A 55,764-nucleotide genomic window follows, 5' to 3' on the forward strand; every position below is an offset into this window, starting at 1 on the left:
CGCTCGCGGTATCCCCAGTGGGAGCTGGAGATTCGCCAGCTGGCGTTCGTGGATCCGTTCGGCCGGCTCCGTGACAACGACATGGACGTCCTCGTCACCTGGCTGCCCGTGGAGGAACCGGACCTCACCGTCGGCCCGGTCCTGTGCAGGGACCCCCGGATCCTCGCCGTGGCCGCCGACCACGAGCTCGCACAGCGAACGTCGGCGCGACTGGAGATGTTCGCCGACTTCCAGCACGCCGTTGCCCCCGCCATGCCGGACTACTGGGAGGAAAGCTACCTGCCCTTCCATACTCCCCAGGGCCGGCCGATCGAGCGCGGGCGCCCCGTGACCAACGCGGAGGACCTGATCAACCAGGTCGGCATGGGCGAGATCGTCCACAGCTTTCCCAGCCATGTCACTCGGTACTGGGGCATGCCGAACGTCCGCTGGATACCCGTCACGGACCTGGCGGCCCTGTCCTTCGCCCTGGTCTGGCGGACCGAGGCGGAGAACGAGCTGATCAGCGCTCTCGCCGACACGGTCCGCGAACTCGGCGCATTGACATTCTGACGCGCCGCCACGTCGCGGAGTCGAGGCTGCCGCCGTCGCCGTTCACCGACGTGTGCCGCCGAAGCCCGGCGAGCCGGTGGTCCAGCCGCCCGGGACGCAGGACACTCCGGTACCGCTGATCGCCGCATTCCTGCCCCAGCAGTACCTGACCGGTCCGGCTCGGAATCCCGGCTGACCGTGCTGGGGAGGTCCAGAGGCGTTCGGCTGCCCCGGCCGGAGTGAGAACCTTCCGCCAGGACCGGGGAAATCTGCCCGTCGCGTCGTACCACCACCGCTCCCGTACGGCGATATAACCGTCGAGTTATCGATCAACGTACGAAGCCTGTGTTGATCCGGACATGGCTCTCACGGGAGGCTTGAGGCACCCGCGGGCAGGCTGCTCGTCGAGGGCCCAGGTCCCCCAGCCATCGCCCGCCCGACCACCTTCCCATGGTGCCCCGCTCCGTCAGGCGTGGCTTTCCGCTGCTTTGTTCCTGGAGGAAACCAGTCATGGCGCCACTGCCTGACACGGGCTCACCCAGTCACCGGCCCCAGGAGTCAGACGGACGTGCGAGACAGGTTCGACATGACCGTGACGTACGCCATGCACAACGCCTTACGAAGGGAGTTGCACTGCCTTGCCCGAGCCACGACTCGCACCCATCCCGATCCCCGGAACGTCCTGCGCACCGCTGCGGGCTGGGAGCTCTTCCGGGGGGCTTTGCACGCCCACCACGGCGCCGAGGACGACGCGCTGTGGCCCTCCCTGCGCCAGGCCCTGAACGGCCGCCCCTTCTCCCTGGCGCGGCTGGAGGTGATCGAGGCCGAGCGCGCCGCGCTCGCTCTGCTGCTCGAGGCGATCGACCGGACGCTGGCCGGCCCCGATACCGGGCTCGACCTGTTCGGTGAGCTCACCGGCTCGCTGGTCACCGGTCTACGCGGACACCTCCGCCACGAGGAGGAAGCCATCCTCCCTCTGGTCCAAACCATCCTGAGCAAGGAGCAGTGGGAACACTTCGGGCGCGTCCACGCCCAGCGGATCGAGGCCGACGCGGCACGGATCCTGCCATGGCTCCTGGACGGCGTCGCCGAGCGGACCGCGGCCGCCGTCCTGAAGCAGCTCCTGCCCGAGTCCGCGCACCACACGTACGCGCACCGATGGCGGCCCGCGTACGCGGTGCTCGACCGATGGGGTACCCGGGGCGCTTGAACGTCACCCGGTCCTGAAGCCCGACTCCCCCGGGCGAAACCCTGCGCGTACCGCGCAGCTTCGAAGCACGTCACCATGCCGTCGCACGAGACGTACAAGTCTCGCTCTCAAGACAGGAATGTCATGAAGGTTCTGCTCACCGGTGCCACCGGCTACATCGGCTCCGCCGTCACCGACCACCTCGCCGCCGCCGGCCACCAGGTTGTCGCGCTTACCCGGGGTGCCGAGCCGCAGCCCGGCCGGGGCTGGCACGCCCAGCTGGTCGGCGACACCGCCGACGCGGCCTCGCTGGCCGACGTGGTGACCCCCGACATCGAGGCAGTGATCCACCTGGCTCCCCCGAGTGGTGACGCCGACGTCGACACCGCCGTCATCGAGGCGCTCGCCGCTCCGCTGCGCGGCACCGGCCGGCCCTTCGTCTACACCAGCGGTGTCTGGGTGCTCGGCACCACCGGTGAGGCCCAGGAGGTCGACGAGCAGGCCCCGGTCAACCCGATCGACATCGTCGGCTACCGCCCGCGGATCGAGGAGCGGGTGCTGGCCGAGGCCGCCGAGGGCGTGCGCGCGGTCGTGGTCCGGCCCGGCATCGTGTACGGCCGCGGCGGCGGCATCCCCGCCATCCTGGTGGACCGGGCCCGCCGACAGGGAGTGCCCGAGTACTACGGCGATCAGGGTGTGCGCTGGCCGACCGTGCACGTGGACGACCTGGCCGAGCTGTTCGTGGCCGCCGTCGAGCGGGCCCAGGCCGGCACCGTCTGGCACGGCGTCGGCGAGCCCGCCGTCGCGGTCCGTGACCTCGCCCGGGCCGCGGGCCGCGCGGCCGGAGTGCTCGCCGCCCCGCACGCGGTGCCGGTGGAGCAGGCCGCCGAGGTCTTCGGCCCGCTCTTCGCCGACGCACTCGCCCTCGACCAGAGCGTCAGCGGCGCCGCCGCCCGTACCGCCCTCGGCTGGCAGCCCAGCCGACCCCGCGCGGTGGCCGAGCTGGTGTCGGGCTCGTACCGGCCGGTCGAGGTGTTCGGCGCCCCGGACGGCCCCGGGACCGACGCCGAGGTGGCAGCGATCCGCCTCCTGGTCGCCGAGCTCGAACACGCCCAGCAGAACGAGCTGGTCGACCGGTTCCTGAGCCTCTTCCGCCGTCAGGACCCGGTGTGGACCACCGGCCACGGCAAGCGGCTGTCGGGCTTCGAGGAGATCGCGGCCTTCACCCGGAAGGTGCTGCCCGGTGCGACGGCCGAGTCCACCGCCGTCTATGACGTCGAGCGCGTGCTGTTCCTGCGGCCCGACGTCGCCGCGGTGAACGTCCGCCAGCAGCCGGTCCGCCACGACGGCACCCGGATCGCCGACCGGCCCGAGGGCCGTCCGTTCTACATCTTGGTCAGGGAGGACGGCACCTGGCGCATCGGCGCCGCCCAGAACACCGTCGCGGTCGACTGACGACCTGCGCGGCTTGCAGTGCGGACTTCACGCGCGAAGTAACAGGAGGAGAAGATTCCATGACGACCCAGCAGATGTCCGATGCAGAACTCGCCGGACAGCCCGCCGCCTACTGGACCGGTGTCGCCTACGAGGCGCTGATCGCGTTCACCCGGGCCCGGCAAGCCGAGAAGGGCTACACCCAGCCCCAGTTCTGGCTGCTGCGCAACCTGTCGGTGAACGACATCTCACCCGATGGTGAGGGGATGACCCTGCCCGAACTGAGGGAGGCCATGAGGTCCTACATCCGGCCCGAGGACGACCTGGCGGCAGAATCCGCGGTGCTCGTCGAGCGCGGCTGGCTGAGGAAGGACGCCGAGGACCGCCTGTGGCTCACCGAGGAGGGGGAACGAGCCCGGGTCGACCTGGGGCGCAATGCCCCCGCGATCCGCGCCGCCCTCCACGAGGGCATCGACGACGCGGACTACGTCGTCGCGCTGAAGGTGCTCGGTCAGCTGATCCGCAACGCGGGCGGGACGGCCCCCTGACCGGCATGACCACGCGCACGACCTGACAGGAAGGATCGCCCTGGTCGCGGGCGGCACCCGGGGAGGCGGCCGAGGCATCGCCGTCGAGCTCGGTGCCGCCGGCGCCACGGTGTACGTGACGGGACGCGCGCTCCCGCTGATGTGCGCGAGGGCGAGCGGCCTGGTGGTGGAGGTCACCGACGGCAACACCGCGCCCTACCGCGACTCGTTCTTCTACGACCTCACGAAGTCGTCGGTGATCCGTCTCGCGGTCGCCCGGGCCGCGGAGCTGCGGCCGCACGGACCGGGTCCGCGACCGACGGACTCATGACATCGTCAGCCACGTCCACCCCGAGGGTGAGGCGTCCGGAAGAGGGGAAGCGCACCGATGACCGACGCGGTCCGGGCAGACGCCGCCGACCGGCGGCCCGCCGGTCCCAGCGGCCGCGGGCCCGCCGGTCTCTGCGGTCGGGACCACGAACGGGGGATCCTCGACGGGCTCTTGGCGGGAGCACGGGAGAGCCGGGGCGGGGCCGCGGTGCTCCTCGGCGAGGCGGGGTCGGGCAAGACGGCACTGCTCGACCGGTGCGCCTCGGCGGCCGCGGACGGGGCCCGGTTGTTGCGGTGCACGGGTGTCCAGTCGGAGGCGTCGCTGCCGTACGCCGGTCTGCAGGTACTCCTCCGGGGCGCCCTGGACCGGGTCAGGAGCCTGCCGGAGCGTCAGTTGCTGGCGTTGCGCGCGGTGATCGCGCCGGACGACGCGCCCGCCGGGGACCGCTTCCTGGTCGGGGCCGCGACCCTGGGCCTGCTCGACGAGCTGGCCGCGGAACGCCCGGTCGTGGTCCTGGTCGACGACGCGCAATGGCTGGACCTGGAGACCGTGGACGCGCTGCTGTTCGCGGCCCGCCGGCTCGGCATGGGGCGGGTGGCCATGGTGTTCGCCGCGCATGAGGATGCGGCGGACTTCGACGGCGCGCCTGGCCTGCCGACGCTGCACCTCGGGCCGCTCACCGACGAGGAGGGGACGGCTCTCCTTGCCGGCCGGGCGCCGGATCTGCATCCCGCCGTGAGCAGCCGGATCCGCGGGCTCGCGCAGGGTAATCCGCTCGCCCTGGTCGAACTCGTGGGGGCTCTGACGGCGGCACAGCGGGACGGGAGCGAACCGCTGGACGCGCGGGAGATCGCCGTATTGCCGGCCTCGTGGCGCGTGCGGCGGATCTTCGACGAGCGCATCCGGGCCCTCCCCGCGCCGACCCGTCTGCTGCTGACAGTCGCCGCGGCGGACGACACCGGAGACGTCGCGCTGGTGGTGGCGGCGGGGGAACGGGTGGGCGCGGCCGCCGGGGACCTGGCGCCGGCCGAGGCGGCGGACCTGGTGAGGGTGTCCGGGCGCCGGCTGGTGTTCCGGCATCCGCTCGTACGGGCCGCCGCATACCAGGGGGCGATGCTGGTCGAGCGGACGGCCGCGCACCGGGCGCTCGCCGAAGCGGCACCGGCCGCCGGGGACGTGGGCCGCCGGGCCTGGCACCTGGCCGCGGCGACCATCGGATACGACGAGGAGGTCGCCGCCGAACTGGAGCGCAGCGCCGAACTGTTCCGTTCGCGGGGCGGCCGGGCGGCGGTCGCCGCCGCCTATCGGCGGGCCGCACGGCTGACCGAGGACCAGGAGGCCCGGTCGCGGCGGCTGGCCGCCGCGTCGGCCGCCGCGGCCGAGGCCGGACAGGCGGAGCTCGCGGGGACGCTCGCCGACGAGGCGGGGCCGGTGAGCAGTCCTCCGGCGATCGCCCGGCTCGCCAGCGTCCGGGCGGCGCTCGAACACGGACATGGCCGGGCGGAGTCGGCGCGGCTGCTGCTCGTCGAGGCGACGTCCGAGGTGACGGCGCACCGTCCCGCCATGGGGGCATGGCTGCTGTTCGAGTCGGCCGCGATGGCCTGGGAGGCGCCGGACCCGGTCGCGGCGGCCCGCGACACCCGGGCGCGGACGGCCGGTCTGGACTTCGGCGGGCATCCCGTGCACCGGGGCGCGGCCGGGGTGCTCGACACACTGGCGGGTGATCCGGTGAGCGGAGCGGCGGCGATACGTGAGTTCGCCGAGTACGTCGTGCGGACCCGGCATGAGCGCAGTCTGACCGATCAGGTGCGACTGCACGGCTGGGACATGCTGCTCGGCGAGTACCGCACGGTGCACGACGAGGCCGTGGCCCTGGAGCGGGAGTGCCGGGCAGAGGGCGCAGTCGGGGTGCTGCCCCGGGTGCTGCTGCGGCTGGCGCGGCTGCGGCTGTTCCTGGGCCGGCATCGGGACGCGTACACGACGGCCGTCGAGGGCCTGGAGATCGCCTGCGACACCGGCCAGCACCATCTCGCCTCGATGCTCAGCGGGGTCCTGGCGGTGCTGGCCGCGCTCGACGGGGAGGGTCCGGGCAGCGGGGAGGGTTCGGGAGGGGCCGACGGGCCGGGCGGCAGGGGCCGGCGGGGCAGCCGGGAGGATTTCGTCGGGCGGCCGGGGCGTGACCTGTGCCCCGATGTCGCGCCGATCCCGATCTGGCTGACCAGAGCACAGGGCCTCCTCGACCTCGGGCTCGGCCGCTACGACCGGGCGCTGCAGCGTTTCGCCGCCCTGACCGGCGGCCCGCACCGGCACCTCATGGTCTCCGTGCACAGCCTGCCCGACCTGGTGGAGGCCGCTGTCCGGATCGACCGGGCCGCCGACGCCGGGCCGGCCGCCGAGCGTTTCACGCGCTGGGCCGGGACCACGGGGACCGCGTGGGCGGGGGCTGTGGAGCTGCGCTGCCGTGCCCTGCTCGCCGACGACGCGGGGGCGGAGGAGTTCTACGAACGGGCGCTCGCCGCCCACGAGGGGGACGGCCGCCCGTTCGAGCAGGCACGCACCCGGCTGTTGTACGGGGAGTGGCTGCGCCGGGCGAAACGCCGTGCCGCCGCACAGGAGGCGCTGACCGTGGCGCTGGAGTCGTTCGAGCGGATGCCGGCGGCCGCGTGGGCGGACCGGGCACGCACGGAGCTGCGGGCCGTCGGTGCCACCCCGGCCGCGCCGGCGGCGGGCGCGGATCTCGTGGGCCGGCTGACCGCGCAGGAGTTGCGGGTGGTCCGGCTCGCGGCGACGGGCCTGAGCAACCGGGACATCGGCGCGCGCCTGTTCCTGAGCCCGCGCACGGTCGGCTACCACCTGTCCAACGCCTACCCGAAGCTCGGCGTGACGTCGCGGGCCGCACTGGGAGCGCTCGACCTGGGCTGACGTCCGCCCAGCCCCGTCATCCCCCGCCGACCTGGTCGACCCGGTCAGCCCTTCGGCCCCGTCACGGATGAACGCCGGTACGGCACCCCGGTCATTCGACGGATCCGCGGGTCCGGGCGCGGTTCCTACTGTTCTCCCGTTCGAGAAACGTCCGCATGGGAGGGTTCGTGAAGGTTCTGGTACTCGGTGCCACCGGTTACATCGGCTCCGCGGTGGTGTCGCGACTGACGCTGGAGGGCCACGACGTGGTGCCCCTGGTCAAGGACGCGGCCGCGCTGCATCCGGACGTGCCGGTACGGATCGGCGATCTGGCCGACCCGGCGTCGCTGGGCGCGGCGGTGACGGACGACGTGGACGCGGTGGTGAACCTGGCCACGCCGACCGGCGACGAGGCGGTGGACACCGCCGCCCTGGAGGCGCTGCTCGCGCCGCTGCGCGGCACGGGCCGGGCGTTCGTCTACACCAGCGGCGTGTGGGTGCTCGGCGCCACCGGGGACGCCCCGCTGACCGAGGACGCCGGCACCGACCCGATCGCGATCGTCGGCTACCGGCCGCGGATCGAGCAGCGGGTGCTGGCCACCGCCGGGGACGACGTGCGGGCCCTGGTGATACGCCCGGGCATCGTGTACGGCCGGGACGGCGGCATTCCTGCCCTGATGACCGGCTGGGCCCGGGAGCACGGCACGGGTCGCTACGTGGGTCCGGTCGCGACCCGCTGGCCGATGGTCCACGTCGACGACCTCGCCGAGCTGTACGTCCTCGCGCTGACCAAGGGCCACCCGGGTGACCTCCTGCACGGCGTCGCGTGGGAGTCCGTCCCGGCGGCCGCGATCGCGGCGGCCGCCGACATCGCCGCGGGCGGCGCCGGCCGGGCCGAGCCGTGGCCGCTCGCGGAGGCCGCCGAGGTGCTTGGGGCGCCGTTCGCAGAGGCGCTCGCGCTCGACCAGGTGGTGTCGGGACGGCGCGCTGTCGAGGAGCTGGGCTGGCGGCCGAGCCGCCCGTACGTCCTCACCGAGCTCGCCGGGGGCACCCGTGGCTGACACCGCCGACCTGACGCCCCCGATCTGCCGCACCTGCGGCACCCAGTACGCCGCCCCGCGCCCGGACTGCCCGGTCTGCCTGGACGAGCGGCAGTACGTGAGCCCGGCCGGCCAACAGTGGACGACGCTGGCCGAGTTGCGCGAAGAGGGCCACACCGGCCGCTTCGAGGAGCAGGGGCCCGGCGTGCTCGGCGTCGGCGTCACCCCCCAGTTCGCCATCGGCCAGCGGGCCCTGCTCCTCCGCACCGCCGCCGGCAACGTCCTGTGGGACTGTGCTCCCTACCTCGACGACACCATGGTCCGGGCCGTCGAGGAACTCGGCGGCATCGACCACATCGCCATCAGCCACCCCCACTTCTACTCCTCGATGGTGGAGTGGGCCCACGCCTTCGACGCCCCGGTCCACCTCCACGAAGCCGATCGCCAGTGGGTGGGCCGCCCGGACCCGGCCGTGCGCTTCTGGAACGGCCGCACACTCCAACTCACCGACGAGCTCACCCTGATCAACCCGGGCGTGCACTTCCCCGGCAGCGCGGTCCTGCACTGGAGCGCGGGCGACGGGGCCCTGTTCACCGGCGATGTGGTCAACGTCTGCCCGGACAACCGCTGGGTCACCCTCATGTACAGCTACGCCAACCACATCCCGGAGCGCCCCCACGCGGTCCGCGCCGCCGCGGACCTGCTCGCCGGCTACCGCTTCGAGCGGATCTACGGCGCCTGGTGGCATCGGGTCGTCACCTCTCACGGCAACGAGGTTCTGGCCCGGTCCGTCGAACGCTACCTCCGCTTCGAACAGGGCACGGCCCCGGGCGACTGACACGGGTGCCGGCCTTCGGCACGGTGTCGGTGGCGCGGCCGCCGACACCGTGCCGATCCCCGTCATGAGATCGAGCGCGACGACCTGGACGAACGGATCGCCGCTCCTCGCCTTGTCGGGGCGTAGGCCGAGTTCCGCAGATGTCGGCGAAAAGAGGCTCGCCCCCGCGGCCACGGCAGCACTACCCCGGCGGGGCGGCAGAGTTCGCCTCCGGTCGGCACGTTTTCCTCGCAGCCTCACTCGGTGGCGAGTCCGATGGAATGGTTCGAGGCCGAACGCCTCACCCTGACCGCGGTCGTGGGTCCTTCGGCCGGGATGGGTGCTGACCGCGACCAGGGTGGACGGGGCGAGGGAGAGGAAATGGTGGGGGCTCGGTACTGCCGCGAACCCGGCCTGAGTGCCCCGGCGGCCCGGGCTCAGTTCGCGCGCCGGAGCATCGCGAGCCGGCTCGTCGTGCGGTCCAGGTCGCGTGTCAGGGCCTGGCCCTCGGGGAGGGAGGTCAGCGGGTCGGAACCGATGAGGACCAGCCGGACGTCGCGGTCGCAGGCAACGTCCACGAGGTTCGCGAACCGCTGCCGTCCGTCCGCTGAGGCCTCGGCCAGCGGGGGGACGCCGTCCAGGACCAGGGTGTCGAACCGTTCGGCGAGGGCCAGGTAGTCGGGCACCGCCGTCGCGGTCTCGCACAGCGCGTCGAAGCCGAACCACACAAGTTCGCCGCGCACCGCGCGGGCCGGGAGCTCCCGCAGATGGGCCTGGACGGTGGTGGCCTCCTCGGGCGCCGGGACGGTGAGGCCCAGCGCCTCCAGGGCGGTGTCCCCCGAGGGCAGGCACAGGCCCGTCGCGAACCGGCGGCCGCCGGCCTCCGACCGAGGCGCCTGCAGTCGGCGGAAGTCCACCGGCCCCGAGACGTCCAGGACGTCCATCCGTTCCTCTATGAGCTTGATGGTGGGCTCGAACAAGTGGTGGTAGAGCGGGTCCGGCATCAGTCCGGCGGGCGGGTAGTTGGAGGTGGTGACCAGGGTGATGCGGCGGTCGAGGAGCGTCCTGAAGAGGCGTGCGATCAGCATCGCGTCGCCCGCGTCGTGTGCGTGGAACTCGTCGAAGACCAGCACCCGGCTGTCCCCGATCAGCTCGTCGAGAGCGCTGTCGACAGCGCTCTGCCCGTCGTGGCGGGCGCCCGGTCGGGTCACTCCGTCGTGCAGCCGCCGGAAGAAGTCGTGAAAGTACAGACGGCGTTTACGCCCGGCCGGCAGCCCTTCGTAGAAGGTGTCCACCAGCCAGCTCTTCCCCCGGCCCACCGGGCCCCAGACGTACAGGTCGCGGGGTGGCCTGCGGAACGTCCAGGCCGGCCGGGCGAGTTCGGCCGCCAGGCGGGCCAAGCGCTCGACGGCGGCCTCCTGCGCCGCGGCGACCGAGAATCCGCGCCGCGCCGCGGCCTGGTGGAAGTGGCGGCGCATGGCCTGCTCGTGCTGGGGCACCGGTCTGCTCATCCGTTCGTACGCTGGGTGTCGGGTCGGGGCATCGGCCGAGGGGTCAGGCGGGTTCGGGGGTCGTGGCCGCCGGTTCCAGGATGTCCACCGTCCCGCGGCCGCCGTCCACCCGGATCCTGTCCCCCGTCCGGATCCGGGTCGTGGCGTTGCCGCATCCGACCACCGCCGGGATGCCGAGCTCCCGCGCCACGATCGAGGCGTGCGAGAGGTTCGCGCCGACGTCCGTCACGATCGCCGAGATCCGCGTGAACAGGGGCGTCCAGCCGATGTTCGTCACTGTGGTCACCAGGATCTCGCCCGGCCGGATGGCCTCGCCCTCCTCCACGGTGGCGACGACCCGGGCGATGCCCTCCACCACGCCGCCGGACGCGGGCGAGCCCGCGACCGTGTCCGTGGCGGGTGTCGTGTCCTGCGCGTCGAACAGGTCGGCCCGCCGGTTCGGGTCGGCGGCCCAGGTCTGCGGGTCGAACTCGCCCCGGATCAGAGTCGGGTAGGTGGGAAGCGCGCGGTAGCCCTCGTATGCGGCACGGCGGGCCGGCACCGCGGCGAGTGGAGTCCGGTCACCGCCGAGCACGGCGAGGATCTCCTCGCGGGACAGGAAGAACAGCTCCTCCCCCGCCCCGCTGACCTCGCCGGCGCGCAGGACGAACGTGCGCAGCAGCCAGAAGACGCGGGCGACCTCGGTACGGGCGGCCTCCCGCAGGCGTGCCGAGGCCGCCCAGCCGTCCACCGCGGCGCGCAGGCTCGCCAGCCGCCGCGGGTGTTCGGCGGCCAGGCGGTCCCATGCCGCCGCGCGAGCCGTGGTCTGCCGTGCGAGCCGCATGGCCGCGTCATCCTCGACCGTGCCGAGCGCGGCGAGCTGCCGGTCGATCCACTGCGCGTCCTCAGCGGGCCGCGGGAGGGACACCTCGAACTCGTGCGGGCCGCGGTGACCGTACGCACGGGTGTAGGTTTCGCGGTCGGTCTCCCCGCGGGCGAGCCGTTCCAGGCCGAGCAGCGGTCCCATACTGGCCAGTTGGCCGTCGTCGCCGAGGCCGGTGGTCATCAGGTCGGCGTCCTGTTCACCCACCAGGGACTCCAGGGTGCCGCGTACCTTGACGAGGGAGTCGCCGTCCCGGCGGGTAGCCGCCTGAAGCATGTGGCAGCAGCATCGGAAGTACGGCGCCACCTCCGACTCCCACAGGGCCGACAGGTCCCCCGCGTTCGCCGCGGCGGCGACGCGGGCGCGCAGTTCCTCGCAGCGCGCGGGCGCCTCCTCCAGGAACGCCGGCAGCTGCTTTCCGTTCGCGCGAATGCGGCTCATCACCGCGAAAGCCTCGCCGATCGTGTCTCGCCAGACCCGCAGCCTGGACGCGGGCAGCAGCGGAATGCCCATGCCGTCCGGAAGGCGCCCGAAGACCCGCTCGTTGGCCTGGGCGAACTTCCGGCCCTGCCCGAACGCGGCCGCGAGGGTGGCCGTGACGCTGAGGTTCATGTAGAAGCGGCCGCCGATGTTCCCGTACATCGGGCGTCCTTCCAGGCTGGCCCCGACCATGACGTCGCCCATGAACGCCTTGACGAACGACCAGGTCGCGGGCGTCATCACGTCCGGGACGGCCTCGCCCAGGTTGGCGCTCGTCCACAGGGAGTCGGTGCCGGTGCTGTCGTTCCACACCTCGGGCCGGGGCGCCGCGACGGTGGTGATCGGGCGGGCCTGGAGGATGCGGAAGGAGCCCGCCTCGCGCGCCCACTCGACGTCGCGCGGCTCCCCGTACAGCTCCTCGATCGCGAGTCCGAGCCGGGCCAGTTCACCGGCCTCCGCGGTGGTGAGAACCGGGGCTTCGCGCAGGTCCGCGGGGACCGGCTGCTCCGCGGTGCCGTCGGCGGTCGGTACGGTCATCACCTCCTTCGCGGCGATACGTTCCTCCACGACGGCAGAGGTCAACCGGTCGACGACCAGGGTGTCCGGGGTGACCAGCCCGCTGACGACGGCTTCGCCCAGCCCCCAGGCCGCGTTGACCACGAGTCGGTCGGCACGCCCGCCGAGCGGATCGACGGTGAACATCACCCCGGCGGCATCCGCGGCCACCAGCTCCTGCACCACCACGGCGAGCGAGACTTCCTCGTGCGCGATGCCGGCCCTGGCGCGGTACGCGAGGGCACGGTCGGTCCACAGCGATGCCCAGCACCGCCGCACGGCTGCCAGCAGGGTGCTCTCGCCGGTGATGTTCAGGTAGGTGTCCTGCTGGCCGGCGAAGGACAGGTCGGGCAGGTCCTCCGCCGTGGCCGACGACCGTACGGCGACCGTGCGCGCGCCATCGCCGAGTTCCGCGTACGCCTTCGAGATGGCCTGTTCCAGGGCGGGGGGCAGCGGGCCCTCTTCGAAGAGCGCCCGGATGCGGGCCCCCGCACCAGCGTCCGTGTCCGGGTCCCAGTCCGGTCCGGATGCGGCGGTGAGCTCCGCACGGATGCGATCGGCCACGCCCGTCGAAGTGACGAACTCTTGGTACGCGGCGGTCGTCACATGGAACCCGCCCGGTACCGGCAGCCCTGCGCGCGCGAGCTCGGAGAGGGCCGCTCCCTTACCGCCGGCTGTCTCCAGCGTCGCGGTCGCAGCGTCCAACGACAGCACAAAGCCCATGACCTGATCCCCCAACTCGGCCTCTGAGAAAGGATCATGATCGCACCCGGACCGGCCTCACGAAAGGGCCTGCCCGCCGACCACGCAGCGGTAGTGCCAACATGGGTCTTGACCTGGGCCGGCGACCCCTTCGGCCGCCACTCGCGGCCCCGTTCCCGTACCGCCTCGCGCCGGAGCCCCCCGTCCCAGCCCGAAGGCCAGGACCGCACCGAGCGTTGTCCCCGCCACGGCCGGCAGCAGCCCCTCGGGGCACCGAAGAGGACCCTGGCCGCGACGTCGAGCACGGGCTTCGGGAAGAACGCCAGGGTGCCGATCGCGAACACGATCACGATGCGAGGGCCACGTACCCACGGTGGGGGCCCACTGACCAGGGGCACCACGCCTCTTCGTCTCACCGGCTGCGGACCCGACGCGCGCGTCGCCCTCCGACCGGTCAAGGCGAGTTGGTCCCCAAGTGGTCCCCACAAACGATCAAGGGGCCGTTTCAGATTTCTCTGAAACGACCCCTGATCTGCGACTCTTTCGAGTCGGGACGACAGGATTTGAACCTGCGACCCCTTGACCCCCAGTCAAGTGCGCTACCAAGCTGCGCCACGTCCCGGTGCCCGTCTGACCTGGGGTTTCCCCCGGCCGAACGCGCATGAGAACAATACCGCACTTCCCCGGGTGGAAACGAACCGCTTTCCCCGCTTGACCTCAACCTCGCTTGAGGTCGCACGGTGGGTGCCATGACGCACACGGACATCGACCGGCTCCACGCCCTCATGGCGCTGATGACCGGCGACGAGAAGCACTCCCCGGCCGCCACCTCCACGCTCGACGCCCTCTGGGTGCTGTACGACCGGGTCCTTCGGGTGACGCCCGGGACCGTCGCGGACCCGGGGCGGGACCGCTTCCTGTTGTCGAAGGGGCACGGGCCCATGGCGTACTACGCCGTCCTCGCCGCCAAGGGCTTCTTCCCCGAGGAGCTGATCACCGGCTTCGGGTCGTACGACTCGCCGCTCGGGCACCACCCCGACCGGACGCTCGTGCCGGGCGCCGAGATCGGCAGCGGGTCCCTGGGGCACGGGCTGCCGCTGGCCGTCGGGAGCGCGCTCGGGCTCCGCGCGCAGGGGCTCGCAGAGCCGCGGGTGTGGGTGCTGATCGGGGACGCCGAGCTGGACGAGGGCAGCAATCACGAGGCCATCGCCTATGCGGGACCCGCCGGTCTCGAGCAGCTGCACACGCTGGTGATCGACAACAGCTCCGCGACCTACGGCTGGCCCGGCGGGATCGCCTCGCGCTTCGAGGCCGCCGGATGGTCCGCCGAGACCGTCGACGGACGTGATCACGACGCGCTGTACGCCGCCTTCACCGCCCCGCACCCGGGCCGGCCGCGTGCCGTGGTCGCCCGCGTCGAGCCCAAGAACGCCTGATCAGCCCCCGGCAAGGAGAACCTCCATGGACACCATGCGTGACCGCTTCATCTCGACCACCAGTCGTCTGCTCGACGAGGACCCCCGCCTCGCGCTCGTGCTCGCCGAGATCAGCAGGGACGGGTTCCAGCAGGCCGAGCGGCGCCATCCGGACCGTGTGATCAATGTCGGCATCCGGGAGCAGCTGCTGATCGGCGCGGGCGGCGGGCTCGCGCTGACCGGGATGCGGCCGATCATGCACACCTTCGCGAGCTTCCTGGTCGAGCGCCCCTTCGAGCAGCTCAAGCTGGACTTCGGGCATCAGGGCGTGAGCGGCGTGCTGGTGAGCGCGGGAGCCTCGTACGACTGGCCGGCCGGCGGTTTCACGCACATGTCGCCCGGCGACGTGGCGCTGCTCGACACCCTGGACGGCTGGACGGTCCACGTCCCCGGCCACCCGGACGAGGCGGAGACGCTGCTGCGGCAGGCCGCCGCGGGCGACGATCTCGTCTACGTCAGGCTCTCGCTCCAGTCCAACGCCTCGCCGCGCCCCATCTCCCCCGGCTTCAGCACCGTCCGCGAAGGGCGGGGCGGAGTCGTCGTCGCGGTCGGACCCATGCTGGACAACGTCCTGGCCGCCACCGAGGGCCTCGACGTGACCGTCCTGTACGCCGCCACGATCCGCCCCTTCGACGCGGTGGCCCTGCGCCGGGCGTCCGCCGCGGCACGCCCGGACGTCGTCCTGGTCGAGCCCTACCTGGCCGGTACGTCGACGGCGGCCGCCAACGACGCCCTCGCCGCACTCCCCCACCGCGTCATCGGCCTCGGGGTCTCCCGCCGGGAGCTGCGGAGGTACGGAAGCATCGACGAGCACCTGGCCGGCCAGGGCCTGGATCCGGCCGGACTGCGGGAGCGCGTCACGTCCTTCCTCGGCGGGTGAGCGGCGACGAGCTCGGGCCCGCTCAGCGCTCCTCGGGCGGGACCCCTATCTCCGGGTACTGCTCGAGGAGCCTGCGCGGAGCCGCCTGGCGCCAGGAGTCGGCGAGGATCGCGCGCAGCTCGTCCTCGTCGTCAAGGGCGCCGATCCGGACGCGTACCCAGGCGTAGCCGTCGTCGTGCCCCTCCCGCAGGAAGAATTTGGCGGGCTCGGACGCGATGAGTTCGACGCGCTCCTCTTTGGGGCATTTCACCCCCATCGCCTGGTCGTCGTCGTCCAGCGAGGCGAAGATCCTGCCGCCCGGACCCGCGCGGAACGTGGGCATGCCCCAGGCGAGCTTCTCGACCGCGCCCGGCAGCGAGAGGGCGATCCTGCGTACGTCGTCGGCGGTGGGCATACCTCGACCGTACGACCCGCCACTGACAACGACCTCCCTGTCGGCGCGCCCCCTGGGAGCGTACGCGCCGGATCACGCGCCGGTCACTCCCTGTCACACGCCCCGGCGCCTCCTCGCACATCCGTACGCCGGGCTCGGCCACCCTCCGCCAGGGTTCGGGCCGGCCTCGACCCCGCACTTCCGGCCTCCTCCGGGCTCGGCGATTCTTCCGGCATGCCGCCCCTTTGGTGAAGTGGGGGCGTATGGGGCGCTCCAGCAGCGCTCCTCGCCATATGCCCGTCAACTCTTTGCCGTTGGCATGTGGCAGAAAGAAGTCCACGGGGAATGCCCTGGTGACCCTCCCGAACAGGCGGAGTCCATCCGAAACACAGTCAGATTCAATCGTCAACCAATCCGGTTTCGGACAAACTCCGTGGCGATATTGCTCCACTCCAGAAAGATCAACACCATGGAGTGTCGGCCTGTTCGGGACGGGGCCACTGCCGATGCACCACCTGCTCGAACAACCGAGCGAGCAGGCGTTTCGCAGGGGAGGGACTCGTATGGACAGCTACTTCAGCAGTCGGCTCCATCATCAACTCAGGGAGACCGTCCGGGACTTCGCGGAGAGTGAGGTCCGGCCACGAATAGCCGAAATGGAAGCGTCCCGCTCGGTGCACCACGAGCTGTCCCGGCTGATCTGCGAGCAGGGCTGGCTGGGCGCCACAATCAGCCAGGAGTACGGCGGCATGGGCGCCGGCCATCTGGCCAAAACCATCATCATCGAGGAGCTCTCCCGGGTCAGCGGCGCGATGGGCGCCATGGTCCAGGCCTCCCAGCTCGGCACCGCCAAGATCGTGCACTTCGGCAGCGACGAGCAGCGCAAGACCTGGCTCCCCACCATCGCCGCCGGTGAGTGCCTGCCGACCATCGCGGTCACCGAACCCGAGTCGGGCGGTCATGTCCTCGGCATGACCGCGAGCGCGGTCCGCGACGGCGACGACTACATCCTCAACGGCAGCAAGGTCTTCGTCGGCAACAGCCACGTCGGCGATCTGCACGGTGTGGTCGTCCGCACCGGCCCCGGATCGAAGGGCCTCACGGCCTTCCTCGTCGAGTCCGATCGCCCGGGCTTCCGGCTCGGCCCGCAGGAGCCGGCCATGGGGCTGCACGGCTTCAGCTTCGGCGAGCTCATCTTCGAGAACTGCCGGGTCCCGGCGGCCAATCGGCTCGGCGACGAGGGCGACGGCCTGTCCGTCGCGTACTCCTCGAGCGTGCTGTACGGCCGGGCCAACCTCACCGCCGTCTCGCTCGGCATCCACCAGGCGATCCTGGAGGAGACGACCCGGTTCTGCGCGGAGCGCCACCGCTACGGCAAGCCGCTGCACCACCTGCCCACGGTCAAGCTGAAGCTGGGTCAGATGCAGTCCCGTCTGATGACGGCGCGGCTCGCCGCGTACCACGCCGTGCATCTGCTCGACCAGGGTCTGTCCTGCGACGCCGAGCTGATGAACGCCAAGCTGGTCAACGTGGAGTCGGCGATCGACTCCGGTCGCAACGCGATGGAGATCCACGCGGCCGCCGGTCTCTTCACGGACCGCCCGATCGAGCGCTACCTCCGGGACGCGCACCACATCTTCGCCCCCGCGGGCACCTCCGACATCCAGCTCCTTCGGCTGGCCGAGGTCGCTCTCGGCCAGGACAAGGGCAGTTGGTCCGAGAAGCTCTCGGACCTGCTCAAGCTGGAGCCCGTCCACGCCTGACCACGCGCAGGACCGCACCGGGGCTCCGCGCGCAGACACAGACGCGCCCCGGCAACGGCAACGAAGCCGTCCCGGGGCGCCACCCGTGTCGTTCCTGTCGGGCGGGGTCAGAGCAGCCCTTCCTCGCGGCGGTGGATCTGCTCCACCAGCTCCGCCGCGAGCGTCTTGATGGTCTCCAGACCGGCCCGGCCCCACGGTCGTACGTCGGTGTCGACGACGCAGATCGTGCCCAGCGCTGTTCCCGTACGGTCGATCAGCGGCGCGCCCATGTAGGAGCGGATGCCGATCTCGTCCACCACCGGGTTTCCCGCGAACCGCGGGTAGTCGCACACGTCCTCCAGAACGAGCGCCTTGCGACGCACCACCACGTGCGGGCAGTAGCCGTGGTCGCGGGCCATGTAACGGCCGACGTTCCCGCCGGCCGCCGCCGCGCCCAGATCACTGCCCGAGTGGGTGCCGGCCGGGGTGTGCAGTCCGGCGAAGAACTGCCGGTTCTCGTCGATGAAGTTGACCATCGAGTACGGGGCTCCGGTCACCTCCGCGAGCCGGTGGGCGAACTCGTCGAAGGCGGGCTCCGGCCGCTCCCCGAGACCCAGTTCGCGCAGCCGCCGCACACGGGCGGGCGCCTCCCGATCGACGGGGGTCAGCAGCAGATGACCGGTCGGGTCGTAGGTCATGACGGTGCTCCGTAGCTCGGCACGGCGGCCGGGATGGTGGTGAGCAGATGCTGGACGAGGGTGAGGAGGGTGCGGATGCCGGCGCTGGAGATCCGGGCGTCGCAGAGCACGACCGGCACCTCGGGCTTGAGGTCGAGCGCCGCCCGCACCTCGTCCGGCTCGTAGCGGTAGGCGCCGTCGAACTCGTTGACCGCCACGACGAATCCGATGCCGCGCCGTTCGAAGAAGTCGACGGCGGAGAAGCAGTCCTGCAGGCGCCGGGTGTCGGCGAGGACGACCGCTCCGAGCGCACCCTCGGAGAGCTCGTCCCACATGAACCAGAAGCGCTCCTGGCCCGGGGTGCCGAAGAGGTACAGCACGTTCCTGTCGTCGAGCGTGATGCGCCCGAAGTCCATCGCGACGGTGGTCGTGGTCTTGGACTCCACGCCCTCCAGGCTGTCGGTGGCCGCGCTGACCTGGGTCAGCAGCTCTTCGGTGCTCAGCGGTTCGATCTCGCTGACCGCGCCCACGAAAGTGGTCTTGCCCACGCCGAAGCCGCCCGCCACCAGGATCTTGAGCGCGGTGGGGAACGGATCGGTCGCGAAACTCTCGTGGCGCTCAGAGCCGTTGTCGTAGGCCATCGAGCACTGCCTCCAGCAAGGAACGGTCGGTTGGGTTGGCGTGGAAGCGGGGCGCCCGGGCGGTCAGCGCCCCGCAGTCCACGAGATCGGAGAGCAGAACCTTGGTGACGACCGCCGGGAGCCGTAAGTGCGCCGCGATCTCCGCCACCGAGGTGGGTCCGTCGCACAGCCCGAGGGCCAGGCTGTGCTCGGGACCCATGTGGGCCTGCGGTGTGGAGCCCGTCGCCATCACCATGGAGAGGAGGTCCAGCGCGGTGGTGGGCTGGGTCCGGCCGCCGCTCACGGTGTAAGGGCGGATCAGCCGGCCGGCCGCGTCATCGAGCCAGGGCCCCTCCTGGGGGGACGACACGCTCACTGCCCCGCGCTGCCCGCCGCGCCCGCCGCCTGTCTGGCGGGAGTGACCAGATACGGCCGTACGCTCTTGACCAGCATCGCCATCTCGTACCCCAGAACGGCGGCGTCCGCCTCGCGTCCGGCGAGGACCGCCAGGCACGTGCCGGATCCGGCGGTGGAGACGAACAGCAGGGTGGAGTCGAGCTCGACGACCACCTGCCGTACCTCGCCGCCGTCGCCGAACCGCGCGCCGGCGCTGCGGCCGAGCGAGTACAGCCCGGAGGCCAGCGCGGCCATGTGGTCGGCGGCGTCGGTGTCGAGGCCGTGGACCGATTTGACCAGCCCGTCGGAGGAGAGCAGAACCGCGTTGCGGGTGTACGGGACCCGCTGGACCAGACCGCTCAGCAGCCAGTCGAGATCCGAGGAATGGCCGTTCGGCGCATTGCTCGCCATGGTGCATCTACTCCTTGCGCGCGTCACCGGGACGCAGCGGTTCTTGGGGGGACGGCTGGGATTCGGCGAGTCCGATGCCGCGCTGGAACGCGGCCATGAGACCCGGGTCGTGCAGAGCGTGTTCCTCGGGCCTGCGGGCCGCTGGCTCGTCGCGCAGCTGCGGGACGAGGTGCTCCTGGGCACGCCGCTTGGGGAGGAGGGGACGGCCCGGCGGCTCGGTGCGGGGGGCCTGGGGGGCGCTGCCGGGGTTGGCACGCTCGGTGTGGTCTCCCCGTACGGGGAGGGGGGCGGCGTCGTGTGCTGAGGGAGCCGGGGAGGGCACGCCCGCGTTCGCCGACTGCAGCGGTATGGCGGGGGCGGACGTGGTGTAGGTCAGCGGCCGGTGCGGGGGTCCGGCCGCGGGCTCCGGCGCGTGGGCCGGCGTCCGTACGGGAGGGTGCGCGGACGCGTGGACGGGCGCGGGCGCCTGCGTCGGTACGGGTGCCGGTGAGGGCATCCCGGTCGTGTGCGTTCCGGTGCCGTGCACTCCGGCCGGGTGCGTGCCGGCGGTGTGCACTCCGGCCGGGTGCGTGCCGGCGGTGTGCGTGCCCGTCGTGTGCGCCCCGGTCGGGACCGGGACGGCGGGGGCCGCGTGGACCGCCGGAGGAGCCGCCGGCTGAGCCATCTGCGGGGCGGCCTGGGGCGCCTGGGGCGCAGCCACGGCTCCCGGCTGGCTCTCGCTCCGCGCGAGCCCCTCGGGGTCGGCGCCGAGGAGACCCTGCGGCAGCACGAGGACGGCTTGGACACCTCCGTAAATGTTCGACTGGAGGCGTACCGCGATGCCGTGGCGTCGGGCGAGCGCGGAGACCACGAAGAGTCCGATGCGGCCGTCCTGGAGCAGATGGGCGACGTTGACCTGATCGGGGTCGGCGAGCAGGGCGTTCATCTTGTTCTGCTCCGTGACCGGCATGCCCAGGCCGCGGTCCTCGACCTCGATGGCGAGGCCCGCGGTGACGTACTGGGCCCGCAGCAGCACCGTGGTGTGCGGAGCGGAGAACAGCGTCGCGTTCTCGACCAGTTCGGCGAGGAGGTGGATGACGTCGGCCACGGCATGGCCCCGGAGCGTACCGTCGATCGGCGGCACCAGTTTCACGCGCGGGTACTGCTCGACCTCGGCGATCGAGGAACGCAGTACCTCGGTCATCGTGACCGGATTCGACCACTGGCGGCGGGAGATGGCGCCACCGAGCACGGCCAGGTTCTCCGCGTGACGGCGGATGCGGGTCGCCAGGTGGTCGACGTGGAACAGGCCCTTGAGCAGCTCGGGGTCCTCGACCTCGTTCTCCAGCTCGTCCAGGAGCTGGATCTCGCGGTGGACGAGGGACTGAAGACGACGGGCGAGGTTGACGAAGACCTCGACCTTCTGCTCGTTGCCGACGCTGCTGGACAGCCGGGAGGCCTGCACCACGGCGGCTACGGCGGCCTCGTGGGAGCGGGTCAACTCCTGGGCGAGCAGGTCGAACTCGTCGCCGGACGCCGCGGGCGGCGGCGTGGCCGGGCGGGCCGGGGCGCCGTCGCCACGGCGCAGCTGCTCGACGACCGTGCGCAGTTCGCTCTGATGGCGCGCGCTGGAGCGGCGGAGCGCGTTGCAGCGGTCGAGCACGGACTTGGCCGCCCGGTCGGCGCCGAGCGCGGCCGCGGTCACGGAGGCGACCGTGAGGGCCGCGGCTCCGGTCAGCGCGGCCCAGAGGCCGGGGGTCGGCCCGGCTCCGGTGGAACGGATGGTGAAGAGTACGGCGGCCGCGCCGCCGAGTGCCACGGCCACGGCCGGAAGCACGGAGGTGCGCAGGAGTTGGGAGCGTATGCGGGCTTCAGTCGGGGGCGGCGCGGAGTTCTGCGCGGGGTTGGGAGTCCCCGCACCGGAACCGGAACGGGCGCCTGACCGGCCGTGCCGTCCGCCCTCACGGCGTTCGGACCGCGCGGCGGGTGCGCGAAGTTGAGACATGAGTGTCCTTGGTACGTGCCCAGGAATCGGCGTACTACGGGGGTGTACTACGTGGGTGTGATGAGCCTACCGATGATCACCAAGCACACACTGTAGTCGTCAACCGTTCACGTGCGGTGCGCAGTTGGCAAACTTACCCGTAGAGCGCCCCACTCTGGTATCACCCTTCGCACGACCGGCCGAGAACGCATGGCCGAAACCCGGCGGGGCGCGCCGGAGGGCCGCGAACGGAAGAGTCCGGAGGCGTGTGTACGCCTCCGGACTCCGTGGAATCGCTCCCTGACCGGAATCAGCCGGCGCGGCCTCGCGCAGCGGAGTGCGTGCGCCCTCGATCACGCCCCGGACGGTCTCCGTGCGCCGCTTTCCGGCCATCTCCTCGGACCTCGAATTCGCGTTCGCGTTCGTACCGCCGGTGCCGATGCCATGACCGTCGGCGTGACTGTCCGTAGGACCGGAACCACCCCACTCACCTGCGGCGCTCCGCCGGTGGAGCCGATCGGTATCGTGAGGCGCCCCGGGCTCCTGCTGCGCCCGATTCGACGACGGATGGTGTTCTGTGGAGGAATCCTTGGGCGGGTCACGTGCCGTTCCCACTTCGGCGACCGTGTGCGTGATCGGTGCGGGCCTGTCAGGGCTGGCGACCGCACACGCGCTCTCGGTCAGGGGAATCGACTTCGTCTGCCTGGAGAGGTCACCGGACGTCGGAGGGATCTGGCGCCGGCCGGGGGCCGGCGAGCCCGGTCCGGCCTATCTGTCGCTGCATCTCAACACCGCCAAACAGCTCACCGGTTACGCCGACTTCCCCATGCCGTCCGAGCTGCCCCTCTACCCCCGGCACAGCGATGTCGCCGCCTATCTGCGGTCCTTCGCCGAGTGGGCCGGACTGCTGCCGCGTATCGAACTGCGTACCGAAGTGGTCTCCGTGCGGCAGGACGGCGACGGAGCCTGGACGGTCATCAGCCGGGACGCGCGCGGGGAGGAGACGCAGCGGCGTTTCGATCAGGTGATCGTCGCCTCCGGTCACAACACCGAGGCGGCGCTGCCGAATCCGCTGCCGCCGGGCTCCGACTCCTTCGCCGGAACGATTCTCCATTCGATGGACTTCCACGACGGCAGGGACTTCGCCGGTCAGCGGGTCGTCGTCGTGGGCATGGGAGCGTCGGGTGTGGACATCGCCGCGGACCTCTCGCGGCACGCCGCGCAGACCGTGCTCTCCGTCCGCCGGGGGCTGCACGTCGTGCCCAAGCAGCTCTTCGGCATGTCCGTGGATCTGATCGCCGACGCGCCGTGGTGGAACGACATGCCCTTCCCCGAGCAGCGGAGCTTCGTCGAGCAGGCACTGTTCGTGGCGCGGGGAAGGCTGTCGGACTACGGTCTGCCCGAGCCCGACCACCCCGTCTTCTCCTCCGCCGTGACCATCTCGGACGAGATTCTCAGCCGGATACGGCACGGCGGGGTGGTCCCGAGGCCGGCCATCGACTCCCTGGACGGCAGCCGGGTCTCCTTCACCGACGGCACGTCGGTGGAGGCGGACGCGATCGTCTACTGCACCGGATTCCGCATGGCCTTCCCCTTCCTGCCCGCCGGGTGTCCGGCGGATCCCCGGCAGGGGGCGGTCGAGCTGTACAAGCGTGTTGTCGCAGCCGACCGGCCCGGCCTCTACTTCGTCGGTCTGATCCGGCCCGTGGGCTCGATCACGCGGCTGGTGGAAGCCCAGTCGCGGTGGGTCGCGCAGATCATCGACGGCGAGGTCGCCCTGCCGTCCGCGGATGTCATGCGCAAGGAGATCGACGCGTATCTGAGCGGTATCGAGGAGCGCTACGGGCGGACCGAGAGTTCCTCGATCCAGGTGGACGTCGGCCCCTATCTGCGGGAGTTGCGGGAGCTGCAGGACGCCTGAGCCGGGGCTGCGGGGAGCCTCAGTGGACGACTTCCGGCCGAGGAGCCGGTACAGCCACGGTGACCGGCGGCCTGACCTCGTACGCCTCCGAGGAGATGTACGCGTTCATGCGCGGCGGCCGGCCCTGCTGGTGGACGAGTCCCAGGTAGGCGATGAGCCCCACCCCGTCCTCGAGCCGGCGCGAGGTGACGGCGGACAGGGCCCGGCCGAGCGGGGCGGGGTCCATGCCGTGGCGGCGGAGCACGGCCACGGCCCGGTCGAGGGCCTCCCCGTCGTGGCGGGCGTAGTCGCGGACCGGGATGTGCAGGGTGAACCCACTGGGCAGGCCGGTCCGGCTCTCGGTGAAGGCGTGGCAGCTCAGGCCCGGCCGGCGATCGAGCGGTACGTCCGGCTGGTCGAAGCCGTAGGCGTCGATGTCGTGCCCGGCCGCTGTGCGGAAGAACCGCTTGATGTCCGTCTGTCCCGGGCCGCCGGCCACGCGGGACAGACCGGCCGCCTCCGCTGCGGACAGGTTCTGGTGCGCGAGGTAGACCTTCACCCGGGGTTCTTCCCAGTCGCCCAGATCCAGGGCGAGGAACAGATGGCGATCGCCCTCGGGCAGCGCCGCGAACGCCTGGCGGTGGCCGAGCCGGCGCAGTGCCTCACGCACCGTAGCGGCGGAACGTTCCTGCCCGGACGCCGCGGGATTCAGGTACACCTTGGCCTTGGGGACCCCGCCGGGGAGCAGCTCCAGCGCGCACCAGAGCGCCAGCGGGCCCTCGGGCTCGGGAGGGAAGAACAGGTCCTCGAGCTCGTCCAGCCGCTTGGTGTCGAATCCCCATCGCCGCGCCATTTCGCGGACGACCCGCAGCCCGATGCGCCCGTTCTCCGCCAGGCTGCCGGCGCCGTACCCGGGCTCCAGCAGCACCCGCAGCGTCGGGTCCGCGTCCGGGACGAAGGCGAGGGAGAACTCCACCGGCGTGTGGTCGTCGGAGAGGAAGGTGTGCTCGGGCGGCAGAGCGAGCGGCCGCTCGGCGGCGGGGCCCAACACGGTGAGCAGCGTGTGGGCGTACTCCGCGGAGTCGGCCCCGCTCAATCCTACGGCCTCGCACAGCCGCAGGACCTGTCTCGCCGCGTGACCGCCGAGCGTTTCCGTACTGCGACTGAGCGCCCAAGAAGATACCCGCCCGGTTGGGCGGGTATCGAGGGCGTCGAACTCGATGGGACCTTGCATGAAACCGGCGTCGGTGGATATGTGCTCCACGACACCTCCTTCGCCTCGTAAGCACCACGGAACAACGCGATGCTCACTACCCCCGTGGCGGATCACTCATGCGATGGCGGTGCAGCCAAGCGGAGTTGCGTCCATCACTTCGCCAGCCAGGTGAGGAACTGGCTCCACATTCCGCCGCGTTCACGCTTGCGGCCCGCCTCGGACTCCTGCGGTCGCGTGGGCGCCTCGGGACGTGCCTGCGTGCCGGTCCGGCGCACGGTGTCGACCGGGGTGAACCGGGCGGGCAGCGTGGTGAGGCCCCGGTTGAACGGGCCCGGGCGCCAGACGAGGCTGTCCTCGGGCACGGACAGTTCGACATCGGGGAGTTGGTTGAGCAGGTTCTCGATGGCGGTGACGGTGATCTGCCGGGCAGGCTCCTTCGACGGGCAGGCGTGCGGGCCCGCGCTCCACGCCAGATGGGACCGGTTGCTGCCGGCCTGGCGTGCGGCGGACAGCTTCGGCCCCGAGTTGGCGGCCGCGAAACTGACCAGCACGAGATCGCCCGCACGGAACTTCTGCCCGGCGAACTCCATGTCGGCGGCCGGGTAGTGCGCCGCGTAGTTGGACATCGGCGGGTTGTCCCACAGGGTGTCGTCGAGGGCCTCGTCGATCAGGCCGCCCCCGTCGGCGTACCGGTCGTTGGTCAGCAGCCGGTGCAGGGTGTTGCCGATGAGGTTGCCCAGCGGATCGGTGCCCGCGCCCAGGAGCAGGGCGACCTGGTGGACCATCTCCTCGTCGGTCAGCCTCGCCTGATGCTGCAACAGCCAGGAGGTGACGTCCTCGCCCGGCCTGGCACGCTTGAGCGCCACCAGTTCACCGACGGCGCCGAACAGGACCTCGACCGCCCGCTCGGCGTTGATGCCGTCGAACATGCCGGTGATCCCGAACAGCACCCGGTCGCCGATGTCGGCGGGACAGCCGAAGAGTTCGTTGAACACGAAGAGCGGCAGCTGCCTGGCGTAGTCACCGAGCAGGTCGGCGGAGCCACGTGCGCCGAACTGCCCGAGGAGGTACTCGGAGACCTGCTCCGTGGTCCGGGTCAGCTTGCGCGCGTCGACGCGGGCCATGGAGTCCGTGATCGCCTGGCGCAGCCGCAGGTGCTCGGCCCCGTCGCTGAACATGCTGTTGGCCCGGTACGCCAGCGCGGGTACGACCGGGTTGTCCGGGGCGATCAGGCCTTCGTTGAGGTCCCGCCAGCGGCGCGCGTCCTTGCGGAAGGAGCCGGAGTCCTGGAGCAGTTGCAGCGCCGTCGCGTAGTCGGTGACGAGCGTGGCCTCCACCCCCGGAGCGAGCTCCACGGGTGCGGTCGGTCCGTAGTGGCGCAGGTAGGTGTAGTACGCCTGCGGATCGGCCGCGAACTCCGGCCCGTGCAGCGGCACCCGTGCTCCGGTGCCGTGGGCGGGGCACCCGGGCGGGGGCACGGGGGCGGTGGGTCGAGCGTCCATGTCTGTTCCTAGTGAGCGCGGTCCAGCAGATGCCGGACGAGTGTGATCAGCGCGTCCGCGGACGACTGCTCGTCGCGCGCGTCGCAGGTGACGACCGGGGTGTCGTCGAGCAGGTCCAGCGCCTCGCGCAGCGCCCGTTCCTCCCGATCCGCCGTGCCGTCGAAGCGGTTGACGGCGATCGCGTAGTCGAGGCCGTACTGCTCGATCAGGTCGATCACGGCGAAGGAGTCCGCCAGCCGCTCGGGGTCGACCAGCACCAGCGCCCCGAGCGCGCCGCGCGCCATGTCCTCCCACATCTGCACGAAGCGCTGCTGACCCGGCGTTCCGAACAGGTACAGCACGACGCGATCGCTGATGGTCAGACGCCCGAAGTCCATGGCCACCGTGGTGGTGGTCTTGGTCCGGACCCCCTTGAGGTCGTCGAAGGACTCGCCGGCGCGGGTCATCGTCTCCTCGGTGGACAGCGGAGGGATCTCCGATATCGCACCGATGAAGGTGGTCTTGCCGACGGCGAAGTGACCGACCACGAGGATCTTCACGGCGATCTGCGTCGCTCCGCCGCGGACGTACGCCTGCTCACCCAAACTTGGTGCGGAGACCATTCAGCACCTCCTCGAGGATGTCTCGGTCCGCGAGCGCGGCACGCTGCACGGGCGGGCGGGTGATGAGGTACCCGCCCTCGGTGAGAGCGGAGAGGAGGATCTTCACCACACCCATGGGCAGCCGCGTGTGCCCCGCGATCTCGGCGACCGAGAGGTAGCCGGCGGTGCACAGGTCCAGCAGGCTCTGCTCCTCGGGAGAGAGTCGGGTGGGACGCTGCTGGTGGTCGGCGGCCGCGGTGACCAGGGTGATCAGGGAGAGCTGCTCCTCGTCGGGCAGGCCGCGTCCCTTGGTGATGACGTACGGTCGAACTAATTCCGCGGCCTCGGGCTCCAGTTCGCCGAAATTGTTCATGAGCGGACGCCGAGGTTCTCGCGCGGCGGCGTCGTCAGGGCCTTGCCCAGCTGGCCGACGAGCTGCTGCATCCGGAACGTGATGTCCTGCATGTCGACGTCCGGCGAGGCCGAGACGCCGAGATACGCGCCCTCCCCGGCGGAGATCAGGAAGACCCAGCCGCCGTCGAACTCGACCAGCGTCTGCCGCCACCGCAGGTGGCCGCCGTCGACGAAGAACCCGAGCGAGCGGCTGAGCGACTGCACGCCGCTCATCGCGGCGGCGACCGTGTCCGCGTTGTCCTTGTCGAAGCCCTTCGTCCGGGCCATCAACAGACCGTCGGCGGAGACCAGGACCGCGTGCAGCGCCCCGGGTATCTCCAAGGCGCTGTCAAGCATCCATGACAGATCGTCGTTCACGAGACCTCATGCCCTTCGCTGCTCGCATCACGTGTGGTGCTCGTTGCATCCGCCGAGTCCGGGCGGGTGGCCCGTCCGGATTGCGTGCCCCGCTGGAAGGCCCCCATGATCGCCGCGGTTTCCGCGCCGGAGCGGGCCGCCGCGGGCGCGCCCGTGCCGCCGGGCACGATGGCCATCGGCCGCTTGCGACGACGCTTCGGCAGACCGTCGCCGGTCGAGGGCACGGTCGCCGCGGATTCGGAGCCGTTCGGGTCCGTCGCGGGGGCGGCGGGGGCGGCCGGGGTCTTCTTCTCCGGCATGCCGGTGAGCAGCTCGTGCGGGAGGAGGAGGACCGCGCGCACGCCTCCGTACGGTGAGCTGGAGTCCACGGACACCTCGAATCCGAAGCGCTCGCAGAGCACGCCGATGACCGCGAAACCGAACTGCGGGGGGCTGCCGAGCCCTGAGACGCCGGAGACCCGCTCGCTCGAGAGGAGCTTCGCGGCCTTGGCCCGCTCCTCGTCGTTCATGCCGACGCCGGCATCGTCGACGACGATGCAGATGCCCTTGGGCACGGTACGAATGTTGATCTCGACCACGGTGTCGGGGCTGGAGTAACTGGTGGCGTTGTCGAGCATCTCGGCGAGAGCCAGTGCCACCGGTTCGACGGCCCGGCTGGTGATGCCGAAGTCGACCTGCGAAAGGATCTCCACGCGCCGGAAGTGCCGGATCCTGCCCTGCGCGCTGCGGACCACGTCATAGACCGAGGCGACGTCGCGCTGTCGCCCCAGCCAGCCGTCACACAGCACGGCGATGGACTGAGCACGCCGTCCGAACTGGGAGTTCGTGTGGTCGATCTCCAGGAGATCCTGGAGGATCACGGACTCACCGTATTTGCTCTGCAGTCCGGAGATGACCGACTGCTGCTCGGCGGCGAGGCCCTGAAGCGTCCGCATCGCGGACTTGAGGACCGTCTTCGTCGCGTCCTGGGCTCGCTCCTTCTCGGCCTCGACGGATTTCGAGAAGCTGCTCTCCAGCTCGGTGTAATGGGCCTTGGTCTCTTCGATCTCACGCCGCAGCGCCCGTGTCGCCCTGCGCTGGCGAACGATGACGGCGACCGCGCCGATGACGGCGACGAGGAGGACCCAGAGCACTGGGTTCTGTGCGTAATGCGTCATAAGACTCTCTTCAGGCGACTGACGGCCAGCTGCTGAATTCCGTCCATGCGGGGTGGACCGGCGGACCGTCCGTACCGGGGGCACCGCCCGGATGGCCGTCGTGGTCTGAGCTGTCGTCTTGCGCCCACCCGCCGCCCCCACAAGCGCGATGATCGTATCACCGAGCAACGAACAGGTGACCGATCGTCAATAGCGCCACACCGTTGGGACATTCACCCTGTGAAGAGGCCACGCGGCACGTCACTCGACACGCCACTCGCCCCCCGATCCGGTTCGCCACGATCGTCCACACTCATGCATCGCCACGCGCCCGAGAGGACCCGAGCCGGACAACTGGGCTTCGCATCTCGTACCGCCCGCGTTCACCCTCCCCCCGATCAGGCGATGCCAGGACACCCCGTTTGATAGGCAAGCCGTCACTTGCCTATGGTGGTGGTCATGACGGAGGATGTCTTCAAGGCACTGGCCGACCCCACCCGTCGGCGCATCCTTGACGAGCTGGTGGAACGGGACGGCCAGACGCTTTTCGAAATATGCGCGCGGCTGGTGACCAAGCACGGTCTGGGGCTGTCCCGCCAGGCGATCAGTCAGCACCTGGCCGTACTGGAGTCCGCCGGCCTGGTCCATACGCGGCGCCAGGGCCGCTACAAGTTCCACGATCTGAACACCGAACCCCTTGAGCGCATCCTGACCCGGTGGCTCAGGCCCGACACACCGGAGAGCACCCCATGAGGATCCACCTGACCCCGATCTACGTCGACGACCAGGACAAGGCGCTGCGCTTCTACACCGACGTGCTCGGCTTCGAGAAGAAGCACGAGATCCCCCTGGGCGCGGCCCGCTGGCTGACCGTGGTCTCTCCGGAGAACCCTGACGGGACCGAACTGCTCCTCGAGCCGTCCCAGGGTCACCCCGCGGTGAAGCCGTACCGGGACGCGATGTTCGACGACGGCATCCCGCTCGCCTCCTTCGCCGTGGACGACGTCCAGGCGGAATTCGACCGGCTGCGCGGGCTCGGGGTGCACTTCACCCAGGAGCCGCTGGAGATGGGCCCGGTCACCACCGCGGTCCTGGACGACACCTGCGGCAACCTGATCCAGCTCGTGCACAGCAAGTAGGCGCGCGAGCGGGAAGGCGCGCTCGGTACGCGGCGGCCGGCGCCGCCTCGCGCGCCGGCCGCCCTCCTACGGTCCGCCCTACCGCTCGCCGGCGAGGTCGAGGTCTCCCCGGGCGGCCGGAGAAGGTTCCTTCGGGGTGCGCCACGCATGGGCGACGGGTGCGGACACGCCTCGCCACCACGGGTCCGCCGGGAGCTTGCCGGAGGGCTCGAAGGGCTCTCCGGGCCGGGGGGACGCGACCGCCTGTCCGGCCTCCGCACCGGCGTCGCTCGTCCACTCGCCGGGCTCCGCCCACGCGTGCGGGGCGAGATTGAAGGTGCCCCAGTGGATCGGCAGCAGCACGCCGTGCGGGCTGCCGCCCTGGAGGTCGAGGTGGGCCCGCATGCCCTCGGCGGGCGTCATGTGGATGTCGGGCCAGTACTCGCTGTACGCCCCGATCTGGATCATGGTCGCGTCGAAGGGGCCGTGCGCGGCGCCGATCTCGGCGAAGCCGGGGAAGTAGCCCGTGTCACCGCTGTGGTAGATCCGGTGCTCGGGGCCCGCGACGGCCCAGGACGCCCAGAGGGTGTGCTGGGTGTTGCGCAGACCGCGGCCGCAGAAGTGGCGGGCGGGCGTCGCGGTGAGCCGCAGCTCGCCGATCTCGGTTGACTCGTTCCAGTCCAGCTCGCGCAGACGCGAGGCCGGTACGCCCCAGCGCTCCAGATGCGCGCCGACGCCCAGCGGGACCGCGAAGACCGTGTCCGTCGAGGCCAGGGCCTTGATCGTGGGGAGATCGAGGTGGTCGTAGTGGTCGTGGGAGATCACGACGACGTCGACCGGGCCGAGTGCGGCGAGCGGCAGCGGCACGGGGTGCAGGCGCTTGGGCCCCGCGAAGGCGAAGGGCGAGCAGCGGTCGCCCCAGACCGGGTCGAAGAGAACCCGGTGGCCGTCGATCTCCGCGAGGACGCTGGAGTGCCCCATCCACGTGAGGCGGAGCCCCGAGACCGGCGGTTTGGCCAGGTCGGCCAGGGTGGTCGCATGGACGGGGATCGTGCCGGTGGGCGCGCGGCGCGCCCGCGCTTCCTTCTGGAAGTAGATCTTGGCGAACTCGACGGTGGAACCGGACGGCCGGGTCCGGGCGGCGACGGGGTTCTGGAAGACGCCGTCGGCGAAGTTCGGCGAGCGCCGGATGCGCTCCATGCGCTCCCCGGCCGGGTCGGCGCCGAAGGCCTCGGGCCGCAGTGCGCGCAGGCGGGCCCGCAGCGAGTGGTCGGAGCCGGTGCCGGTCACGGAGCCTCCTGGTGGTCGGTGTCGTTCCATTATGAGCGGCCCGCCCCGCTACCGGCCGGGACAATGGGTGATACTGAACCGCTGTTCAGTAACGTCGAACCGAGTCCCGGAGTGCCCCCATGAGCGCCGCCCCCCTGCTGTCCGTCGGCTGGACCGACCACGTGACCGGCCGCCGCGGGCATCTGGTCGTCGACCGGCTGGTGCGCGGGGTGGCCAGCGGCGGGCTGCGGATGCGCGAGGGCTGTACGGCCGAGGAGGTCGCCGGGCTCGCCCGTGGCATGACCATGAAGGAGGCTCTGCATTACGACCCGAGCAGCCGGTACGTCCCGCTGGGCGGCGCCAAGGGCGGCATCGACTGCGACCCGCGCTCCCCCGAGGCGTACGGCGTGCTGGTCCGCTACCTGCGGGCGATGCGCCCGTACATCGAGCGCTTCTGGACCACGGGCGAGGATCTGGGGCTGACGCAGGACCTGGTCGACCGGGCGGCGGCGGAGGCCGGGCTCGTCTCCTCGATCCAGGCGGTGTACCCGCTCCTGGAGGACGAGGAGGCGGCCCGGCAGCGGCTCGCCGACGCCTTCGCGGTGGAGGTGGACGGGATCGGGCTCGACGAGCTCGTGGGCGGCTGCGGGGTCGCCGAGTCGGTCCTCGTGGCCCTGGACCGGGCGGGCCTGCCGTACGCCGGGACGCGGGTCTCGGTCCAGGGCCTGGGAACCATGGGCGGGGCCACCGCCCGCTTCCTGGACCGGGCCGGACTCACCGTGGTGGCGGTCGCCGACGTGAAGGGAACGATCGTCAACCCGGACGGCCTCGACGTCGAGGCGCTCCTCGCGGCCCGCGACGCGCACGGGACCGTGGACCGCTCGGCGCTGCGGCCCGGTGACCGGGAGGAGGCCGGCGACGCCTGGCTGGCGGCCGACGCGGACGTCCTGGTCCCGGCTGCCGTCTCGTACGCGATCGACGCCGAGGGTCAGGGCCGGATCCGGGCCCGGTGGATCGTGGAGGCGGCCAACATGCCGGTCCTCCCCGAGGCGGAGGAGCTGCTCGCCGCGCGCGGCGTCCTGGTCCTCCCGGACGTCGTCGTCAATTCCGGCACCAACGCCTGGTGGTGGTGGACGCTCTTCGGCGACATCGGGGCGGACGCGGGCGAGGCCTTCGCACACACCCGCCGGGCCATGCGGTCCCTGGTCGGCCGGATGCTGGACCGCGCGGAGGCGGACGGCAGCACTCCGCGCGCGGCGGCGCACGCGCTGGTGGAGGAGCGGCTTCCGGAGATCGCCGAGCGGTACGGCTGGTACTGACGCGGCCGACACCGCCTGTGACAGTGCCCGTGCCCCGCGCAGCCTCGTAAATGATCATGCCCGTGTCATGTGCTGTGTAGTCTGACCGACGTGGCGAGAGTGCGGTTGAGCGTGGCGGAACGGCAGGAGGAACTGCTCCGGGCCGCCGTCGAGCAGATCGAGGAACGGGGAGTGGCGGCCGTCAGGATCGCCGACGTGGCCTCGGCGCTCGGCGTCAGCAACGCGCTCGTGCTCTACCACTTCTCGACCAAGGAGAAGCTCGTCGCCGCGGCCTTCGGCTACGCCGCCGAGGCCGACCTGGCGCATCTGCGCCGCCTCATCGGACGGCGGACCACGGCCCTGCGCCGGCTGCGCGCGGCCGTCCGCTGGTACGCCCCGACCGGGCAGGCCAAGGGCTGGCGGCTGTGGATCGAGGGCTGGGCGGCCTGCCTGCGCGAACCGGCGTTGCGCGAGGTCGCCGGTGCGCTCGACCAGCAGTGGAAGTCCGCCCTGACGCAGGTGATCGCCGAGGGCGCGGCGGCCGGCGAGTTCCCCTGCCCGGACCCGGCCGCCGCGGCCTGGCGGCTGACCGCCTTCCTGGACGGGCTCGCCGTGCAGATGACCTCGTACGCCGGCTCGCTCTCGCGCGCCGCCATGCTGGAGTGGGCCGACGCCGCACTGGCCCGGGAACTCGGCCTGCCCTCCCTGGACGGCGCCGGACCGCCGTCCGCCCAGCCCTAGCCGGCGGCCTGCGGCAGGCGCCGGCGTCTGGGGTCCGGCGTTGGGCGTCCGGCGTCCGGCGGGCACACCCAGCCCCACCCCCGGCGCCACCTCCCTCTCGCCACTCCTGCCCGGCACCCGCTCAGGTCTGCACGAGAGGTTCGTACGCCTCCTCCTCGAGCCCGAACGTCCAGGCGACCCCCTGCCGCGCGGTCCTCGTCCCCGGTGGCACTCTCAGCCAGTACGTACGGAAGGTGCCGTCCGGCTCCGGGGTCGCGTTGATCACCTCGACCATGGCCACGTCCTCGTCGTCGGCCAGGTCGATGCGCCACAGCACGCCCGTCTCGTCCCGGTCCACCGGCCGGGCTCCGGACTCGGCGAGATACCGGTCGTAGCCGAAGTACTCCAGCATCACGCGCCGCAGTTCGGCGTTCTCCTCGGCACGTATCCGCTCCGGGGTGAGCCCGTCCAGTTCGGCGAGGAACTCGGCCGGCACCGACATGCCCCGCCAGGCGTACAGCGCGAAGCCGTCGCGGTAGGCGAGTGCCGGGCCGTCGCCCCGGTCCAGGCGTCCGGCCTCGTCCCGGTACAGCTCGGCGGGGCGTTCGCACAGGACCACCGCGTTCTCGTACGGCCACCACCAGCCCGCGTGCTCGGCGACCGCGGCGAGCCCGGCGAGACGCTCGCCACGGCCGTCGAAGGCGGCGAGCCAGGCCGCGTCGTGCTGGCCGAGGACCGCGTCGAGCAGCACCAGGCGCACGGCCGCGGCCTCGCCGGGCGCAGCGGCGAGATCGTCCACCACGGCGGACCGTATCCGGTCGGCGAGAGCCCGCGTGGTGTCCCAGAGCCTGGCCCCGGTGCTCGTCCACAGAGCGGTCCAGCCGCCCGCGCCGAGCTCGTCGTGCGCCCGGCGCCGCTCCTCGGCCCAGGGCCGGGTGCGGACCTCGTCCCGCACCGAGCGCCCCGCGCCCGGCAGTTCGCGTACGACCGTGACAGCCGCCCGGGGCGAGTCCGCCCAGACGATCCGCTCCGGCGCCGCGAGCCCGGCCGTGCGGTAGGCGAGCCGCACCCCGGCCTCCGCGGCCGCTCGGTCGGCCGCTCCGGTGGCGGCCGCGACGGCCCGCCACCTGTCCACCGTGTTCGGCGCCCCGACCATCTCCGCGCCCATCTCCCCGCTCACCTCTCCGTTCATCTCTCCCCCTGTCAGTCCGCGACGATCCGGTACGCGCCCGGCGTGTACTCCCGCTGCCGCACCACCCGGTACCAGCCCTTCGGCAGCGGGATCGGGGCGTGCTCCTCGTGCACCACCCGCCCGCCCGTGGGCAGTTCGAGCAGCAGGGGACCCAAGGGACCGGGCTCGCGCACCAGTCGGCCCGGCCCCGGGATCGCGTGGGCGTGACCGGTGACCTCGCCGAGCGCGAGGACCAGCCGCCCCCTGGCGTCTCTCGGTTCCCCCGCCGCGGCCTTCACGTGCTCGGGCACCGCGCTCTCCGCGACGGGCACGATCAGCACGTCTCCCTGCCGGTACATGGCTCTCCCCTCCGTGGTGAACACGCCGCGTGTCGACCACCCGTTCGACGCTAGAGGCGGCCACTGACAACGGCCTCCGGACCGCCCCCGGCGCTCGGCGTTGTCGGTGCGGCTTGGTAGAACTTCTCGCGTCAGCCGATCGAAGCCGTTCCGGTGTCTGGAGCACTCATGACCATTTCGGGATATCTGCAGGAGCTCAACGGCCTGCCCACGTTCGACTTCCCGGATCGTGACTCCACCGTCGAACTGCCGGACGCGGCATCCGTGGCCTGGCGTGTCTCCGCACCGACGTACTCCGAGCCCGGCGACGAGCAGTGGGAGCAGCTCTTCGCCCGATTCCTCGCGGACGTCGACACGGCTCGGGTCCGCGCGCTGGTCGTGGGTGGCTGGGACGAGGCGTACGAGACCTCGTCCGCCGAGATCGTCGCCGCCCTCGTCGCGGCCAAGGACCGGCTGCCCGCTCTCGAGGCGGTGTTCCTCGGTGACATGGGCTTCGAGGACTGTGAGATCTCCTGGATCCAGCAGTCCGACGTGACGCCTCTGCTCGCCGCCTACCCCGGCCTGCGGGAGTTCGGGGTGCGTGGTGGTTCGGAGCTCGCCTTCCCGGCGATTCGGCACGCCGGGCTGCGCACGCTCGTGGTGGAGTCGGGCGGTCTCGGTGCCGAGGTCGTGCGCGGCATCGCGGGCAGCGACCTGCCCGCCCTGGAGGATCTCGAACTGTGGCTCGGCACCGACGAGTACGGCGGTGACTCCTCGCTCGCCGACCTGGAGCCGCTGCTCGCCGGCACCCGCCTCCCCGCCCTGCGCCGTCTCGCGCTGCGCAACAGCGTCCTCCAGGACGAGATCGCCGCTGCCGTGGCCGGCGCCCCGGTGGTCGCCCGGCTCGATCGGCTCGACCTGTCGATGGGCACGCTCACCGACGAGGGCGCCGAGGCGCTGCTCGTGGGGCAGCCGCTGACGCACCTCTCTCACCTCGACCTCTCCCACCACTACCTGTCGGAGAAGATGAGCGAGCGGATCGTCGACGCCCTCACCCCGTACGGGGTGACCGTCGACGTCGATGACGCCCAGGAGGCGGAGGACGACGGCGACGGCGAGATCTACCGGTACGTCGCGGTCGCCGAATGACGCTCTCCCCGCCCCTCGCGCACCCCCGCCTCGTCGTGGTGGGCAACCCGGCCAACCGCCGCGTCGCGTACTTCCGCGACGCGGTGCGGGCGGCCGGGCTGCCCGAGGCGCGGGTCGAGCCCTGGCTCGACGTCCTGCGGGGCGGGGCGCGGTTCCACCCGGGCGAGACGGTCCGGCTGGAGTCGCCCGGCGAGGACCCGGACGTCGACCGGCTCCTGCGCGGCACGGACGACCCGACTCGGGTCGAGGGAACGGGCCGCTGGTACGGGGAGTTCACGGCCGCCACGGCGCGGCTCGCCCGGAGCGTCGGCGACGCCGGGGCGGTTCTGGTCGACGACCCCGCCGAGTTGGCGGTGCTCTTCGACAAGCGGCTCGCGCACGCCCGGCTTCGCGAGGCCATGGTCCCGGTGCCCCCGTCGCCGACGTCCGGGGCGGACGCCCCGCCCGTACGGGGCTGGGCGGACGTCCGCTCCCTGATGGCGGCGTCGGGGCTGCGCCGCGTGTTCGTGAAGCTCGCCCACGGTTCGTCCGCCTCGGGGGTCCTGGCCGTGGAGACGAACGGCGCCGGCCGGGTGCACGCCACCACCTCCGTGGAACGCGCCCCGGACGGGCGCCTCTTCAACTCCCTGCGGGTGCGCCGCTATACGACGGAGCGCGAGGTCGCCGCCATCGTGGACGCGCTCGCGCCCGACGGGCTGCACATCGAGCGCTGGCTGCCGAAGGCGGCACAGGGCGGCCGTGCCGCCGATCTGCGGGTGGTGGTGACCGCCGGCCGGGCCACCCATGCCGTCGTCCGGACCAGCCGTTCCCCCATGACCAATCTCCATCTGGGCGGTGCCCGGGGCGACCTGGGCGCCGTGCGCGCGGCGGTCGTCGCCGCCGGCGGCCGGTGGGCCGACGCGCTCGACGTGTGCGAGCGGGCCGCCGACGCCTTCCCCGGCACACAGTGCGTCGGCGTCGATCTGCTGCCTGCCGTCGGCTGGCGGCGCTTCGCCGTCGGCGAGGTCAACGCCTTCGGGGACCTTCTCCCCGGGCTCACCGGCCTGCCCGGAAGCGGCGCGGAGGGCATGGACACCTACGCGACCCAGGTCGCCGCGCTCCTCCGCAAAGACACCGCCCGCACCACTGACACCACCTGCTCCACCCGCTCCACCCGCACCACCCGCACCACCCGCACCACCCGCACCACCCGCACCACAGGAACGAGCACCGCGTGAACCAGCAGCCCGCAGCCGACATGAACGAGATCGTGGGCAGCCACGATCTCCTCCTGGTCACGCTCGACACGCTCCGGTACGACGTGGCGGCCGAACTCGCCGCCGCCGGCCGCATCCCGAACCTGGCCCGGCACCTCCCCGGCGGCCAGTGGGAGCGCCGGCACGCCCCCGGCAGCTTCACCTACGCCTCCCACCAGGCGATCTTCGCGGGCTTCCTGCCGACCCCGGCCGCCCCCGGCCCGCACCCGCGGCTCTTCGCGGCGCGGTTCGCGGGCAGCGAGTCCACCGCCGACGGCACCTTCGTCCACGACACCCCCGATCTCGTCTCCGGTCTCGCAAAGGAGGGCTACCGCACCGCGTGCGTCGGCGGCGTCGGCTTCTTCAACGGCCGGGGCCCCCTCGGCTCCGTACTGCCCGGCCTCTTCCAGGAGAGCCACTGGGAGCCCGGCTTCGGCGTCACCTCCCCCACCTCCTTCGAGTCCCAGGTGACCCGCGCCGAGGAGATCGTCGCCGCGCTCCCGCCCGAGCAGCGCCTGTTCCTCTTCGTGAACGTCTCCGCCCTGCACCAGCCCAACTGGTTCCATCTGCCCGGCGCAACCCGGGAGACCGGGGACAGCCGGGCCACGCACGCGGCTGCGCTGGAGTACGTCGACCGCCACATCGGGCGGCTCTTCGCCGCCATGAGCAGCCGCCGGAGCTGCTTCGCCATCGTCTGCTCCGACCACGGCACGGCGTACGGGGAGGACGGCTTCACCGGTCACCGGCTCGGCCACGAGGTCGTGTGGACGGTCCCGTACGCGCACTTCGTGCTGGCCGGCCCGGAGCGGGAGGCAGTCGCATGACCGAGGCGCCACGCCCGTACCAGAGCTATGTCTACGCCTACCCGCACAAGACCGCGTACCGGCAGCTCCCCGACCCCGCGCCCGGTCTCGCGGCGCTGTGGGCGGAGGAGCCGAAGGACGCCCTTTCCCTCTACGCGCACATACCGTTCTGCGAGGTCCGCTGCGGCTTCTGCAATCTCTTCACCCGGATCGGCGCCCCGGACGAGCTGACGACCCGCTACCTCGATGCCCTCGACCGCCAGGCGACCGCCGTCCGCGAGGCGCTCGGGGACGGCGCGCCGGTCCACTTCGCCACGGCGGCTTTCGGCGGCGGCACGCCCACGTTCCTCACCGCCGACGAGCTGACCCGGCTCTGCGACATCGCGGAGAAGCGGATGGGAGCGGACCTGCGGGCCGTCCCGCTGTCCGTGGAGACCTCGCCCTCGACCGCCACCGCCGACCGGCTCGCGGTCCTTGCCGATCGAGGAGCCACCCGCCTCAGCATCGGCGTGCAGAGCTTCGTCGAGGCGGAGGCCCGCGCCGCCGTGCGCCCCCAGCGCCGCGCCGATGTCGAGTCCGCGCTCGGCCGCATCCGGGACACGGGCGTGCCCGTCCTCAACATCGACCTGATCTACGGAATCGACGGCCAGACCGAACGGACCTGGGCGCAGTCCCTCGACGCGGCGCTCGCCTGGGCGCCCGAGGAGCTCTATCTCTACCCCCTCTACGTCCGCCCGCTCACCGGCCTCGGCCGACTCTCGCCCACCGCGGACCAGGAGTGGGACGAGCAGCGGCTGCGCCTGTACCGCCACGGCCGGGACCATCTGGTCGCGCACGGCTACGAGCAGGTGTCGATGCGGATGTTCCGGCGCGGCGACGCCCCGCCGCAGGGGGCCGACGACTACGCCTGCCAGACCGACGGGATGATCGGCCTGGGCTGCGGTGCCCGCTCGTACACCTCCTCGCTGCACTACTCCTTCGACTACGCCGTCGACATGAGGGAGGTCCGCTCCATCATCGACGCGTACACCGGGACGGAGGACTTCACTCGGGCCCAGGTGGGCAGGTGGGTCGACGTGGACGAGGCCCGCCGCCGCCATCTGCTCCAGTCCCTCCTCCAGGCCCGGGGCATGTCCACGGCCGGATACGAGGAGCGGTTCGGCACCTCGCCCTGCACCGATTTCCCCGCCGAACTGGGCCGGTTCGAGGCACTCGGCTGGCTTGATCCGGCGGCCCCCACCGGCCTGCTGCGGCTCTCCCCGGAGGGCCTGGCCCACTCGGACGCGCTCGGACCGGCGCTGTTCTCCCCGGCCGTACGGGCGGCGATGGCCGCCTACGAGCCGAAGTAGCGGGGGTGACCGGATGGACCTGACGATCCTCTACCGGGGCCCGCTCGCCTCCTGCGACTACGACTGTCCCTACTGTCCCTTCGCCAAGCGCCGGGACAGCCGCGAGCAGCTGCGCGCCGACCGGGCCGCGCTGGAACGGTTCTCCGCCTGGGCCGCCGGCCGGACCGGCGACCGGCTGCGGATCCTCTTCACCCCGTGGGGCGAGGGCCTCGTCCGGTCCTGGTACCGGCGCGCCCTCACCGAGCTGTCACGCCTCCCGCACATCGAGCGGGTGGCCATCCAGACGAATCTGAGCTGCCGCACCGACTGGCTCGCCGAGGCCGACCCCGCGACCCTCGCGCTCTGGTGCACGTACCACCCGGGGCAGACGCCGTACGACCGTTTCCTCGCCAAGTGCCGTGAGCTGGCCGCCCGGGGCACGCGTTTCAGCGTCGGGATCGTCGGCCTCCCGGAGCACGAGGAGCACGCCCGCCGACTGCGGGCGGACCTCCCGGCCCACGTCTATCTCTGGGTGAACGCGGCCGAGGGGCACACGTACACGGACGAGGAGGCCGAGGGCTGGACGGCCCTCGACCCCCTCTTCCCGTACAGCCGCCGCCCGCACCGCTCGGCCGGTCTCCCCTGCCGGACCGGCGAGTCGGTGATCTCGGTGGACGGCGACGGGACGGTGCGACGCTGTCACTTCGTGAAGGCCGAGCTCGGCAACCTGTACGACGGGTCGTACCGTGCCGCCCTGCGCCCCCGCGCCTGCCCCCTCGCCGTCTGCGACTGCCACATCGGCTACGTCCATCTGGAGACGCTGCCGCTGTACGACGTGTTCGCCGGCGGTGTCCTGGAACGGATCCCCGCCGTGCTCAGAGGGGCATGAGGTCGGGGCGCTTGGCCTCCACGTGATCCCCCGAGCTCTCGCCCCGCAGGCGCCGCCCGATCCACGGGACGAGGTACTCCTTGGCCCATTGGACGTCGTCGCGGCGCACCTCCAGAGTGCGCCTCGGCGGCAGCGGGGGCCACGGCTGGTCCGGGTCGGCGGGCACCTCCATGCCGAGGACCTGGGCTGCGCGCAGCGCGACCCGGGTGTGGCCCTCGGGCGAGAGGTGCAGTCGGTCGTCGTCCCAAGCCCGCCTGTCCTGCACCGACTTGAGCGACCACAGGTCCAGGACCGGGCAGTCGTAGCGGTCCGCGATGGCCCGCACATGAGCCGTGTACGTGGCGATCTTGCCGCGCAGATGGCGCAGCACGGGTACGTCGCGGGTGTCGAAGCCGGTCGTCACCATGACCGTGCCGACGGCAGAGGTCAGATCGGCGACGGCGCGCTCGAAACGCTCGGCGACGTCGTCCGGGTCGGTGCCCGGGCGGATGATGTCGTTGCCCCCCGCGCAGAAGCTCACCAGGTCGGGGGCGAGTTCCTTCGCCCTGGGGACCTGCTCCTCCACGATCTGGTCGAGGAGGCGGCCGCGTACGGCCAGGTTGGCGTAACGGAATGCGTCGTGCTCCGGCAGCTGGTCGGCGAGCAGGACCGCGAAGCGGTCCGCCCAGCCCACGTACTTCCCATCGGGCCCCGGGTCTCCGACACCCTCGGTGAAGCTGTCACCGATCGCCGCGTACGACCCGAATACGTCCATGTCTCTTGCTCTCGAATCGTCTGCCACGAGAGCTCATCTTTCCCTCACGGGTGTGACCTACGCGACCGTAAGGAGGGGTTGACGCCGGGTGAGATACGCCACCGGTCAAGATTCCGCCAAGCCGGAATACGACGGAACCCGAAGGGGCCCGGCACACAGGTGCCGGGCCCCTTCGGGTGCTGGGTGTACGTCAGATGGAGACGCCGTGCGAGCGCAGGTAGGCCAGCGGGTCGACGTCCGAGCCGTAGCTCGGTCCGGTGCGGATCTCGAAGTGCAGGTGCGGACCGGTGGAGTTGCCGGTCGAGCCGGAGAGACCGATCTCCTGGCCGCCCGCGACGGTCTGCCCGGCGGAGACGCCCAGGGAGGAGAGGTGGGCGTACTGCGAGAACGTGCCGTCGGCGTGCTGGATGACGACCTCGTTGCCGTACGAGCCGCTGTTGCCCGCGGAGTAGACGGTGCCCGCGCCGACGGCCTTGACCGAGGTACCCGAGGAGGCGATGAAGTCGACACCGGTGTGGTAGCCGGAGGACCACATCGCGCCGGACGCGCGGTACGGGGTGGAGACGCCACCGCTGACCGGGGCGACCCAACCGGAGGACGAGGCCTGCGCGGGGGCGGACTGCGCGGGCTGGGAAGCCGGCGTGGACTCCGGAGTGCTGCGGTCGCTGCTGCGCGAGCTGCGCGACTCGGCGGAATCCGCGGAGGACTTCTCCGCCTTGGGCGCGGCCTTCGGAGCGGCCTTGGGGGCCTTGGCCTTGGGCGCTGCGGCCTTGGCCGTCGACTTGGCGCCGAGGGTGAGCTTCATGCCGGGGTGGATCAGCGAGGGGTTCTCGCCGACGACCTGGCGGTTGTCCTCGTAGAGCTTCTTCCAGCCGCCGGCCAGGTGGTGCTCAGCGGCGATCTTGGACAGGTAGTCGCCGGGGACGACGGAGTACGTCTTCACCTTCGCTGCGGGAGCGGCGGCCGGGGCGGTGGACGGAGCCGCGGCGACGGCGGCGACGGCCTGCTCGGGCGTCACGGTCGGGGCGCCCTTGTCGGCGGCGTGGGCTCCGGTCGCACCGAGGAGCGGCAGGGCGACGACGGCACCACCGGTGCCGGCGGCGACGAATCCGCGCGTGATCGGGTTGACCTTGGGACGGCGGTGCTTACCCTTCGCGGGCATGGCGAATTCCTCTCCGTCGCCTGCGAGGTGAGCTGTCGGGTTCGGACTGGAGATGTCCGGCCGCGTTCTCACGCGACTTCACCCCGAGCCGTCCGGATCGACCGGTTCGGCGTACTTACCTGGGTCCCCCGCTCCTGCCATACGTGGGTGGGTGCGGATTCCGGACGGTGGCAGGATTCGGCGGTCCGACCGGATTGACGGTGACGCTAGACGAGCGGGGTCGGCGCGAACAAGCCACCGTTTTCCGCACGCATTCCCGGGCTTGATATTCGCAACGAATTCCGGTCACCCTCCGTGGATGACGGAACCTCGATTTCCTTTTCCGGTACGGGGATTGCGCAAGACGATCAGGCACGGTCCGTCACCTTTATGACGCTGCTCACGCGCCGAAGCCCATCTCCCCTGCAACCAGGGCGCGTTATATCGAAGGGCTCAATTCGGACAGAACACCCATTCCCTGACCCGGGGGTGCACGAGAACGGCCGCACCCGGGATGATTGCCCCAGGAACCGATCTCGATCCGTCAACCCTCAGGAGCACTCGTGACGCAGCAGCTGCCGCAGGTCCCGTCGACCGAACCCGAGCTCACCGGGGTGCGCAACTTCCGGGACGTGGGCGGCCTGCCGACCGTGGACGGCGGATCGGTGCGGTTCGGACGCCTCTTCCGCAGCGGCCACCTCGCGCATGCCACCGAGGAGGACGCGGCCTTCCTGGCCACCCTCGAGCTGCACACGATCTTCGACTTCCGCAACCACGCGGACCGGAAGGTCGAGGGGCTGGACGTCGAACTTCCCGGCGTACGGAACGTGAACATACCGCTCAACGACCCGGCCGACGGCAAGGAATTCTGGAAGCTGGTCAGCACCGGTGAACTGGAGCAGCTCCGCGCCGCCCTCGGCGACGGCAAGGCGGCCGACCGAATGTCCGATTCGTACCGGAAGATGATTGTCGAGCGGACCGCGGAGCACAGCCGCATCCTGTACGCGATGGCCGAGGACAGCGTCCCCGCGCTGATGCACTGCGCGGCCGGAAAGGACCGGGCGGGGCTGGCCATCGCCATCTCGCTGCTCGCGGTGGGGGTCGAGCGCGAGGCGATCGAGGCCGACTACGTGAAGTCGAACGACCCGCACCGCCGGTACAAGGTACGCCGCAGCTCCACCTCCGCGGACGCCATGTCGCCCGAGGTGATGGAGCTGCTCAGCCCGCTCTTCGACGCGCGCCTGGAGTATCTGCGGGCCGCGTTCGAGACGATCGAGCAGACCTGGGGCACGGTCGAGAGCTACCTCTCGGACGGCCTGAAGCTCAGCCCGGAGACCCGGGCGCGGCTGCGCGAACGGCTCGTCGTCGAGGCGTGAGCACGCACCCGCCCGCTACTGGTTCTGCCCACCGAGCATGAACAGCAGATAGAGGAACCCGGCGAAGAGGTGCCCGGCCACCAGATAGGCGAAGAGCCGGAGCACCAGCCCCTTGGGGAACTTGCCCTCTCCACGTTCCTCACCGGTGATCGGCGCGGACTTCTCGGACATATCGGCCCCTTTCCGAAGGGCTCAGCGGAGATGCGGGGCTCCGTCGCCGAGGCACAGCTCGGCGGCGGGGCTCTGCATCAGCGTGTGGACGAAGAGGAGCTCGGCCCCGCCGCGGCCGGCGGCCCCGATGCGGTGCGGGGTGAGCGAGTCGAAGTGCGCGCTGTCCCCCGGGTCGAGCACGTGCACGGCGTCGCCGAGCGCGAGGCGCACCTGCCCCTCGAGGACGTGCAGCCACTCCTCCCCGGGATGGACGCGCACGATGTCGGCCCGGGTGGCGTACGGCACGTGGACCCGGAGCGCCTGCAGGGCGCGGCCGGGCCCACCGGCCTGGCGGTAGGTCCAGCCGTCGGCCTCGACGGGCTCGGACCGGCCGGCCCGGACGATCGGATCACGCTCGGGCGGAACCTCGCCGAGGAGCTCGGAGACCGTCGTACCGTAGATACGGGCCAGGGCGAGCAGCATGGGCAGCGAGGGCTGTCGGCGGCCCGTCTCGAGCCGGGAGAGGTGCGCCGGGGAGAGACTCGCCCGCTGGGCGGCGGCCTCCAGGGTCAGCCCGCGACGCCGGCGCAGGCCGCGCAGCTGCGGGGCGACGTCCGGCAGGACGTCCTGGGTGGCAGGGGCCGGTACGTCCGGTGCGGCAGGATCCGGGGACTGCTCCCCGGGGAGGTGCTCCATGCCTCCATTCCGCCAGGATCTTTCCTCTGAGGCAAATTTCTTGCCCCAGAGGCAAAAGCCGCGTCGCCCGCGTTCTCAGCGCTGCGCCACCGCCTGCTTGACCAGCGTTTTCCCGAAGTCCCACATCAGTCCGCCACCGCCATGGGCGTCGTCCATCACTGCCGTGAACGCCGTCACGAACCGGTCCACGTCCTCCTCGTCGATGACCAGCGGCGGAATCAGCTTGATCACCTCCAGGTGGTCCCCCGACACCTGGGTGAGGATCCGGTGCCGCTGGAGCAGCGGGACGACGACCATCTGGGCGAAGAGCCCCTTGCGGGCGGCCTGCAGCATCGTCCACCGGCTGCGCAGCCCGAGCGAGGACGGCCGCCCGAACTCGATCCCGATCATCAGCCCGCGCCCGCGGATCTCCTTCAGCAGCTCGTAGCGCGGGACGAGCTCCTTCAGGCGCGCGGCCAGCAGCCCGCCGACCCGGCGCACGTGCGCCACCGTCCCCTCGCTCTCCATGACCGAGAGCACCGCGAGCCCGGCGGCCATGGCCTGCGCGTTCGAACCGAAGCTGGCCGAGTGGACCAGGACCCGGTCCATGGACGAGTAGACCTTCTTGAAGATCCAGTCCTTCCCGAGCGTCGCGCCGACCGGGACATAGCCGCCGGAGAGCGCCTTGGCGACGCAGACCAGATCCGGTTCGACCCCGTCCTCGTGCTGGTACGCGTAGAAGTCACCGGTCCTGCCGAGCCCCGTCTGCACCTCGTCGGCGATCAGCAGCGCCCCGCGCGCGTGCAGCAGCTCCTGGGCGGCGCGCAGGAAGCCGGGCGGGGCCTCGTGCACCCCCTTGCCCTGGATCGGCTCGACGACGAACGCGGCCACGTCGCCCTTGCGCAGCTCGCGCTCCAGGGCGTCCAGGTCGCCCAGCTCGATCGCGGTGTCGGGCAGCAGCGGGGCGAAGCCGTCCCGGAAGCCGCCCTCCCCGTTGACCGAGAGGGAACCGGTGGTCAGGCCGTGGAAGGCGTGGGTGCAGTACAGGACCCTCGGCTTCCCGGTGGCGTACCGGGCGAACTTCAGCGCGGTCTCCACCGCCTCCGTACCGCTGTTGCCGAAGAAGACCCGGTCGAGGTGCGGGCTGTGGGCCAGCAGCTTCTCGGCGAGCAGCCCGGGCAGGGGCTGGCAGTCGAAGCGGGTGAGGTCGGCGAGCGAGGCGTCCAGGACGTCGTGGAGGGCCTTGCGGACGACGGGGTGGTGCCGGCCGAGGCCCATGACGCCGAAGCCGGCCAGCATGTCCAGGTAGTCGCCGCCGTCGGCGTCCCAGAAGTGGGCGCCCTCCGCCCGCTCGTAGACCTTGTCGAAGCCGATGGTGTGCAGCATGCGCGGGAGCTGGTGGTTCAGATACCGGGTGTGCAGCTCGTAGCGCTCGGCGCCGCGTTCGGCGAGCAGCGCCGCGAGGTCGAACTCCTTGGTCATCGCCCCTTCTTCCGGGTCAGTGCCGCGCTGATGTCTCCGGCGATCTCCACCGGGGTGAGGCCCAGGTCGGCGAGCACCTCGCCGCGCTTCGCGTGGGCGAGGAACTGCTCGGGGATCCCGTACGTCCGCAGGGGTACGTCGACCCCCGCGTCGCGCAGGGCCTGGCCGACGGCCGCGCCGACGCCTCCCGTGCGGCTGTTGTCCTCGACGACGGCGACGAGGCGGTGCCGCTCGGCGAGCGGGGCGAGTGCCTCGTCGACGGGCTTGACCCAGCGCGGGTCGACGACGGTGCACCGGATGCCGCGCCCGGCCAGCAGGTCGGCGGCCTGGAGGCAGACGTCGGCCATGACGCCGACGGCCACCAGCAGCACCTCCGCCTCCGGCTCCGGGCGGAGCAGTACGTCCATGGCGCCGATCCGTCCGACGGCCGGCACCGGGGCGCCGACGGTCTCCTTGGGGAACCGCAGCACGGTGGGGGCGTCGTCGACCTCGACGGCCTCGCGCAGCTGGGCCCGCAGCTGCTCGGCGTCGCGCGGGGCGGCGATCCGCAGGCCGGGGACGACCTGGAGGATCGACATGTCCCACATGCCGTTGTGGGAAGCGCCGTCGGTGCCGGTGACGCCGGCCCGGTCCAGGACGAAGGTGACACCGCACTTGTGCAGGGCCACGTCCATGAGCAGCTGGTCGAAGGCGCGGTTGAGGAAGGTCGCGTAGACGGCGACGACCGGGTGGAGTCCGCCGGCCGCGAGTCCCGCGGCCGAGACGGCGGCGTGCTGCTCGGCGATGCCGACGTCCCAGACCCGGTCCGGGAAGCGCTCGGCGAACTTCGTGAGGCCGACGGGGTGGAGCATGGCGGCGGTGATCGCGACGACGTCCGGCCGCTCGGCCCCGATCTCGGCGATCGCGTCGCCGAAGACGGAGGTCCAGGACGGGCCGCCGGACGGGGCCAGCGGCTCGCAGGTGAGCGGGTCCATCGCGCCCACGGCATGGAAACGGTCGGCGTCGTCCTCCAGCGCCGGGCCGTAGCCCCGGCCCTTCTCGGTGAGGCAGTGGACGAGCACCGGGCCGCCGAAGCGCTTGGCCCGCGTCAGGGCGGACTCCACGGCCGTGATGTCGTGCCCGTCGATCGGACCGACGTACTTCAGCCCCAGGTCCTCGAAGAGGCCCTGGGGCGCGAACGCGTCCTTGAACCCCTTCTTGGCGCCGTGCAGCGACCCGTACAGCGGCTGCCCGACGACGGGGGTGCGCTGGAGGACGTCCTTGCCCCAGGCGAGGAAGCGCTCGTAGCCGTCGGTGGTCCGCAGGGTCGCCAGATGGTCGGCGAGGCCGCCGATCGTCGGGGCGTAGGAGCGCTCGTTGTCGTTGACGACGATCACCAGCGGGCGGTCCTTGGCGGCGGCGATGTTGTTCAGCGCCTCCCAGGCCATGCCGCCCGTGAGGGCTCCGTCGCCGATCACGGCGACGACGTGGTCGTCCTTCTTCAGGACCTCGTTGGCCTTGGCCAGGCCGTCGGCCCAGCCCAGGACGGTGGAGGCGTGCGAGTTCTCGATGACGTCGTGCTCCGACTCCTCACGGGAGGGGTAGCCGGAGAGCCCGCCCTTGCTGCGCAGCTTGGAGAAGTCCTGGCGGCCGGTGAGGAGTTTGTGGACGTAGCTCTGGTGCCCGGTGTCCCAGAGGATGCGGTCGGCGGGCGAGTCGAAGACCCGGTGCAGGGCGAGGGTCAGCTCGACCACGCCGAGGTTGGGACCCAGATGACCGCCGGTCCTGGCGACCGCGTGGATCAGGAACTCTCTGATCTCCTCGGCCAGTTCGTCGAGCTCCGCTTCGCTCAGCGGCCGGAGGTCGCGCGGCCCCCGGATGTTCTCCAGAATCGTCATGCTCGGCCCCCTTCGGCCCGTCGACCCGGCGTTGGCGTCCCGCTGCACGCTCGGGGAGTCCCGGACAGGGCTCCCCGAGCGCCTCTTCTCACCCCCGGTTGCCGGAGACGGTCTCGCGGGCCGCCCGCAGGGACTCCTTGAGCGAGCCCATGGTGGCGAGGACGGCGGTCGGCTCGTATCCGCAGTGCGCCATGCAGTTGGCGCAGCGCGGGTCCTTGCCGCGGCCGTACTTGTCCCAGTCGGTCTCCTCGATCAGCTCCCGGTACGTGGGGACGTAGCCGTCGCTCATCAGGTAGCAGGGACGCTGCCAGCCGAAGAGCGAGTAGTTCGGGATCGCCCACGCGGTGCAGGGGAAGTCGGCCTTGCCCTCCAGGAAGTCCAGGAAGAGCGGCGAGTGGTTCAGCCGCCACCGGGCGCGGTTGCCGCCGGCGAAGGCCTTCTTGAACAGCTCCCGGGTCTGCTCGACGCCGAGGAAGTGCTCCTGGTCGGGGGCCTTCTCGTAGGCGTACGCGGGCGAGATCATCATCTCGTCGACCTGGAGGTCGTCGTTGAGGTAGTTGAGCACCTCGATGATGGTCTGCGGGGTGTCGGTGTTGAAGAAGGTCGAGTTGGTGGTGACCCGGAAGCCGTGCCGCTTGGCCTCCTTGATCGCCGCCACCGCCTCGTCGAACACGCCCTCCTTGGCGACGGATTCGTCGTGCCGCTCGCGCAGCCCGTCGATGTGGACCGCGAAGGCGAAGTACGGGGAGGGGGTGAACTTCTCCAGCTTCTTGCGCATCAGCAGCGCGTTGGTGCACAGGAAGACGTACTTCTTCTTCGCCACCAACTGGCGGACGATCTCGTCGATCTGAGGATGCATCAGGGGTTCGCCCCCGGCGATGGAGACCATCGGCGCCCCGGACTCCAGGACCGCGCCGACGGCCTGCGCGACCGGCATCCGCTGCTTGAGCACACCCGCCGGGTGCTGGATCTTTCCGCAGCCCTCGCACTTGAGGTTGCAGGCGAACAGCGGCTCCAGCTCGACGATCAGCGGGAACTTGTCCCGCTTGCGGAGCTTCTGTTCGATGAGATAGGTCCCGACCCGGATGGACTGACGGAGCGGCATGGCCATAACTCGCTCACCTCCTGGGGAGCAGCAAAGAACGGTGCCATTCGAAGAATGCGGGAAGGACGGCACGAAGAACACGGAAAGCCGATATTCCACCGCGTACCGTGCTGATCCGGACCAGTTCATGTTCTGGAGCGTCCACGACCACCCGTACGGCCGCAACCGGACGGGGACCGGCGTCCAGTGCCGTACGGAGCGTGGCAGCGGACTCCATGTCCACCGCGATGGCCCCCGTGGCCCGCAGCTCGGCCCGCTCGTGGCCGCGCACGACGTGGCCTGAGCCGGTCAGCGGGCCGGTGTGGACGGTCCGGCCGGGCACGGCCCGGGTGAGGGCCTTCACGAGCAGGTCGGTCCCGGTGCAGGGTGTGGGGCCGTGGGGGCCCCGGGTCTCGTCGGCGACGATCAGGTCCCCGGGGTGCATCCCGGGCTCGAGTCCGGCGCAGAAGCCCGAGGCGATGACGACGGCGTCCCGCCAGGGCTCCTGACCGAGCGCCCGGGCCACGGCCCGGCGGGCGCGGTCCGGGCCCATGCCCGTGCGGACCACGGTGTACGGACCGGACGCGCCGGCCCGCTCACCGCTGCGCAGGGCGAGCTGCTCGATGCCGAGCGCGCAGGCGATCAGCAGCGGCGGCGCGCCGCCGGACGAGGGCCCCGGCTCCTCGCCCATCACACCTCCCTGGAGACGGCCGGTTCGCCGTTCACATAGCGCCCGAGCGCCGTGAGCGGGAACACCTGCCGGTAGAGGTGGTAGTTGATGGAGAAGTCCCAGGGGAACCCGGTGCCGGTGAAGTACGGCTCGTCCCAGGAGCCGTCCGGGCCTTGCGTCTCGGCGAGCCAGGCGACACCCCGCTCCACCGCCTTGGACTCGCGCCCGCCGGCGGCGAGCAGCGCCAGCAGCGCCCAGGCGGTCTGCGAGGCGGTCGAGGCGCCGTGCCCGATCCAGGACCGCTCCTTGTACGAGCGCAGGTCCTCGCCCCAGCCGCCGTCCTCGTTCTGTACGGACTCCAGCCAGGCGACCGCGCGGCGGATCGCGGGGTGGGAAGGGGGCAGCCCGGCCGCGGTGAGCGCGGGGACCACCGAGCCGGTCCCGTACACGTAGTTGACCCCCCAGCGGCCGAACCAGGCGCCGTTCGGCTCCTGTTCGGCGAGCAGCCACTCGATTCCCCTGCGCGTACGGGGGTGGTGGGCCTTGCCCTCGTAGGCCAGCATCTCCACCACATGGGCGGTGACGTCGGCCGACGGCGGGTCGATGACCTCGCCGAAGTCGCAGAACGGCAGCCGGTTGGGGAAGGCGCTGGTGTTGTCCGCGTCGAAGGCGGCCCAGGCCCCGTTCTTCGACTGCATCCCGAGACTCCAGCGGGCACCGCGCGCGATGGCCGCCTCGACCCGGGAGGGGTCGGGGTGCTTCACCCGGCGCAGGGCGAGGACGACCTCAGCGGTGTCGTCGATGTCCGGGTAGTTGTCGTTGTGGAACTCGAACGCCCAGCCGCCCGGGGGCAGTCCGGGCCTGCGGACGGCCCAGTCGCCGGGCCTCACGATCTCCTCGCCGAGCATCCAGTCGGCGGCCTTGACCAGCGCCGGGTGGTCGGCCGGCAGGCCGGCGTCGGCGAGGGCGATGGTGGCCAGGCAGGTGTCCCAGACGGGCGACTGACAGGCCTCGATCATGCGCGAACCGTCCTCGCGCCGGACGGCGAAGCGGTCGAGCGACTCGAGCCCGGCCCGCATGACCGGGTGCTCCAGGTCGTAGCCGAGCAGGTGCAGGGCGATCACCGAGTACACGGCCGGCGGCTGGATGCCGCCCCAGCAGCCGTCGTTCTCCTGGCGTTCGACGATCCAGCGGGCGGCGACGTTCATGGCCGCCTTGCGCAGTCGGCGCGGGGCGACCTTGTGGTAGAGGTGCAGCGCCTTGTCGAGCCGCTGGAAGGCGCCGTCCCAACTGGCCACGGGCGCAGGCGGCTTCACGGGATTCGGCCGGGACGGATCGGTGTGCAGCTCGTCCAGCGGGAAGGGCGCGGGCCGCACCGGTCGCTTCGCGGAGACCACGGTGAGCGGCACGATGGTCTGCCGGGCCCAGCAGCCGAAGTCGTAGATGTTGAGCGGGAACCACTTCGGCAGGAAGATCAGCTCGGGCGGCAGCTCGGGCAGGTCGTCCCACTTCCACCAGCCGAACAGGGCGAGCCAGATCCTGGTGAAGACGCGGGCGGCGGCGATGCCGCCCCGGTCCCGGATCCAGGCGGCGGCGCGGGCCATGTGCGGGTCCTCGGGCAGGTCCCCGGCGAGGCGCAGCGCCACGTAGGCCTCGATCGTGGTGGACAGCTCGCCGGGTCCGCCGTAGAAGGTGGCCCAGGTGCCGTCCTCGCGCTGCTCGCCCCGGATGAAGAGGGCGGCCGCGCGCGTGGTGTCCGCGTCCTGGATGCCGAGGAACTGGCGCAGCAGGAGGTCCTCGGCGTCCATGGTGACGTTGGTCTCCAGGTCGCCCTTCCACCAGCCTTCGGCGTCCTGGCGGCCGAGCAGATGCTCGACGGAACGTGCCGCGGCCCGGGCGGCGACCTCGTCGAGGCCGACCGCCGCGGACGCGGTTTCAGTGGTGTCGCTGGCCGCGGCCGCCCGGGGTCCCACGGCCCCGGCGCTTCCGTCGGTCGTCGCTGTCATGGCTTCCCCTTCGTGCAGTCGAATACTTCTGCTTCCTCGGGTCTGCCGTCGGCCGATGCCTGGTGGCACCGGCCGGCGACTGCGCACTCATATCAGGGTGATGGTGATCATCTCTTCCGTACGACGACGAAGTCGGCCAGCGCGATGAGCTGCGCCCTGACCCGCTCGGGCATGTCCACCTCGTGCAGGGCCTGGACCGCGATGGTGTGCTGACGGCGGGCCTCCTGGGAGGTCCACTCGCGGCCGCCGGCCTCCTCGATGAGGGCCGCACGGGTGGCGAACTCCTCCTCGGAGAAGGAGTCGAAGTCGCTGCTCTTGGCGTCGGCGGCGAGCAGTTCGCCGAGCTTCTCGGAGGCCGGGCCGCCGGCCGCCAGGGCGGCGACGACGGGCAGGGACTTCTTGCGCTGGCGCAGGTCGCTCCAGGTCTGCTTGCCGGTGGCCTCGGGGTCGCCCCAGATGCCGAGCAGGTCGTCGACGGCCTGGAAGGCGAGGCCGAGGTGGTAGCCGTACTCCTCCAGCTTGTCCGCCGTGCGGTCGTCGGCGCCGCCGAGGACCGCACCGATGGAGACGGCGCAGGCGAGCAGGGCGCCGGTCTTGTTGCCCTCCATCTCCAGGCACTCCTCGACGGTGACCCGCTCGCGGTGCTCGTAGGAGATGTCCTGCGCCTGCCCGTCGATCAGCTTGCGACTGGCGGTGGTCAGCCGGCGGGTGGCGCGACCGGCCTCCACGGTGCCGAGTTCGAGCAGGATCTCGTTGGCGAGGGCGAACAGCGCGTCGCCGACGAGGATCGCCTGGGCGGGGCCGTGCACCTTCCAGACGGTGTCGCGGTGGCGGCGCTGCTCGTCGCCGTCCATCAGGTCGTCGTGCAGCAGCGAGAAGTTGTGCACGAGCTCGACGGCGACCGCGCCGGGGATGCCCACCTCCGGGGCGGCTCCGGCGGCCTCGGCGGAGATCAGCGCGAGCGCGGGACGCACGGCCTTCCCGCTGTCGGCGTCCGTGGGGTTGCCCTGGGCGTCGATCCACCCGAAGTGGTAGGCGGCCACGGTGTCCATGGGCGGTGCGAGCCGGTCGACGGCCGCCCGCAGGACGGGGGTGGACAGGGTCCGCCCACGCTCCAGCAGGGCGGTCACGTCCGCGGTGTCGACGGCCGGATTCACCGGGGGCACAGTCGGCACGGTTTCTCCTCTTGTTCCAGTACTCACACTCATACCGCCTCCTGCAGCGGATGTTCATGGCGGCGGCCGAGGGCGGAGAGCGCGGCGCCCGCGGCGCTGAGGCCGCTGCGCACGGCACCCTCCATGGTCGCGGGCCAGCCGGTGGCGGTCCACGCGCCGGCCAGGTACAGGCCGGGGGCGTGGGTGCGGGCGCCGGGGCGGAGCCGGCCGACGCCCGGTGTGGGGGCGAACGTCGCCGTACGCTCCCGGGTGACGAAGAAGTCTCGGATCCCGGCGCCGCGGGCCGCGGGCAGCAGCCGCTCCAGCTCCGGGACGTAGCGCTCGCGGAGCACGGAGACCGGCGTGTCGATCTCGTCCTGCGCGGCGGACTGGGAGACGGCCAGGTACTGGCCGCCGCCCTTGAGGCCGGAGGAGTCGGTGCGGTCGAAGACCCACTGCACCGGGGAGCCGAGCGCGGTGAAGAACGGCTGCCTGAGCACCTTGCGGTCGTAGACGACGTGCACGTTGAGGATGGGCGCGGTCCCGATGTCGAGCAGCCGGTCGGGGTCGTCGAGGGCGCCCTCGGGCAGCAGTTCGCGGGTCTCGCGCTGCGGCACCGCGAGCACGACGGTGTCCGCCTCGATGGTCTCCCCCGGTACGTCGACGCTCCACCGGCCGTCGTCGGTACGGGAGATCCGCTCGGCCTTGGTCCGCAGCTCGGTACGTACGCCGAGGGAGTCGAGGGCCTTGCGGGCCAGGGTGTCGTGGAGGTCGCCGAGGGGCACGTGCGCCCAGCCGATGTCCGCGGCGCCCGGCTCGGAGAGGAGGCCGGTCTTGAAGACCATCGCGGCCAGGCCCATGGAGGCGTGCGGCGCGGTGGCGTTGAGGGTGGCGACGCCGACCAGGTCCCACAGGGCCTCGACGGCCCGCGGGGACTGGCCGTGGCGGCCGAGCCAGGTGGCGAAGTCGATGCCGTCGAGGGCCGGGTCGGCGGGGTCGAGGCCCTTGAGCGCGAGCGCGGCGCGGCCGACGCTCGCGCGCTCGACGAGGGAGAGGTGCGGATAGGTGGCCAGGCTCCTGGCGAGGTGCAGCGGTACGGGCAGGGCGGTGCGGCGCAGTCGTCCGAGGCGGGGGCCGCGGGGGTGGGCGACGTCGAGGACGGGCACGTCGAGCCGGTCCTGGAGCGGCGCGAGGTGGGCGCCCTCGACGCGGTCGAGGAACCAGCGGTAGGCGGTGCAGCAGCGCAGATAGACGTGCTGCCCGTTGTCGACGGTGAGCTCGCCGCGCCGGAAGGAGAACGCGAGACCGCCGAGCCGGGGCCGGCCTTCGAGCAGCGTCACACGGAGCCCTGAGTCGGCGAGCTGCAGCGCGGCGGTGATCCCGGCGAGCCCCCCGCCGATCACGACGGCGTGCGGCTGCCCGCCAGGAGGCCCGGCGTCGGCGGGCTCGCGCCGGGCACGCCCGGACCCGGTGCCGCCTCCGGTGGCGGGTTCCGCAGGGGCGCCGTCCCGGCCCGTTTCGCGCTCGCTCACGCCGCCTCCCCTCGGGTCGTCGCAGTCAGGGACGCCGCCGTGCGGCGCGAGGTTGCCCGGTGCCGGGCCGTGTACCGCCGCATCACGCACGCCTCCTGATGGTCCGTCGGGAGATATGGCGGGCGTCGAGGCCGGAGAGGCCGCGCACGGCGACGTACGCCTTCTCCCGGCCGGGAAGCGAGACGCGGCCGCGCAGCACGGCCTCGGGGTCGCGTTCGATCCGGTCGAGCAGGCGGCGGTAGATCCCGGCCATGGCGGCGACGCAGGCGCCGCTGCGCCGGTCGAGCATGGGGAGCAGCCGGTAGCCCTCGGCGAACAGGGCGCGGGCGCGACGGACCTCGAAGTGCACGAGGCCGGTGAAGTCGGCCCCGTCGGGCGGGGTCTCCTGCGCGAAGCCGTCGCCGCAGCCGAACTTGGCGAGGTCGTCGGCGGGCAGGTATGTGCGCCCGTTCCCGGCGTCCTCGCGGACGTCCCGGAGGATGTTGGTGAGCTGGAGGGCGAGCCCGAGGGTGTCGGCGTACTCGGGGGCGCGCTCGACTCCCTGCGCGCCCGGCTGGGTGCCGAACACCCCGAGGGAGAGCCGTCCGATGGCGCCCGCGACGCACCGGCAGTAGACCTTGAGGTCGTCCCAGGTCTCGTACGTCTCGCCGCGCACGTCCATCAGGACCCCGTCGATGAGCTCGTCGAGGCCGCCGAGCGGGATCGGGAAGCGGCGCGAGGCGTCGGCGAGCGCCACGGCGACGGGGTCGGTGTCGTCGTCGTCCACCTCGTTCCGCCGGATCCGCTCGAGAAGCGCGCGGGTGGATTCGAGGCGGTCCCGCTTCGCCTCGGGCGCGAGAGTGCCGTCGCCGATGTCGTCGACCCGCCGCGAGAACGCGTACAGCGCCGACATGGCCTGCCGCTTCTCCGTCGGCAGCAGTCGGATGCCGTAGGCGAAGTTCCGTGCCTGCTGTCCGGTGACGGCCTCGCAGTAGCTGTACGCGGCCTGCACCGGCGCGGACGCCTCCGTCTGTCCCTCCACGGTCCGGCTCACCCCTCTCTCCGCGCTCTCAGCAGGACGGCTCCCGCTTCGCGCATCAGACTCGGCTTGGTGGGCTTGGGCGGCTTCGGCAGGACGTCGAACCCGCCTCCGGCGGCGGCGATCGCGTCGAGCGCGGCCAGGCCGCCGGCGGTGAAGCCGGCGAGCAGCAGCCGCAGCCTGCCGTGGACGCTGCCCACCAGCGGGGTGCCGTCGTTCAGCAGCTCGCGGGCGCGCTGCGCCTCGAAGGCGATGAGCGCACGGACGGACGCGCCCGCGGTGGGCCGGGCGAGGTCCTCCTCGGTGACATGGAAGGCCTTCATGTCCTCGGCGGGCAGGTAGATCCGGTCACGGCCGAGGTCCTCGGCGACGTCCTGGAGGTGCTCGACGATCTGCAGCGCGGTGCAGATCGCGTCGGAGCGGCGGATGCGCTCGGGGGTGGCGGTCCCGGTGATCCCGAGGACGAGCCGGCCGACGGGGTTCGCGGAGAGTTCGCAGTACGCCAGGAGGTCGTCGTACGTCTCGTAGCGGCGCACCAGCTGGTCCTGGCGGTTGGCCGCGATCAGGCCGAGGAACGGTTCGGGGGTGAGCCCGCACCGCCGCACGGTCGGCTGAAGGGCCCGCAGCAGGGGGTGGCGCGGGTCGGATTCGAAGACCCGCGTCAGGTCGGCCTCGAAGGCGTCCAGCATCGCGAGCCGGTCCTCGGCGCGCTCCGGGGCGACGCCGAGGTGGCGGGCGTCCGCTCCGCCGGGTGCGAGATCGCCGTCGCCGATGTCGTCGACGAGCCGGGCGTAGCCGTAGACGGCCATGAGGTCGTCGCGCCAGGCGCGCGGCAGGAAGAAGGGGGCCACGGGGAAGTTCTCGTCCGCGGCCTTGTCGAGCGTGGTGCGCGAGGAGGCATCGGGGCGCACCTGCCGGGTTCCCGTCACTGGGGGCTGCCCGACGCGGGGACGGCGACACCCTCGTGGAGCTGGAGATTTTGCGTCATGGCCGTCACATCTCCT

General features: G+C 71.9%; 51 protein-coding genes, 1 tRNA gene, 1 pseudogene and 1 riboswitch (1 of these 54 cut by a window edge). Of the genes and pseudogenes, 22 read left to right on the plus strand and 31 right to left on the minus strand.

Annotation, left to right across the window (positions count from 1 at the left end):
- The 8 genes and pseudogenes from ACFV9D_RS01590 to ACFV9D_RS01625 form a co-directional block, all read left to right on the plus strand.
- Positions 1 to 552: the 3' portion of a LysR family transcriptional regulator gene (locus tag ACFV9D_RS01590; RefSeq protein ID WP_385139192.1), read on the plus strand. The gene continues 336 nt to the left of window position 1, outside the view; 552 of the gene's 888 nt are visible here — the last part of the coding sequence; its start codon lies off the left edge, out of view; the stop codon is at positions 550 to 552.
- 547 nt (positions 553 to 1,099) lie between these two features.
- The gene (locus tag ACFV9D_RS01595) at positions 1,100 to 1,741 is read left to right on the plus strand and encodes a hemerythrin domain-containing protein (protein ID WP_385139195.1); all 642 of its coding nucleotides are present in this window, start codon (positions 1,100 to 1,102) and stop codon (positions 1,739 to 1,741) included.
- A gap of 123 nt (positions 1,742 to 1,864) precedes the next feature.
- Positions 1,865 to 3,175 (plus strand): SgcJ/EcaC family oxidoreductase, encoded by a 1,311-nt coding sequence (locus ACFV9D_RS01600; RefSeq protein ID WP_385139198.1) that lies wholly within the window; start codon positions 1,865 to 1,867, stop codon positions 3,173 to 3,175.
- Positions 3,176 to 3,234: 59 nt separating this feature from the next.
- A complete protein-coding gene (locus ACFV9D_RS01605) occupies positions 3,235 to 3,702 on the plus strand; it encodes a MarR family transcriptional regulator (RefSeq protein ID WP_385139201.1) in 468 nt (155 codons plus the stop codon).
- Positions 3,703 to 3,724: 22 nt separating this feature from the next.
- A pseudogene (locus ACFV9D_RS01610) lies at positions 3,725 to 3,985 on the plus strand (hypothetical protein); the annotation flags it as partial.
- An 84-nt stretch (positions 3,986 to 4,069) separates the two neighbouring features.
- The gene (locus tag ACFV9D_RS01615) at positions 4,070 to 6,934 is read left to right on the plus strand and encodes an AAA family ATPase (RefSeq protein ID WP_385139203.1); all 2,865 of its coding nucleotides are present in this window, start codon (positions 4,070 to 4,072) and stop codon (positions 6,932 to 6,934) included.
- 167 nt (positions 6,935 to 7,101) lie between these two features.
- Positions 7,102 to 7,974: an NAD-dependent epimerase/dehydratase family protein gene (locus ACFV9D_RS01620; RefSeq protein WP_385139206.1), complete on the plus strand. Its 873-nt coding sequence runs from the start codon at positions 7,102 to 7,104 to the stop codon at positions 7,972 to 7,974.
- Positions 7,967 to 8,791: an MBL fold metallo-hydrolase gene (locus ACFV9D_RS01625; protein WP_385139209.1), complete on the plus strand. Its 825-nt coding sequence runs from the start codon at positions 7,967 to 7,969 to the stop codon at positions 8,789 to 8,791. The genes ACFV9D_RS01620 and ACFV9D_RS01625 overlap by 8 nt, the downstream gene beginning before the upstream one ends.
- 416 nt (positions 8,792 to 9,207) lie before the next feature.
- On the opposite strand, the gene zapE is transcribed toward ACFV9D_RS01625, so the two are convergent.
- From zapE to ACFV9D_RS01640, 3 genes are all read right to left on the minus strand, one after another.
- Entirely contained in the window at positions 9,208 to 10,281 is a 1,074-nt protein-coding gene (gene zapE / locus ACFV9D_RS01630) for a cell division protein ZapE (protein ID WP_385139212.1), read from the minus strand.
- A 43-nt stretch (positions 10,282 to 10,324) separates the two neighbouring features.
- Positions 10,325 to 12,901 carry a PEP/pyruvate-binding domain-containing protein gene (locus tag ACFV9D_RS01635; protein ID WP_385139215.1) on the minus strand — a complete coding sequence of 859 codons (2,577 nt, stop codon included), beginning with the start codon at positions 12,899 to 12,901 and terminating at the stop codon, positions 10,325 to 10,327.
- Positions 12,902 to 13,428: 527 nt separating this feature from the next.
- Positions 13,429 to 13,502 (minus strand) — tRNA-Pro (locus ACFV9D_RS01640).
- A gap of 127 nt (positions 13,503 to 13,629) precedes the next feature.
- On the opposite strand from ACFV9D_RS01640, the gene ACFV9D_RS01645 reads away from it, so the two are divergent.
- Together ACFV9D_RS01645 and ACFV9D_RS01650 are read left to right on the plus strand one after the other, a co-directional pair.
- Positions 13,630 to 14,316, plus strand: coding sequence for a transketolase (locus ACFV9D_RS01645; RefSeq protein ID WP_385139218.1), 687 nt, complete (start codon positions 13,630 to 13,632; stop codon positions 14,314 to 14,316).
- Positions 14,317 to 14,341: 25 nt separating this feature from the next.
- A complete protein-coding gene (locus ACFV9D_RS01650) occupies positions 14,342 to 15,235 on the plus strand; it encodes a transketolase (RefSeq protein WP_385139221.1) in 894 nt (297 codons plus the stop codon).
- Positions 15,236 to 15,257: 22 nt separating this feature from the next.
- On the opposite strand, the gene ACFV9D_RS01655 is transcribed toward ACFV9D_RS01650, so the two are convergent.
- Entirely contained in the window at positions 15,258 to 15,629 is a 372-nt protein-coding gene (locus tag ACFV9D_RS01655; protein WP_385139224.1) for an MmcQ/YjbR family DNA-binding protein, read from the minus strand.
- Positions 15,630 to 16,171: 542 nt separating this feature from the next.
- Between ACFV9D_RS01655 and ACFV9D_RS01660 the strand changes: the two genes are divergently transcribed.
- On the plus strand, positions 16,172 to 17,371 hold the full coding sequence (locus tag ACFV9D_RS01660) for an acyl-CoA dehydrogenase family protein (protein WP_385139226.1): 1,200 nt from the start codon (positions 16,172 to 16,174) through the stop codon (positions 17,369 to 17,371).
- 107 nt (positions 17,372 to 17,478) lie between these two features.
- On the opposite strand, the gene ACFV9D_RS01665 is transcribed toward ACFV9D_RS01660, so the two are convergent.
- The 5 genes from ACFV9D_RS01665 to ACFV9D_RS01685 are packed head-to-tail and all read right to left on the minus strand — an operon-like array spanning position 17,479 to position 21,438.
- Entirely contained in the window at positions 17,479 to 18,048 is a 570-nt protein-coding gene (locus ACFV9D_RS01665) for a GAF domain-containing protein (RefSeq protein WP_385139229.1), read from the minus strand.
- Entirely contained in the window at positions 18,045 to 18,668 is a 624-nt protein-coding gene (locus ACFV9D_RS01670) for an ATP/GTP-binding protein (protein ID WP_385139232.1), read from the minus strand. Before ACFV9D_RS01670 ends, ACFV9D_RS01665 begins: the two co-directional genes overlap by 4 nt.
- Complete coding sequence (locus ACFV9D_RS01675; RefSeq protein WP_385139235.1) at positions 18,646 to 19,017, minus strand: DUF742 domain-containing protein; 372 nt, start codon at positions 19,015 to 19,017, stop codon at positions 18,646 to 18,648. Before ACFV9D_RS01675 ends, ACFV9D_RS01670 begins: the two co-directional genes overlap by 23 nt.
- 2 nt (positions 19,018 to 19,019) lie before the next feature.
- Positions 19,020 to 19,454: a roadblock/LC7 domain-containing protein gene (locus ACFV9D_RS01680; protein ID WP_356888025.1), complete on the minus strand. Its 435-nt coding sequence runs from the start codon at positions 19,452 to 19,454 to the stop codon at positions 19,020 to 19,022.
- Between the two features lie 7 nt (positions 19,455 to 19,461).
- The gene (locus ACFV9D_RS01685; protein WP_385139239.1) at positions 19,462 to 21,438 is read right to left on the minus strand and encodes an ATP-binding protein; all 1,977 of its coding nucleotides are present in this window, start codon (positions 21,436 to 21,438) and stop codon (positions 19,462 to 19,464) included.
- Positions 21,439 to 22,006: 568 nt separating this feature from the next.
- Between ACFV9D_RS01685 and ACFV9D_RS01690 the strand changes: the two genes are divergently transcribed.
- Entirely contained in the window at positions 22,007 to 23,338 is a 1,332-nt protein-coding gene (locus ACFV9D_RS01690; RefSeq protein ID WP_385139242.1) for a flavin-containing monooxygenase, read from the plus strand.
- A 19-nt stretch (positions 23,339 to 23,357) separates the two neighbouring features.
- On the opposite strand, the gene ACFV9D_RS01695 is transcribed toward ACFV9D_RS01690, so the two are convergent.
- The 6 genes from ACFV9D_RS01695 to ACFV9D_RS01720 form a co-directional block, all read right to left on the minus strand.
- Positions 23,358 to 24,413, minus strand: coding sequence for a tryptophan dimethylallyltransferase family protein (locus ACFV9D_RS01695; RefSeq protein ID WP_385139245.1), 1,056 nt, complete (start codon positions 24,411 to 24,413; stop codon positions 23,358 to 23,360).
- A 272-nt stretch (positions 24,414 to 24,685) separates the two neighbouring features.
- Positions 24,686 to 26,035, minus strand: coding sequence for a cytochrome P450 (locus tag ACFV9D_RS01700; protein ID WP_385139248.1), 1,350 nt, complete (start codon positions 26,033 to 26,035; stop codon positions 24,686 to 24,688).
- 8 nt (positions 26,036 to 26,043) lie between these two features.
- Positions 26,044 to 26,637 (minus strand): ATP/GTP-binding protein, encoded by a 594-nt coding sequence (locus ACFV9D_RS01705; protein ID WP_385139251.1) that lies wholly within the window; start codon positions 26,635 to 26,637, stop codon positions 26,044 to 26,046.
- Positions 26,612 to 26,989, minus strand: coding sequence for a DUF742 domain-containing protein (locus ACFV9D_RS01710; protein ID WP_385139254.1), 378 nt, complete (start codon positions 26,987 to 26,989; stop codon positions 26,612 to 26,614). Before ACFV9D_RS01710 ends, ACFV9D_RS01705 begins: the two co-directional genes overlap by 26 nt.
- Positions 26,986 to 27,387 carry a roadblock/LC7 domain-containing protein gene (locus ACFV9D_RS01715; RefSeq protein WP_385139257.1) on the minus strand — a complete coding sequence of 134 codons (402 nt, stop codon included), beginning with the start codon at positions 27,385 to 27,387 and terminating at the stop codon, positions 26,986 to 26,988. The genes ACFV9D_RS01710 and ACFV9D_RS01715 overlap by 4 nt, the downstream gene beginning before the upstream one ends.
- Complete coding sequence (locus ACFV9D_RS01720) at positions 27,384 to 28,544, minus strand: ATP-binding protein (protein ID WP_385139260.1); 1,161 nt, start codon at positions 28,542 to 28,544, stop codon at positions 27,384 to 27,386. Before ACFV9D_RS01720 ends, ACFV9D_RS01715 begins: the two co-directional genes overlap by 4 nt.
- Before the next feature lie 438 nt (positions 28,545 to 28,982).
- On the opposite strand from ACFV9D_RS01720, the gene ACFV9D_RS01725 reads away from it, so the two are divergent.
- Together ACFV9D_RS01725 and ACFV9D_RS01730 are read left to right on the plus strand one after the other, a co-directional pair.
- Positions 28,983 to 29,276, plus strand: coding sequence for an ArsR/SmtB family transcription factor (locus ACFV9D_RS01725; protein WP_385139263.1), 294 nt, complete (start codon positions 28,983 to 28,985; stop codon positions 29,274 to 29,276).
- Positions 29,273 to 29,662: a VOC family protein gene (locus tag ACFV9D_RS01730; protein WP_385139266.1), complete on the plus strand. Its 390-nt coding sequence runs from the start codon at positions 29,273 to 29,275 to the stop codon at positions 29,660 to 29,662. The genes ACFV9D_RS01725 and ACFV9D_RS01730 overlap by 4 nt, the downstream gene beginning before the upstream one ends.
- Positions 29,663 to 29,740: 78 nt before the next feature.
- On the opposite strand, the gene ACFV9D_RS01735 is transcribed toward ACFV9D_RS01730, so the two are convergent.
- On the minus strand, positions 29,741 to 30,931 hold the full coding sequence (locus ACFV9D_RS01735) for an MBL fold metallo-hydrolase (protein WP_385139269.1): 1,191 nt from the start codon (positions 30,929 to 30,931) through the stop codon (positions 29,741 to 29,743).
- A 119-nt stretch (positions 30,932 to 31,050) separates the two neighbouring features.
- Between ACFV9D_RS01735 and ACFV9D_RS01740 the strand changes: the two genes are divergently transcribed.
- Entirely contained in the window at positions 31,051 to 32,229 is a 1,179-nt protein-coding gene (locus ACFV9D_RS01740; protein WP_385139272.1) for a Glu/Leu/Phe/Val dehydrogenase dimerization domain-containing protein, read from the plus strand.
- A gap of 90 nt (positions 32,230 to 32,319) precedes the next feature.
- Entirely contained in the window at positions 32,320 to 32,949 is a 630-nt protein-coding gene (locus ACFV9D_RS01745) for a TetR/AcrR family transcriptional regulator (protein WP_385139275.1), read from the plus strand.
- 121 nt (positions 32,950 to 33,070) lie between these two features.
- On the opposite strand, the gene ACFV9D_RS01750 is transcribed toward ACFV9D_RS01745, so the two are convergent.
- Together ACFV9D_RS01750 and ACFV9D_RS01755 are read right to left on the minus strand one after the other, a co-directional pair.
- Entirely contained in the window at positions 33,071 to 34,120 is a 1,050-nt protein-coding gene (locus ACFV9D_RS01750; RefSeq protein ID WP_385139278.1) for a DUF6745 domain-containing protein, read from the minus strand.
- Positions 34,121 to 34,131: 11 nt separating this feature from the next.
- Positions 34,132 to 34,458 (minus strand): hypothetical protein, encoded by a 327-nt coding sequence (locus ACFV9D_RS01755; protein ID WP_385139281.1) that lies wholly within the window; start codon positions 34,456 to 34,458, stop codon positions 34,132 to 34,134.
- Between the two features lie 168 nt (positions 34,459 to 34,626).
- On the opposite strand from ACFV9D_RS01755, the gene ACFV9D_RS01760 reads away from it, so the two are divergent.
- The 5 genes from ACFV9D_RS01760 to ACFV9D_RS01780 are packed head-to-tail and all read left to right on the plus strand — an operon-like array spanning position 34,627 to position 39,841.
- Positions 34,627 to 35,586, plus strand: a complete 960-nt coding sequence (locus ACFV9D_RS01760; protein WP_385139284.1) for an STM4015 family protein — start codon at positions 34,627 to 34,629, stop codon at positions 35,584 to 35,586.
- Positions 35,583 to 36,803, plus strand: a complete 1,221-nt coding sequence (locus ACFV9D_RS01765; protein WP_385139287.1) for an STM4014 family protein — start codon at positions 35,583 to 35,585, stop codon at positions 36,801 to 36,803. The genes ACFV9D_RS01760 and ACFV9D_RS01765 overlap by 4 nt, the downstream gene beginning before the upstream one ends.
- A 20-nt stretch (positions 36,804 to 36,823) precedes the next feature.
- A complete protein-coding gene (locus ACFV9D_RS01770; protein WP_385139427.1) occupies positions 36,824 to 37,645 on the plus strand; it encodes an STM4013/SEN3800 family hydrolase in 822 nt (273 codons plus the stop codon).
- Positions 37,642 to 38,973 (plus strand): STM4012 family radical SAM protein, encoded by a 1,332-nt coding sequence (locus ACFV9D_RS01775; RefSeq protein WP_385139290.1) that lies wholly within the window; start codon positions 37,642 to 37,644, stop codon positions 38,971 to 38,973. The genes ACFV9D_RS01770 and ACFV9D_RS01775 overlap by 4 nt, the downstream gene beginning before the upstream one ends.
- A 13-nt stretch (positions 38,974 to 38,986) precedes the next feature.
- Positions 38,987 to 39,841 (plus strand): STM4011 family radical SAM protein, encoded by an 855-nt coding sequence (locus tag ACFV9D_RS01780; RefSeq protein ID WP_385139292.1) that lies wholly within the window; start codon positions 38,987 to 38,989, stop codon positions 39,839 to 39,841.
- On the opposite strand, the gene ACFV9D_RS01785 is transcribed toward ACFV9D_RS01780, so the two are convergent.
- A complete protein-coding gene (locus ACFV9D_RS01785) occupies positions 39,828 to 40,622 on the minus strand; it encodes an SGNH/GDSL hydrolase family protein (RefSeq protein ID WP_385139295.1) in 795 nt (264 codons plus the stop codon). The genes ACFV9D_RS01780 and ACFV9D_RS01785 overlap by 14 nt on opposite strands.
- Positions 40,623 to 40,785: 163 nt before the next feature.
- The gene (locus ACFV9D_RS01790) at positions 40,786 to 41,757 is read right to left on the minus strand and encodes a peptidoglycan DD-metalloendopeptidase family protein (protein WP_385139298.1); all 972 of its coding nucleotides are present in this window, start codon (positions 41,755 to 41,757) and stop codon (positions 40,786 to 40,788) included.
- A gap of 4 nt (positions 41,758 to 41,761) precedes the next feature.
- Positions 41,762 to 41,950, minus strand: a riboswitch (cyclic di-AMP (ydaO/yuaA leader).
- A 349-nt stretch (positions 41,951 to 42,299) separates the two neighbouring features.
- Between ACFV9D_RS01790 and ACFV9D_RS01795 the strand changes: the two genes are divergently transcribed.
- Positions 42,300 to 43,112 (plus strand): tyrosine-protein phosphatase, encoded by an 813-nt coding sequence (locus ACFV9D_RS01795; RefSeq protein ID WP_385139301.1) that lies wholly within the window; start codon positions 42,300 to 42,302, stop codon positions 43,110 to 43,112.
- Positions 43,113 to 43,127: 15 nt separating this feature from the next.
- Here ACFV9D_RS01795 and ACFV9D_RS01800 read toward each other — a convergent pair whose 3' ends face one another.
- From ACFV9D_RS01800 to hpnC, 11 genes are all read right to left on the minus strand, one after another.
- Positions 43,128 to 43,283 carry a DUF6126 family protein gene (locus ACFV9D_RS01800; RefSeq protein WP_385139305.1) on the minus strand — a complete coding sequence of 52 codons (156 nt, stop codon included), beginning with the start codon at positions 43,281 to 43,283 and terminating at the stop codon, positions 43,128 to 43,130.
- Positions 43,284 to 43,304: 21 nt separating this feature from the next.
- The gene (locus tag ACFV9D_RS01805) at positions 43,305 to 43,958 is read right to left on the minus strand and encodes a helix-turn-helix domain-containing protein (RefSeq protein WP_385139308.1); all 654 of its coding nucleotides are present in this window, start codon (positions 43,956 to 43,958) and stop codon (positions 43,305 to 43,307) included.
- Positions 43,959 to 44,033: 75 nt separating this feature from the next.
- Positions 44,034 to 45,419 (minus strand): aspartate aminotransferase family protein, encoded by a 1,386-nt coding sequence (locus tag ACFV9D_RS01810; RefSeq protein WP_385139311.1) that lies wholly within the window; start codon positions 45,417 to 45,419, stop codon positions 44,034 to 44,036.
- Positions 45,416 to 47,296, minus strand: coding sequence for a 1-deoxy-D-xylulose-5-phosphate synthase (gene dxs, locus ACFV9D_RS01815; RefSeq protein ID WP_385139313.1), 1,881 nt, complete (start codon positions 47,294 to 47,296; stop codon positions 45,416 to 45,418). Before dxs ends, ACFV9D_RS01810 begins: the two co-directional genes overlap by 4 nt.
- An 88-nt stretch (positions 47,297 to 47,384) precedes the next feature.
- Positions 47,385 to 48,407, minus strand: coding sequence for an adenosyl-hopene transferase HpnH (hpnH, locus tag ACFV9D_RS01820; protein ID WP_385139316.1), 1,023 nt, complete (start codon positions 48,405 to 48,407; stop codon positions 47,385 to 47,387).
- 7 nt (positions 48,408 to 48,414) lie between these two features.
- Positions 48,415 to 49,071: a 1-hydroxy-2-methyl-2-butenyl 4-diphosphate reductase gene (locus tag ACFV9D_RS01825; protein ID WP_385139319.1), complete on the minus strand. Its 657-nt coding sequence runs from the start codon at positions 49,069 to 49,071 to the stop codon at positions 48,415 to 48,417.
- The gene (shc, locus tag ACFV9D_RS01830) at positions 49,071 to 51,056 is read right to left on the minus strand and encodes a squalene--hopene cyclase (protein ID WP_385139322.1); all 1,986 of its coding nucleotides are present in this window, start codon (positions 51,054 to 51,056) and stop codon (positions 49,071 to 49,073) included. Before shc ends, ACFV9D_RS01825 begins: the two co-directional genes overlap by 1 nt.
- A gap of 107 nt (positions 51,057 to 51,163) precedes the next feature.
- Positions 51,164 to 52,264: a polyprenyl synthetase family protein gene (locus tag ACFV9D_RS01835; protein WP_385139325.1), complete on the minus strand. Its 1,101-nt coding sequence runs from the start codon at positions 52,262 to 52,264 to the stop codon at positions 51,164 to 51,166.
- The gene (hpnE, locus tag ACFV9D_RS01840) at positions 52,261 to 53,613 is read right to left on the minus strand and encodes a hydroxysqualene dehydroxylase HpnE (protein WP_385139430.1); all 1,353 of its coding nucleotides are present in this window, start codon (positions 53,611 to 53,613) and stop codon (positions 52,261 to 52,263) included. The genes ACFV9D_RS01835 and hpnE overlap by 4 nt, the downstream gene beginning before the upstream one ends.
- A gap of 211 nt (positions 53,614 to 53,824) precedes the next feature.
- The gene (gene hpnD / locus ACFV9D_RS01845; RefSeq protein ID WP_385139328.1) at positions 53,825 to 54,775 is read right to left on the minus strand and encodes a presqualene diphosphate synthase HpnD; all 951 of its coding nucleotides are present in this window, start codon (positions 54,773 to 54,775) and stop codon (positions 53,825 to 53,827) included.
- Positions 54,772 to 55,689 (minus strand): squalene synthase HpnC, encoded by a 918-nt coding sequence (gene hpnC, locus ACFV9D_RS01850; protein ID WP_385139331.1) that lies wholly within the window; start codon positions 55,687 to 55,689, stop codon positions 54,772 to 54,774. Before hpnC ends, hpnD begins: the two co-directional genes overlap by 4 nt.
- Between the last annotated feature and the right edge of the window lie 75 nt (positions 55,690 to 55,764).

The organism is Streptomyces sp. NPDC059875 (assembly GCF_042731085.1).
Classification (GTDB): Bacteria; Actinomycetota; Actinomycetes; order Streptomycetales; family Streptomycetaceae; genus Streptomyces.

Bases quoted from the DNA above. Each gene is read 5' to 3' on its own strand.
- ACFV9D_RS01600 (WP_385139198.1), top strand. From the start codon at position 1,865: ATGAAGGTTCTGCTCACCGGTGCCACCGGCTACATCGGCTCCGCCGTC.
- ACFV9D_RS01605 (WP_385139201.1), top strand. From the start codon at position 3,235: ATGACGACCCAGCAGATGTCCGATGCAGAACTCGCCGGACAGCCCGCC.
- ACFV9D_RS01615 (WP_385139203.1), top strand. From the start codon at position 4,070: ATGACCGACGCGGTCCGGGCAGACGCCGCCGACCGGCGGCCCGCCGGT.
- zapE (WP_385139212.1), bottom strand. From the start codon at position 10,281: ATGAGCAGACCGGTGCCCCAGCACGAGCAGGCCATGCGCCGCCACTTC.
- ACFV9D_RS01635 (WP_385139215.1), bottom strand. From the start codon at position 12,901: ATGGGCTTTGTGCTGTCGTTGGACGCTGCGACCGCGACGCTGGAGACA.
- ACFV9D_RS01645 (WP_385139218.1), top strand. From the start codon at position 13,630: ATGACGCACACGGACATCGACCGGCTCCACGCCCTCATGGCGCTGATG.
- ACFV9D_RS01650 (WP_385139221.1), top strand. From the start codon at position 14,342: ATGGACACCATGCGTGACCGCTTCATCTCGACCACCAGTCGTCTGCTC.
- ACFV9D_RS01655 (WP_385139224.1), bottom strand. From the start codon at position 15,629: ATGCCCACCGCCGACGACGTACGCAGGATCGCCCTCTCGCTGCCGGGC.
- ACFV9D_RS01660 (WP_385139226.1), top strand. From the start codon at position 16,172: ATGGACAGCTACTTCAGCAGTCGGCTCCATCATCAACTCAGGGAGACC.
- ACFV9D_RS01665 (WP_385139229.1), bottom strand. From the start codon at position 18,048: ATGACCTACGACCCGACCGGTCATCTGCTGCTGACCCCCGTCGATCGG.
- ACFV9D_RS01670 (WP_385139232.1), bottom strand. From the start codon at position 18,668: ATGGCCTACGACAACGGCTCTGAGCGCCACGAGAGTTTCGCGACCGAT.
- ACFV9D_RS01680 (WP_356888025.1), bottom strand. From the start codon at position 19,454: ATGGCGAGCAATGCGCCGAACGGCCATTCCTCGGATCTCGACTGGCTG.
- ACFV9D_RS01685 (WP_385139239.1), bottom strand. From the start codon at position 21,438: ATGTCTCAACTTCGCGCACCCGCCGCGCGGTCCGAACGCCGTGAGGGC.
- ACFV9D_RS01700 (WP_385139248.1), bottom strand. From the start codon at position 26,035: ATGGACGCTCGACCCACCGCCCCCGTGCCCCCGCCCGGGTGCCCCGCC.
- ACFV9D_RS01705 (WP_385139251.1), bottom strand. From the start codon at position 26,637: ATGGTCTCCGCACCAAGTTTGGGTGAGCAGGCGTACGTCCGCGGCGGA.
- ACFV9D_RS01710 (WP_385139254.1), bottom strand. From the start codon at position 26,989: ATGAACAATTTCGGCGAACTGGAGCCCGAGGCCGCGGAATTAGTTCGA.
- ACFV9D_RS01720 (WP_385139260.1), bottom strand. From the start codon at position 28,544: ATGACGCATTACGCACAGAACCCAGTGCTCTGGGTCCTCCTCGTCGCC.
- ACFV9D_RS01725 (WP_385139263.1), top strand. From the start codon at position 28,983: ATGACGGAGGATGTCTTCAAGGCACTGGCCGACCCCACCCGTCGGCGC.
- ACFV9D_RS01730 (WP_385139266.1), top strand. From the start codon at position 29,273: ATGAGGATCCACCTGACCCCGATCTACGTCGACGACCAGGACAAGGCG.
- ACFV9D_RS01740 (WP_385139272.1), top strand. From the start codon at position 31,051: ATGAGCGCCGCCCCCCTGCTGTCCGTCGGCTGGACCGACCACGTGACC.
- ACFV9D_RS01750 (WP_385139278.1), bottom strand. From the start codon at position 34,120: ATGAACGGAGAGGTGAGCGGGGAGATGGGCGCGGAGATGGTCGGGGCG.
- ACFV9D_RS01755 (WP_385139281.1), bottom strand. From the start codon at position 34,458: ATGTACCGGCAGGGAGACGTGCTGATCGTGCCCGTCGCGGAGAGCGCG.
- ACFV9D_RS01760 (WP_385139284.1), top strand. From the start codon at position 34,627: ATGACCATTTCGGGATATCTGCAGGAGCTCAACGGCCTGCCCACGTTC.
- ACFV9D_RS01765 (WP_385139287.1), top strand. From the start codon at position 35,583: ATGACGCTCTCCCCGCCCCTCGCGCACCCCCGCCTCGTCGTGGTGGGC.
- ACFV9D_RS01770 (WP_385139427.1), top strand. From the start codon at position 36,824: ATGAACGAGATCGTGGGCAGCCACGATCTCCTCCTGGTCACGCTCGAC.
- ACFV9D_RS01775 (WP_385139290.1), top strand. From the start codon at position 37,642: ATGACCGAGGCGCCACGCCCGTACCAGAGCTATGTCTACGCCTACCCG.
- ACFV9D_RS01780 (WP_385139292.1), top strand. From the start codon at position 38,987: ATGGACCTGACGATCCTCTACCGGGGCCCGCTCGCCTCCTGCGACTAC.
- ACFV9D_RS01790 (WP_385139298.1), bottom strand. From the start codon at position 41,757: ATGCCCGCGAAGGGTAAGCACCGCCGTCCCAAGGTCAACCCGATCACG.
- ACFV9D_RS01800 (WP_385139305.1), bottom strand. From the start codon at position 43,283: ATGTCCGAGAAGTCCGCGCCGATCACCGGTGAGGAACGTGGAGAGGGC.
- ACFV9D_RS01805 (WP_385139308.1), bottom strand. From the start codon at position 43,958: ATGGAGCACCTCCCCGGGGAGCAGTCCCCGGATCCTGCCGCACCGGAC.
- ACFV9D_RS01810 (WP_385139311.1), bottom strand. From the start codon at position 45,419: ATGACCAAGGAGTTCGACCTCGCGGCGCTGCTCGCCGAACGCGGCGCC.
- dxs (WP_385139313.1), bottom strand. From the start codon at position 47,296: ATGACGATTCTGGAGAACATCCGGGGGCCGCGCGACCTCCGGCCGCTG.
- hpnH (WP_385139316.1), bottom strand. From the start codon at position 48,407: ATGGCCATGCCGCTCCGTCAGTCCATCCGGGTCGGGACCTATCTCATC.
- ACFV9D_RS01825 (WP_385139319.1), bottom strand. From the start codon at position 49,071: ATGGGCGAGGAGCCGGGGCCCTCGTCCGGCGGCGCGCCGCCGCTGCTG.
- shc (WP_385139322.1), bottom strand. From the start codon at position 51,056: ATGACAGCGACGACCGACGGAAGCGCCGGGGCCGTGGGACCCCGGGCG.
- ACFV9D_RS01835 (WP_385139325.1), bottom strand. From the start codon at position 52,264: ATGAGTGTGAGTACTGGAACAAGAGGAGAAACCGTGCCGACTGTGCCC.